Origin of the sequence: Rhizobium sp. AN6A (assembly GCF_900215635.1) — a bacterium.
Taxonomy (GTDB): domain Bacteria; phylum Pseudomonadota; class Alphaproteobacteria; order Rhizobiales; family Rhizobiaceae; genus Agrobacterium; species Agrobacterium tumefaciens.
Map to the genome: position 1 here is coordinate 1053015 of NZ_OCNC01000003.1, position 55810 is coordinate 1108824.

Genomic DNA, 55810 nt, shown 5'->3' on the forward strand with positions numbered 1-55810 from the left:
TTTGAAGGATGAATCGATCAGGATCGGATCGCCCTTGCTTTCCTTGACCACGCCGCTGTCATCGAAGACGACGCGCAGGTCGCCCAGATATTTGCTGTATTGCCCTGCCTGAACGACCGGAACCTTGTAGCCGCCGGGATTGTCGACGAGTGTCGGATAAGGCCCTTCGGCCTTCTGGTCGGTGTTGGAGAGCAACGTATGCGAGTGGCCGCCGACAACGACGTCCACATCCGGGATTTTCGCGATGAATTCGAGGTCGCGCGGATATCCGACATGGGTCAGCGCAATGATCTTGTTGACACCCTCGCCTTTCAGCTTCTGTACCTGTTCGCTGATTTTCGCGACATCTTCGGCAATGGTGATGTTGGGGCCGGGGGTCGCAAGTTCCGCCGTGTCGTTGGCGACAGCGCCGACAATGCCGATTTTCTGGCCGCCGACTTCAAGGACGATGGACGGCTTGACGCGATCGCCGATTTTCGAGGCGGCGCTGGCAACCACATTGGCGGTCACGACCGGAAACTGAACCTTGTCGAGGAAGCCCGCAAGCCCGTCTTCGCTATCGTCGAATTCATGGTTGCCGACGGTCATGGCGTCGAACTTCATGGCGTTCAGCACTTCGGCTTCAACAGTACCTTTGTAGGTGGTGTAAAACAGCGAGCCCTGAAAATTGTCGCCGGCATTGAGCAGGAGAACGTTCTTGCCTTGAGCCTTGAGCGCGTCCCTTGTCTGGTTGATTGCGGTCAAGAGGCGCGCGGCGCCGCCAAAGCATTCGTTTTTGCCTTCCTCTTCCGCCGAGCAGGTCGAGTCGAATTTATTGATCGATTCGATACGGGAGTGAAAATCGTTAATGTGAAGAATGTTGAGCTCGTAATCGGCCAGAGCCGCTCCGGCTGAAAGCGTTATCGCTGAAACGCTCAGCATACTCAGTCTCAAAATTTTCTTCATGGTCCCTCTCTCCTGTTCAAAGCGGAAGCCTTGGCCGGTCGATCATCATCAGGCCGTGCTCATTCTCTAGTCTGAAAGTATGTCAGTCTTTCAAAGCGCGATGTTTCCATTTAGCGGCAGCTGCCGCAAGCGGAAATTGTGACAGTGGCGCAATAAAGCAAAACGCACGCTTGAGGCGTGCGTTTTAAAAGATCATGCCATTGAAAAGACTGTGTTATCAGCCCTGACGCGTCAGCGAGAACTGGCTGTTGCTGTCTGTCGTGCAATTCAGTTGTGACGGGGAGACGAGCGCGCAGTTGACGCGCGATTGCGTGTTGCGCACCAAGGACGTCATGTTGATTTCATAGAGCGTCGGCGAAATCGTGACATAGGTGCCTGATGCTAGAAGCGTGTTGGTATCGGTCGAACGGGTGGAGAAAGCACCGTTCTGGAATGTCGATACGATGCCGTTGCGGTCGATCCAGCGGCCATCCACGGCCGGGCCGCGGGCAAGCGAGGGTGCCATCGACGTCTGCTGGGAGGGACCCGGCGCAACGCATGAAGACACCGCGATTGCGGCACAAAGCAAAGCAGCGCTTGTCTTGAAGTTCATGAGCCTGTTCTCCTGCGATTCGATGAAACCCTGATGCTTCGACCATGCCGTGAAGCGTTATTTATTTCAAGGCAACGTTGTTTGCTCTCCCGGGTTCCTGACATCCGTCATGAAAACACCTGCGTGACAAATATGAGACGCCACGCCCTCAGCGCACGAGGATGTTGCGGAACTGCCAGGGATCCGAGGTATCGATATTGTCTGGAAACAGTCCTGGGCGACCGTCGAGCGGCGTCCAGTCCGTGTAATGTCCTTCGACCGGTCCGAGATAGGGACGCTGCACCTCAAGGCAACGGCGATAGTCCATTTCATCCGCCTCGACGATGCCGGCTTGCGGATTTTCAAGCGCCCAGACCATTCCGGCCAGTACCGCGGAGCTGACCTGCAATCCGGTCGCGTTCTGGCTGGGGGCGAGCGCCCGTGCCTCCTGCAACGTTAGCCGCGAGCCATACCAATAGGCATTTTTGTCATGGCCGTAGAGAAGAACACCCAGCTCGTCGGCACCATCGACAAGCTCGTCTTCGCCAAGCACATGCTGGATCGGCTGCGGTGTGCCGCCATTGCCGAAAAGTTCGTGCAGGGAAAGGACGGCGTCGTTGCAGGGGTGGTAGGCATAGTGACAGGTGGGCCGGTAGATCAGATCGCCATCGTCATTGCGGACGGTGAAATAGTCGGAAATCGAGATCGCCTCGTTGTGGGTGACCAGAAATCCATATTGCGGCCCTTGTCCGGGACACCATGTCCGTACCCGCGTATTGGCGCCGGGCTGATCGAGATAGATCGCTGCCTTGCTGCCCTTTTTTTGTTTTTTCGCGTTTTTCGGCATCCAGTTTTCATGCGTTCCCCAGCCGAGTTCGGCGGGCTGAAAACCTTCGGCGATAAAACCCTCGACGGACCAGGTGTTCCAGAATGCGCCGAAGGGCTTGGGATCTTTTGCCCGCTGCGTATCGCGCTCTGCCACATGCACGCCCTTGACGCCGAGCTGCTGCATGAGCTTTGCCCATGCCTGCTGGTCATGCGGTTGCGGCTCTTCGATGTCGAGACCGCTATCCTTGGCGAGATTGACCAGCGCCTGTTTTACGAACCAGGACACCATGCCGGGATTTGCGCCGCAGGTGGAAACGGCCGTTGCGCCGCCCGGTTTCCGAGCCTTTTCTTTCAGCATGGTCTCGCGCAGCGAATAATTGGTACGGGAGGCATTGTCGGCGTCGGCATCGAAGTAAAAGCCGGGCCACGGCTCCACTACGGTGTCGATGTAGAGCATGCCATGTTTGCGGCAGAGCCTCATCAGATCGACGGATGCGGCATCGACCGAAAGATTGACGCAGAAGCCCTGACCCTGAACCCCTTTAAGGAGTGGCTTGAGCACCTCCTTGTAGTTTTCTTTGGTCAGATGCGTGCGGATATGGCGAATGTTTCTCTCGGCCAGATACGCTGCGATATCCTCGCGCGGGTCGATGACGACGAGCCTGGTCTTGTCGAAGTTGAAATGACGTTCGATCAACGGAAGAGTGCCGCGCCCGATGGAGCCGAAGCCGATCATGATGATGGGGCCGTCAATATCGCCGTAAATCGGATGGTTTGCGTCCGTCATTCGTCATTTTTCCTTTTTAAGCCAATAAGTAAGCTAGATCATAAAAGCGTGCCACAATAAAGGGCAGGTGCATGACGGACATATGACGATGGCGCAAGCCCGGGATGCGAAAGTTGTAACTGGTTGGTGTATGGTGATCCCGTTCTGCGCGGTTGCGATCCGGCGAGATTGAAGTCGAGACCTTCCGACCGCATTCTTCCCCTTCGCATTTTAGAGACTACGTTTATAATAAAGTTCTTCTTTTCGTGTATATGTCCTAAGGCTTGGGGGACTTTTGCAAGATGACGAAAAGGGGGCTTTTCGTCATCACAGGAGTGTTGCCTGTTGAATAGTCTTATTGAGCGTGTCGCAGCGCTTCAGAGCGCCACCCCCGTTCTTATTGCACTTTACGATTCCGAGGACCGGTTGCGGCATGCCAACCCGTCGTTTCGGGAAAGCTTTCAGCTTGCCGACGATGATTTTTCGACCTGGGCGGAAATCATGCGCTTGAACCACCGTCTGCGAACCGGCGTGGTCGTCAGAAACAGCGATTTCGAGGGCTGGCTTTTGTCGGCGCAGTCCCGGCGCGGCAAGCTGCCGTATCGTGCCTTCGAGATGGACATGTATGACGGCCGCTGGTTCTGGATGACGGAGACGGTGCAGCAGGATGGCTGGATGCTGTGTGTCGCAAGCGATGTCACCGAATTGCGCCAGGGCTACAGAACCCTGCGGCAGGACCGGGATCTGGCGGTGCGCGCCTCGCAGACCGACGAATTGACGGGAACGGCGAACCGGCGTTTTGTTTTCGCCAAACTCGCGCTGCAGGTGGAGCGGGTCGGCAAGGGGCTCGAAGCGCCCTTTTGCCTTTGCACGCTCGACATCGACTTTTTCAAGCACATCAACGATCGTTTCGGCCACAAATGCGGCGATGCGGTGCTGCGCGATTTTGTCGGGATTGCCCATTCCGTCGTCCGGCGGGTGGATTGTTTTGGCAGGATCGGCGGTGAGGAATTCATGATCATCCTGCCGCGCAGTTCGGTCGTTGAGAGCCGGGAGATCGTCGAGCGGCTACTGCAAAAGGTGCGGCTTTCCAGACCGCTGGCCGAGTTTCCGGATTTTTCCTATAGCTGTTCCGCTGGAATGACGACCTATCGGATGGCAGAAAGTGCCGACGATGTTTTCATGCGCGCCGATCAGGCGCTTTACGCTGCCAAGGAAAAGGGCCGCGACCGGCTTTTGTCGGTGACGGTTTAAACCAGCTCCGCCGCAATCAGCCCATGCAGCGAATTTCCCACGAACAGCCGTCGACCGGCAATATCCTCCGGCTTCAATGCCTGCCCGCGTGCCTTGCGCTGGCGGATGAGATCTGCACGCAGGACGCCCGGCAGAATGCCGCTGTCGAGCGGCGGCGTCAGCAATTGCCCGTCCGGCATTTCGACGAAGATGCTGGTCGATGATCCCTCGCACAACTCGCCGCGCTCGTTGAGCAGCAGAACCTCGTCCGCATCCCCGGCTGAAAATTCGGCGCGGGCGGCATCATAGGGTTCCCGGCGTGATGACTTGTGGCGATAGAAGGTGTCGGCGGAATCAAGCCTGGTTTGCGTCGCGATGCGGATCCGCCAGACGGTTCCCTCCTGCAACGGCCGAAAGTCGGCCGTTTCGATATCGAGCTCACCCTTGTAGTTCATGACCAGCTTCACGCAGAGCGGACTTTCGCCGCCCACCTTCTTCTCCAGTACCTGAACCGCGTTGGCCGGTGCTCGGAAACCGAGCGCATCGGCTGAGCGCAATAGCCGGCGCATATGCTGGTCAATGCGCTGAAAGCCTGATTGCGGCTCCCAGCGCAGCGTTTCTCTCAAGGTCAGATCGGCGGGTTTGCGTTTCATTGCCTTTGCTCGTCGCCTGTCATCGGTATTTTTCGGAGGCGATCAGGCCTGTTTGCTATCAAGCGCTTCCAGTTCGTCGATCAGCCCTTCGATCATGGCAAGACCCTTGTCCCAGAAGGAAGGGTCTGTCGCATCGAGGCCGAATGGTTTCAGAAGTTCCGAATGGTGCTTGGTGCCGCCTGCTTTCAAAAGCTCGAAATATTTCTCCTGAAAGCCGGTCTCAGCCTTCTGGTAAACGGCATAGAGCGAGTTCACCAGGCAATCACCGAAGGCATAGGCATAAACATAGAAGGGAGAGTGGATGAAATGGGGGATGTAGGTCCACCAGGTCTCATACCCTTCGGAAATCTTGATCGCCGGGCCGAGGCTCTCGGCCTGAATGGAAAGCCACAATTCACCGATCTGTTCGGAGGTCAACTCGCCCTGCTTGCGGGCGGTGTGCAGCTTGCGTTCGAATTCATAAAACGCGATCTGTCGCACGACCGTGTTGATCATGTCCTCGACCTTGCGGGCGAGCATGGCCTTGCGTTCCCTGACGTTCTTCGTGTCGTCAAGCAATTTGCGGAAGGTCAGCATTTCTCCGAAAACGGAGGCAGTTTCGGCAAGTGTCAGCGGCGTCGCGCACATCAGCGCGCCTTGGTCGCCGGCCAGCACCTGGTGCACGCCGTGGCCAAGCTCATGGGCAAGCGTCATCACGTCGCGCGGTTTGCCGAGGTAGTTGACGAGGACATAGGGATGTGCCGAAGGCACGGTCGGATGCGCGAAGGCTCCCGGCGCCTTGCCGGGCCGGGCGGGGGCGTCGATCCATTGTTCATCGAAGAAACGGCGGGCGATATCGGCCATCTCCGGCGCAAAATCGCCATAGGCGGACAGCACGGTGTCCTTCGCCTCATCCCATGGAATGATCGTGTTCGATGTATCGGGAAGCGGCGCGTTGCGGTCCCAGTAGTTCATCTGTTCCATGCCGAGCCATTTCGCCTTCATGGCGTAATAACGATGCGAAAGGCGCGGATAGGCGTTTTTCACGGCGGCAGCCAGAGCGTCTACGACCTCGCGCTCGACACGGTTTGCCAGATGGCGGCTGTCGGCGATGTCTTCGAACTTGCGCCAGCGGTCGGAAATATCCTTGTCCTTGGCCAGTGTGTTGGTGATGAGGGTGAAGACCCGCAGATTATTGGTGAAGGTGGTGCTGAGCGCCTGTGCTGCCTTCTTGCGGGTTTCCGGCTCCGGCTCCTGAAGCATATTGAGCGTTACTTCCAGCGAAAGGCTTGCGCCGTCTATATCGAAGCGCAGGTCGGCCATCGTCTCATCGAACAGGCGGTTGAAGGCGCTGGCACTCGTCATCGATTTTTCGAGGAATAGCTGTTCGAGCTGGTCATCGAGCTGGTGCGGCTTGTCCTTGCGCAAATCCACCAGCCACGGCCTGTAGTGCCCAGCTAAGGCATCGTTTGCCATGCAGGCATCCATCACGGCGTCGTCGATGCGGTTCAGTTCAAGCGTGAAGAACAGCAGATGCGCGGAGATATCAGTCAGTTTCGCCTGGGCGTCGCCGTAAAGCTTGCCGTTTGCCGGGTTGGACGTATCTGAAAAATACGTCAGCCCCGCAAAGGAGCCGATGCGGCCGATAAGATCGTCCAGCGCTTCATATTCCTTTAGAGCGGCGCCGATGCCGTTGGCGCCCGTCGCCTTTGCGGCGGTCTCAAGCTTGCCCTTCCATTTGTCCTCGAAAGCCGCCGCCAGCGCCGCCGCCTTCTCAATGTCGCCCTTGTATTCCGGCGAATCGCCCGAGGGATAGAGATCCGAGAGTTTCCAGCCGGGCAGGTCGCCTAGGACAGGGCCGGAGGTTTCGGCAAGCGAAAATACGGGGTGCGGTGTTGGGCGATTGAGGGTCATCGAACGCGTCCTTGTCGTTATGCCTGCGCAGCATATGGGGCCTTTGTTTCCCGCAGCAATGGATAAAATGCAAGCAAATCTCAAAACTGGATGTTCAAATCTCCCGTGCCAGAGTGCGCCACAAGGGACCGCATGACGCAGGTCCATAAACCGGAAACCGGAGCCAAAAATGACCGCGCATGTTCTCGTGATAGACGATGATCCCGTCCAGCGCCGCCTGCTCAAAAATGCGGTGGAACGTTATGGGCATCTGGCCTTGCTTGCAGAAAACGGCAGGGCGGGGCTGGAGCTGCTCAAGCAATATAGCGGCGAGATTAATGTTGTCGTCCTCGACCTGATGATGCCGGAAATGGATGGCCTCGCCTTCCTGAAAGCCGTTGGCGAACTCGGCACCGACGTTCCGGTCATCGTCCAGACGGGGCAGGGCGGCATTGATACGGTCGTGCAGGCCATGCGCGCCGGCGCCTTCGATTTCGTCGTCAAGCCGGTCTCGCCGGAACGGATCGGCGCTGCCATCTCCAATGCCCTCAAGCTCGACAGGAGAGAGGCAAAGGCCCGCACGGGCAGGCGCGGACGGAGCAATGCCGTGAATTTTACTGATATCGTTTCCGCAAGCCCGGCCATGCTGAGGGTGATAGAACTGGCGCAGCGCGCCGCCCAGTCCAGCATTCCCGTGGTGCTGGAAGGCGAATCGGGCGTCGGTAAGGAAATGGTCGCCCGTGCAATCCAGTCGGCTGGCGACAGGGCGAACAAACCGTTCATCACCGTCAATTGCGGCGCTATCCCGCACAATCTGGTGGAGAGTATTCTCTTCGGCCACGAGAAAGGCGCTTTTACCGGTGCGACGGAAAAACACGTTGGCAAGTTCATGGAAGCGGATGGCGGAACGCTGTTCCTCGATGAAATCGGTGATCTGCCGCTCGACGTGCAGGTAAAGCTGCTGCGGGCAGTTCAGCAGGGCGAAATCGAAACCGTCGGTTCCGCGCGTGTGCAGAAGGTGAATGTCCGCCTGATTTCCGCCACCAACAAGAATCTCATCGAAGAGGTGAAGGAAGGCCGCTTCCGCGAGGACCTTTATTATCGCCTCAACGTCTTTCCGATAACCATTCCGGCGTTGCGCCGGCGCAAGGAGGATATTCCCCATCTGGCACGGGTGTTCGCGGAGCGTTTTTCGGTGGAACAGAAATTGCCAAATCCCGTCGGCCTCGATGCCAGCGCGCTGGCACTGCTAACGGCCTATGACTGGCCGGGCAATATCCGCCAGCTTGAAAATGCGGTCTTCCGCGCCGTCGTGCTGTCGCAGGGCGAGGAACTGGCGGATTCCGATTTTCCGCAAATCGCGCTGCAATTGCCGGAATTCGCAGGCGGGGACGATGCAGGTGAGTCGATCCGGTCAGCGTCTGGATCGTCGCTGAAACTCGCCGCCTATTCTCCGCCGCCTCCGGCCGCCGAAAGTCACGCCATTCTGGATGAGGCGTCAGATATTTCCACCACGATATACCGGGGAGGAAACCTGATCTCCAGCATGGACGACTCAGGAAATATCAGGAAGCTAGCCGAGATCGAAGAGGAGCTTATCCGTTTTGCCCTTCGTTTTTATCGCGGGCAGATGAGTCAGGTCGCAAGGAAACTTGGTATCGGCCGCTCGACGCTTTATCGCAAGCTGAAGGATTATGGCATTGATCCGGACGATCCGTTGCGGGATGCGGCCTGATTGCACAAACCGCCTATTCGACGGCAGATAGCAAGATTCGTTAACTTCTGAGCAAGGATATCCGCTTACCGTCTATAAACCTCTTGTTAGTGGCTGATTCACTATATAGAGGAAGGTTGCATCTGTGTGGCAATTTTGCCATCGTGTCACCGTATTTGACGTTCATTTGAGGCAATGTGACATAAATTGTCTTCCAGGCGGGGATCGAATTGCCATATCTGCATCGAAATATCGCGCTGTCGACCAAGATCGCGCGCGGCTTGATCAAGGATATATGCACGAAGCTGTCGGCACGCGCTGTCACCTTTGCCTGCTTGATGCTCGCCGCAATGCCTTTCGCAGGCGTCTCGGCGACGGAAGCTTTCGCCGAAACGCGCAGTCTCAAACTGTATTATATCCATACACGCGAGAAGGCGGTCATAACCTTCAAGCGCAATGGAAAATACGACCAGAAGGGTCTGCAGGAGCTGAACCGCTTTTTGCGTGACTGGCGTCGCAACCAGCCGACGCGGATGGACCCGCGTCTTTTCGATCTTGTCTGGGAAGTCTATCGCCGCAGTGGCGCGACCGATTACATCAACGTCGTTTCGGCCTTCCGTTCGCCTGAGACTAACGGCCTCCTGCGCACGCGCACCAAGGGCGTGGCGGAAAAAAGCCAGCATATGCTCGGCAAGGCCATGGATTTTTACATTCCGGGCGTGAAGCTTGCCACACTGCGCGAAATCGGCATGCAGATGCAGATTGGCGGCGTCGGCTTTTACCCGACCTCGGGCTCTCCCTTCGTGCACATGGATGTCGGTGGCGTTCGTGCCTGGCCGCGCATGAGCCGTCAGGAACTCGTGCGTATCTTCCCTAAGGGCAATACGCTGCACGTTCCTTCCGATGGCAATCCGCTTCCGGGTTATGAACAGGCGCTGGCTGACTACAAGAAGCGCGTCAATTCCTCTTCCATTCAGGTTGCTTCCAGCGCCGGTGCCGGCCCTGCTTCCTCCGGTGGTGGCGGCAAGCGCAAGACACTGTTGCAGGCGCTCTTTGGCGGAGGCGACGAGGATGAAGATCCCGATAGCATCGCAACGCCGCAGCCCGCAGAACGTCCGGCTGTCGCTCGCCCTGCAACGCCACCGCCTGCAGCACCTGAGCCAGAACCGACGATCGCCGTTGCTTCCGCCCAACCGCTTCCCGGTGTGAGCACTGCGCCGCTGCCCATTGCACGTCCAGCTTTCGGCAACCAGCCTCCGGCCAACACCGGCCTTGCCACCGCGCTTTATTCTCCGGCCCGCAACGCTGCGCAGGATGCCCTCCAGGCTGCGACAACACCGACGCCGACCTCTGCTCCGGCCGAGCGTCAGCAGTTTGCCGATCTGGCTGAGGTATCCGTGCCTGTGCCGACGCTTCTTGGGCCGCGTGGCATGCGTGGCGACGCTGAAGGATCGATCCTGACCGCATCCGCAGATGGTTCGACACCCGCAGCGACGGGCGAACTTGCGTCTATTCCGGTGCCGGCCAATCGTCCGGCTGTGGCGGAAGCCCTGCTGGCACAGGCCAATGCCGATCCGGAAGGCGACGAGGATCTCGCCGAAGAGCGGAAAGATACGCTTTCGCCGACTGTGGTTGCGGCTCTGGAACAGAGCGGCCAGGCTGCCCGTTCGCAGATCAATTCCGCTACCGTGCCGACAGCCGCGCCGTTCCCGGCTGCCGTCAACCACAAGGTTACGGTCGCGCCCGCCGAAACGGCGAAGGCTGAGCCAGAGGCAGGTTTCGGTGACGCCTTCGATCTGAAACCCTCCATCAATGGTGGGCTGACGGCCGGCTTGCCGACCAAGGGCTCACGCCCGAGCAGGCAGGATGCCGCCGTTTCCCATCAGGCCATGGTCGGCGGTGGTCGTCTGACGCAGGATCTGATTTCTGACTGGGCGCTCAACCAGAACAAGGGTACGACCGGCCGTTCGGTGAAGGCACCGCGCGTCGTCGCCAACCGTATGCTTAGCCACGACATGTCGGCTTCCGCCACATCGGCAAGCTTCAAGCCCGGTGCAGCGGCGATCGAGTCCAGCCGTTTCAGCACGCCGGTGAAGATGCACTGAGCCCCGCTTTCTGCAATGCGGCCGAAAGGCCAATAAAAAACCCGCCGGTGACGGCGGGTTTTTTATTATGCTTGATATCGGGATATCAGACGCCGCTCTGGCCGTCCGAACCGATATAGGCGATGCGCACCATGTTGGTCGCGCCGGGGGTGCCGAGCGGCACGCCGGCGGAGATGATGATGCGGTCGCCCGGCTTGCCGAAACCTTCGGACACGACGATGCGACAAGCGCGGTTCACCATATCGTCCAGATCGCTGGCGTCACCGGTAACCACGCAATGCAGGCCCCAGACGACCGACAGGCGGCGTGCGGTCTGGATGATCGGCGAAAGCGCAATGATCGGAACCTGCGGCCGCTCGCGCGCGGCGCGCAGACCCGTAGTGCCGGACGAGGTGTAGGTGACGATCGCCGCAAGCTTCAGCGTTTCGGCAATCTGGCGGGCAGCAAGCGAAATGGCGTCTGCACCCGTCGCTTCCGGCTGTGGGCGCTGCGCGTAGATGATGTTGGAATAATAGGGGTCCTGTTCCACCGTGCTGGCGATGGATGCCATGGTCGATACGGCTTCGATCGGATAATCGCCGGACGCGGACTCGGCCGAGAGCATGATGGCGTCGGCGCCTTCGAATACAGCAGTCGCAACGTCCGAGACTTCCGCACGGGTCGGAACCGGAGCTGTGATCATCGATTCCAGCATCTGTGTGGCAACGACAACCGGCTTGCCGGCACGACGGCAGGCACGGGTCAGCTGTTTCTGGATGCCCGGAACTGCTTCCAGCGGCATTTCCACGCCGAGATCGCCGCGTGCGACCATCAATGCGTCGGAAAGCTCGATGATTTCTTCGATGCGCTCAATAGCCTGCGGCTTCTCGATCTTGGACATCAGGCCAACGCGACCGCGCGAAATCTTGCGCACTTCGGCCAGGTCTTCCGGGCGCTGAACGAAGGAAAGGGCAACCCAGTCCACTTCGTTGGTTGCGAGAACGGCGTCGAGGTCGACGCGGTCCTTGTCGGTCAGAACGCCGACGCCGAGCAGGGTGTCGGGCAGGCTGATACCCTTGCGGTCGGAAATCCGGGTGCCGGAAACAACAGTGGTGACGATGCTCTTGCCGTCGCTCTTCTCAGCGCGCAGATGCAGCTTGCCGTCGTCGATCAGCAGGCGGTGGCCAGGCTTGACCGCTTCGAGAATTTCAGGATGCGGCAGGAAAACGCGGGTGTTGTCGCCGGGCGTATCGTTGTTGTCCAGCGTGAAGGTCTGGCCGGGAACGAGATCAACCTTGGTTTCGGCAAATTTACCGACGCGCAGCTTGGGACCCTGCAGGTCGGCCAGAATGCCGATGGGACGACCGTTACGGCTTTCAACGGAGCGAATACGCTCAATCAGCGTCCGCATCACGTCGTGGCTCGCATGGCTCATGTTGATGCGGAAGAGATCGGCGCCGGCCAGATGCAGCTTTTCGATCATTGCCTCGTCGGAAGAGGCGGGGCCGAGAGTTGCAAGAATTTTGACTTTGCGGTTACGCTTCATCAGTTTTGATTTCCCTGTGTGCCTGGCGTATCGGAAAGCTGGACCATCCAGCTGCCCTGTCTGCCCGTGTCATATTCCTTGAAACCCATTCTCTGGAAGCTGCGGGCATAACAATCGTCTACGCCGGCGATTTTGAACTCGTTTTCCGCCACGCACATGTTGACGTCACCGGTCCAGCGGCCGCCATGAGCGGCGTCCTCGGCATAAAGATAATAATAACGCGACTGCAACTCACCCTCTATCAGCGTTGCGCAGGTTGAGGAGGGGACCTGCCACCAACCTTCACTGACCCAGCCGTCCTGCGCCCGGTAGCCGATTGCGACCCCCACGAGGTTTTGCGTGCTGTTGCAGACGCGGAAATCCGCATGCGCGGCCTCCACGAAGACAAACGGGGTCAGAAACAATGCCGCTGCGGAGAAAAGACGGGCAAGATGCCGAAAGTGGCGAGGAAGAGCGAGAGATGACTGAGTCACGGCTTCCATCCGGATTCCATGGTTATAATGAACACACTTCTTGGCGTGGCCGCCAAAGAAAGTCAACGCGAGTTTAATCGATTATATTGTTCGTGGGATCGTGAGTGCGATAAGGTAGATGGCTGTTCTGTCGCCGAAACTTGCGCCCGGCCTCAAGCCATGCCATCAAGCTTTTCTCCTCAATCCTGCCCCAGAAAATTATCGATGAACGACTTCATACCCTATGAAATCATAGAAGGCGATTATGACAAAGGCATGGTTCTTCTGGCGGACCATGCCATGAACCTCCTGCCGGCACACTACGGCAAACTTGGCCTTCCGCAAACCGCTTTTCATCGTCACATCGCATTTGATATTGGCATTGAAGGGCTGACGCGCTCTCTTGCGGCCCGCCTCGGCGTGCCGGCCGTGCTTGGGCGATTTTCGCGCCTCCTGATCGACCCCAATCGCGGCGAAGACGATCCGACCCTTATCATGAAGATTTCGGACGGGGCGATCATCCCCGGCAACCACCCGATTTCGGATGAGGAATGGCAAAGACGGATCGAGATTTTTCATCGTCCCTATCACAATGCCGTCGATCGCGTGCTTACCGGTGTAGCGCAGTCGTCGGGGGAAGCGCCGCTTGTTCTGTCGCTGCATTCGTACACGCCGTTCTGGAAAGAAACACCGCGGCCCTGGCATGCCGCGGTTCTCTGGGACACGGATAATCGTGCCGTCGATCCGCTTTTGGCGCATCTGCGCGCGACCGGCGACATTCTCGTTGGTGACAACGAACCCTATGACGGGGCGCTGAAGGGCGATACCATGTATCGCCATTGCATGATGAAGGGCATACCGCATGCGCTTCTCGAAGTTCGGCAGGATTTGATCGCGGATGAGGGAGGGATTGCCGAATGGTCGGACCGGCTCGCTCCCATTTTCGCCGCAATGAACGACGATCCCATTTTGCATGAATATGAGCTGTTCACCTCTCGCACCGGCCCCTACTGAGTCTGGAGCTGCCCCATGACGACACCGAATAACAAACAGCAGATTGAATTCGAGGCCGCCGCATTCCGCCGTCTCGTTGAGCATCTTCGCGAGCGTCACGATGTGCAGAACATCGACCTGATGAATCTCGCGGGCTTTTGCCGCAATTGCCTTTCCAACTGGTATGGGGAAGCGGCTAACGAGGCCGGCGTTGCCCTCACCAAGGAGCAATCCCGGGAAATCGTCTACGGAATGCCCTATGAGGAGTGGAAGGAAAAATATCAGGCGGAGGCGAGCGACGCCCAGAAAGCTGCCTTTGAGCAGAACAAGCCAACGGAATAACCCCCGATCGACGGAAACGACTTGACGTGAGGCCCGTCAGTGGGCAGGTCACAGGCCGGAATTTTTGCTGCCCGGCTGGCGGCGACCGGCGAAGGCTTCGCCTGGATTTAATGAACAAGGCTCACCCGAGCTGCTACCAATGAAGGATGATATGATGGACGAAACGAGCACCACCGAAACCGTCGCCGCCGCCGAACTGCGTCAGATTATTGAACGCATTGAGCGTCTGGAAGAAGAAAAGGCTGCCATTCAGGGCGATATTAAGGATGTAATCGGTGAAGCGAAGGGCCGCGGGTACGATACCAAGGCGATCCGCACCATCATCCGCCTGCGCAAGAAGGACGCCAACGAGCGTATTGAGGAAGAGACGATTCTTCAGACCTATATGGCCGCGCTTGGTATGGAGTAATTACCAGCTATCAATTTGCTGTGGGGCGATACTCTACCATGCGCCCTGCAGCTAAATTTTACCGTCCAACAGGTTTTTGTTGGCGATAAGTAGCTCGAGGATTTTTTCGCTCACAAAATTATATTCTTTTGATATTTCTGCGCTACGCTTCTCTCCTGCGCGATAAACCTCAGCAAACATAACTACCGTTATTAGGAATTCTTCAAAACCACCCGGTTGCGTGACGTCTGAAATAGGTCTTTCTGTCGTGAGTGTTCGAAACAAATCTCGTTTTTCTTGATCTGATACTATAAATACAAGTTTGTGCGCAAATTTATTGCGAGACTTGTTTATGGCTCTAAGCACATTTCCAAATTTGTCATCGAAATAACCGAATGCTTTGCATAGCGCTAATTTCTCAGAAAAGCCTTTACCTTCTAGATAATTTCCAGGATTCTCGAACTTATCTTTTAATATTTCGGTAACGATATGATCTAAATATATGTGAGCGACAACGATTTTTGCCCAGTCGTCACTTATCGAAATTCTGTCAATAAATTCGCTTATATCGAAGCTCGGATTGTCGCCTATAAATTTCAAAGCTTTCTCAGAAGCTTGAATTTTGCGATTGTTCGTCAACAATAAATCCAATTCAAATTAAAAAATTCGGAGTAGAAAAGATTAGCTGCGAGTGCCAGCCAGCTTCTCAGAAAGGTCAGCGGCCTCTTTGCGGGCGTCCTTGTCCGCGGGATAGAGCGCGAGATAGCGTTCCCAGGCTTTCAGCGCCAGATCGTCACGGCCTGAGGCTTCGAGGATGTTTGCAAGGCTTGCCAGTGCCGGAAAATAGCGCGGCTCCTTCTCCAGTGTCAGATTGATATCCGCCATCGCCTTTCGGGTGTCGCCATCGGCAAAATGCACCATGGCGCGGCGATAGGGCGCCTGCACGTAATCCGGATCGAGTAAAATAGCCTGGTCGAGAAAATCGTAAGCGGCGGCGTTGCGCTTCTCGTCTGCGGCTTCGCCTGCCCACTGCATCAGGAGATTGATTGTCGCGCTGCCGGAATCGTTCCATTCGGAAGCGATCTGGTTGGCAATGCTGCGCGCCTTGACCGCATTCCGCTCTTTTTTCAGCGATGCGAAAAGACTGTCGACAGTCTTGGCAGGTGAAGGCGCAGCCTCCAGGGCTGCGGGAGGCTGACCATCTGCCGCATGAGCAAGGGACGCCATTCCTGAAAGCAGGAGGCCCGAAAGCAGGAAACCCTGAGCGACGATGATAGCCGTGCATAAACGATTTGGGCGCATGGGTTAAAGCTTAACCCGACTGCGCCCAATATCAAATGCAAAGTTCTGCACTGTCAACAAAGTGATCCGCGATGTGATCGCGAACCGCAGTTGCACTCAATCAGCCCTGACGAGCCTTGAAGCGCGGGTTCTGCTTGTTGATGATGTAGACGCGGCCCTTGCGGCGAACCAGGCGGTTATCGCGATGACGGGCCTTAAGCGCTTTAAGCGAATTCTTGATTTTCATTTTACTGGTCCGCAGTTTTGCACGGCTTTTACCGTGCTTATTCAAACAATCAAAAGCGCGCAACGGGGCGCGCTCTTTTCGGTTGGCAGGCAAATACCCGTTTGACCCCTGCCTGTCAACACTTCCAGACGTCTTTGCCTTAAAAGACTGAGGCTTTTCCTGTGTGCAAAAGCTCGGTCACATGGCCCATCTTGCGGCCGGGCCGTGCTTGCGTCTTGCCGTAAAGATGCACGAGACAGTCTTTTTTCGAAAGCCATGCTGGCACATCGTTGATGTCATCGCCGATGAGATTGGTCATGACACAATCCGAATGGCGGGCCGTGCTGCCGGGGGCAAGACCGGAGACGGCTCGTATATGCTGTTCGAATTGCGAGACCACGCAGGCCGCTTCCGTCCAGTGGCCGGTATTGTGCACGCGCGGCGCCATTTCATTGGCAACGAGCGAACCATCGCGCAGCACGAAAAACTCGATGCCGATCACGCCGACATAGTCGAGCGCGGCCAAAAGCTTTTCCGCCGATTGCACGGCAACCGCCTTCGCCGCATCGGAGAGTGCTGCCGGCACGGTGGATGTGTGCAGAATGCCGTTCAGATGAATGTTTTCGGCCGGATCATAGCAGGTAACGGTGCCATCCCTGAAACGGGCGGCAATGATCGAGATTTCCCGCTCGAAAGCGACAAAGCTTTCGAGGATGAGCGGCACGCCACCGAGTGCTGCGAAGGCGCCTGCGATGTCCTCACCACCCTTGAAAAGCCTCTGGCCCTTGCCGTCATAGCCCATGCGGCGGGTTTTCAGCACACCCTTGCCACCAAAAGCGGCCAATGCCGCTTCCAGTTCTTCCTGATTATCCACGGCGCGGAAATCGGCGGTCGGAATGCCGCAACCGTTGAGGAAGCGTTTCTCCGTCAGCCTGTCCTGCGAGGCGCTGAGAGCCTGCGGTGGGGGATAGACGGGAACGGAAGCGCTCAGCGTCTCGGCTGCGGTGACGGGTACGTTCTCGAATTCGTAGGTCACGACATCACAAAGGCGAGCGAGTTCCGCAAGCGCCGTCTCGTCATCGTATTCCGCGACGATCTGGCTGTTGCAGACCTGCGCCGCCGGACAATCGGCTTGCGGTTCGAGAACGATGGTGCGGTGGTTGAGGCGTGCGGCGGCCATTGCCAGCATGCGGCCAAGCTGCCCGCCGCCGATGATGCCGATGGTGAGATTGTTCGTGTTCATCATCACGTCAGAGGCTGTCACTGGGCGCTGTCCATGGGATATTCGGCAACCGCCGCTGACTGGCGCGCGCGCCATGCATCGAGCCGGTCTGCTAGGTCCTCGTCACCCAGCGCCAGAACCGCAGCTGCCAGAAGTGCGGCATTGATAGCGCCGGCCTTGCCGATGGCAAGCGTTCCGACGGGAATGCCAGCGGGCATCTGGACGATGGAATAGAGGCTGTCCTGCCCGGACATCGTCTTGGACTGTACCGGGACGCCGAAAACCGGAAGCGGGGTCATGGCGGCTGTCATGCCCGGCAGATGGGCGGCGCCGCCGGCACCCGCGATGATGACCTTGAAGCCTTCGTCTTTCGCGCCATTGGCAAAATCATAAAGGCGATCAGGCGTGCGGTGGGCGGAAATGATGCGGGCTTCGTATTCCACGTCCAGCGCATCCAGCGTATCGGCGGCATTCTTCATGGTCTCCCAGTCGGACTGGCTGCCCATGATGATGGCGACGGGGGGTGTCTCTGCTGTCACTTCGCTTCTCCGGCTTACAGCATAGGCGCAAAAATCGATTTTGATTTCTGCAAGGCACGATGCGTAAATTCAATAGATTAGAGCGTCTCTCGTGCATCCGGCAGGAAGCACGAAAGCCACTCTAGGCAATGATATCGGGAATGACCTGATCTTCGATCTGGGTCATCTTGTCCTTGACGGCCAGCTTCTTCTTTTTCATGCGTTGTATTCTCAGCGCATCGCAGTTGGTCTGGATCATCGCGTTGATCGCAGCGTCATAATCCTCATGCTCCTGGCGCAGCCGCGCCAGCGTAAGCCTGATGTCCGCCTGGTCCTGATCGGGCATCTTGTCATCCCCATTTTATGCCAGCCGGAGAGCCTCCGGCGCGTATGTCATCGGTTCTCGAGCCTCTATCATCAAATCGCGGTAACGGGAAGTTATCCCTTGCGACCAAATTGCCCACTTATTGCCTTCATTTCGCCTTCGACAAGACCAACGATCCATGTCACATTGTCGTCGTAAACCTGAAACTCCAGCGATGGAGAGCTGGAGGTAGGCTTAAAAATGGAAGGACGTGCCGCATGACCATTCAGGCTCATATTGCATCGCTCGAAAAGAAACACGGTGCTCTGGAGGAGGAGCTCGAAAGTATTCTTGCTTCCCCGTCCTCTGACGATAGAGAGATCGCCGATCTCAAACGCCGTAAACTGCGCCTGAAGGATGAACTACAGAGGCTTCGCGCCTCCACAAGGCATTGATTGATGCCATTCCGCAGCCTTCGATGAAGGACTGACGGATTCTTTTTCGGCCCTGGCGGTACATGCGTGCTGCCAGGGCTTTTTAGTGACCGCCTGGGTCTAGAAAGGCAGCCCGTCCCACAGCAGTTTCAGCGCCGCGATCAGCGCCATGGTATACATCAGCGGGTAGAACACTGATGGTTTCAGATATTTCACCACCCTTGCGCCGGCAAGCGTCGCCAGCATTGCCACCGGCAACAGGCTCGCCGATGTCTTGAGGTTGGTTGCATCCAGCGCTCCCAGCGCGAAATAGGGAATGAGCTTGATTGCATTCATGATCGCGAAGAAGCGCACGCTCATGCCGGTATAGGTCTTGGGATCGAGCTTCAGCGGCAGAACATAGATCTGGAAGGGTGGGCCACCCGCATGGGCCACGAAACTCGCATAACCGGACAGGCTGGACCAGAGCGTTGCGGCCACCGGACGCTGCGGTCTGGCCGGAATCTCCTGCCCCTTGCGGCTTTTGAAGCTCTCCTGGAAATAACGCAGTACGAACAGGATCGTCACCGAGGCGACGACGAGGCGCATGGCGTCTGCCGAGATGAGGCTTGAGGTCGCCCAGCCGAGAGTAATGCCGGCGATCGCGCCCGGAAGCATGATGAGGAGCGTTTGCCGGTGGTTGTGGTGCCGCCAGGCCCATAGCGCCACAAGATCCATCACGATCAGGATCGGCAGGAAGATTGCCGCCGCCTGCACGGGCGGGATTGCAAGCGCCATCAGCGGCACGCCCATCAGTGCCAGCGCGCCGCCCAACCCGCCCTTGGAAAGGCCGACAAGCACGACTGCGGGGATGGCGACGAGGAAAAAATGAAAATCGGTCAGCATGGATGAAGGTTGATCCTTTCGCCGGTCCGGTCTATCGGATTTATCATATCAAAACGAGTGCAGATAACGCCGAAAGTGTCTTCTGCCTGAAATGGACGAACCGATGACCAAAGTTGATAACCGTTGCCGCCTTGTTCTGATCGTCCCGCAATTGGACGACGCGCAAAAGCAGGCGACAGAATTGCAAGAAGCACTGCGAGGCGGCGATGTGGCTTCGGTCATCATTCCGCAATATGATCTGGATGACGCCACTTTCCAGAAACGCGCCGAATTGATCGTGCCGATGGTGCAGGAGGCTGGTGCCGCTGCCCTTATCGCGGGCGACAGCCGCGTTGCGAGCCGGGTGAAGGCGGATGGCCTGCATGTGGCGGGCAATGCCGAGGCGCTTGCGGAGGCCGTGGAAAACTTCGCGCCGAAGCTGATCGTTGGCGGCGGCAATGCCGACGATCGGCATAAGGCTCTGGAGATGGGTGAGTCCAATCCGGACTACGTGTTTTTTGGAAAGCTCGAAGGCGACATCAAGCCGGAAGCGCATCCCAAAAATCTGGCACTCGGCGAATGGTGGGCATCGATGATCGAGATTCCGTCCATCGTCATGGGCGGCACCGATATCTCTTCGGTGGTTGCCGTGGCCGAAGCCGGCGTGGAATTCGTGGCGATGCGCAGCGGCGTTTTTGACAATGCCTCAGGTGCTGCTCAGGCCGTTTCTGAAATCAACGCGTTGCTTGACGAAAAAGCGCCACGGTTTGACGGTTGATACAGGCGATGTTGATGCGCTCGGTTCACGTCTGCCTTTCTATTTCGCTGCTGGCGCTGTCTTTCGGCGCGCCGGCGGGCGTCGCTTTTGCCCAATCCGGACCGCAAAGCGAAAGCAACGCGCTTTCCCGCCAGTTGGAGGATGAGGCGCAGCCTTCCCGTCAGGGCAGGGTGCAATCCGAAGAGCAGAAGGACTTGCAACCGTCGCAGGGCGTCAACGTCTATCAGCGCATGGGCGCGGACCTGCCGGCCTTGCCGCCTGAAAAGGAGTTTAAGGGCCGGGTGGATGAGGCCTATGGGCATTTCCAGCGCGGCGAATATGTCCAGGCGCTCGACAAGGCGCTCAGCCGTGCGCAGAACGGCGATGCGTCCGCCCAGACGCTGGTGGCGGAAATGATGTCGCGTGGTCTCGGCATCGCCCGCGACGAAAAGACCGCGGCCTTCTGGTACCAGCAGGCGGCACAGGGTGGCGATCCCGTCGCGATGTTCAAATTCGCCCTCATTTTGATGGAGGGCAAGTTCGTTACCCGCGACAAGGCGAAGGCCGACGATTACATGCACCGTGCGGCGGAGGCCGGCAATGCTTCGGCGCAGTTCAACTGGGGGCAGATACTGGTTTCGGAAAATCCCGGCGTAAAGGGATTACTGATGGCCATGCCGTATTATGAAAAGTCCGCGGAGCAGGGCATTGCCGACGCGCAATATGCGGTGTCGCAGATCTACCACTCGGTCAAGGATGTGCCGGCAGAAAAGAAGTCCAAGGCGCGCGACTGGCTGACGCGGGCCGCAAAGGCCGGCTACGATACCGCGCAGGTCGATCTCGGCATCTGGCTGGTCAACGGTTTTGGCGGCGAGCGAAATCTGGATGAAGGCTTCCGCTGGCTTTACGGTGCTGCGCAGCGCGGCAATGTCGTGGCACAGAACAAGGTGGCGCATCTTTACATTCAGGCGCTCGGCACACGGCCCGATCCGGTGGAGGCGGCCAAATGGTACGTGCTTTCCCGCCGCGCCGGGCTGAAGGATCCGTCTCTCGAGGATTTTTATCTCGGGATCACCGACGAGCAGCAGAAAAAGGCTATCGAGGCGGCAAATCGTTTCCGTCCGATGTGATGCACGGCCGGTTGTTCGGCGCCAGCGTGCATGTGCAGGCTTTTTGCCTTGAATTTCCGCGCGTTTTGTGGTCTTGAACCGCAAACTTTCAATTCAAGAAAATAATGACGTTCCTGCCCGGCTAGCTTGCGGGTGGTTCGCAAGCTTTCCAGGAAACAAATTCGATGGCACGTTCAGCCCTTCTCAATGTCATGGTTCAGGCCGCCCTCAAGGCGGGTAAGTCTTTGTCGCGTGACTTCGGTGAAGTGCAGAACCTTCAGGTTTCGGTCAAGGGACCGAGCGATTTCGTATCGCAGGCGGACCTCAAGGCTGAAAAGATTGTGCGCGATGAGCTGATGAAAGCCCGCCCCACCTACGATTTTCTGGGTGAGGAAGGCGGTGAGGAAAAGGGCAGTGATGGTGCGCATCGCTGGATCGTCGATCCGCTGGATGGCACGACCAACTTCCTGCACGGCATTCCGCATTTCGCCGTTTCCATCGCGCTCGAGCGGAACGGCGAAGTCGTAGCCGGCGTGATTTTCAATCCGGCGACCGACGAACTCTACACCGCCGAGCGTGGCGGCGGCGCGTTCCTTAACGATCGTCGTATCCGCGTTGCCGCGCGCAAGGCCTTGACGGATTGCGTCATCGGCTGCGGTGTGCCGCATCTCGGTCGCGGTAATCACGGCAAATTCCTCGTCGAACTTCGCCATGTCATGGGTGAAGCAGCCGGCATCCGCCGCATGGGTGCTGCAGCACTCGACCTTGCCTATGTTGCAGCAGGTCGCCTGGACGGTTTCTGGGAAGCAGAGCTTTCGCCGTGGGATATGGCGGCCGGTCTGGTGCTGATTCGCGAAGCTGGCGGGTTCACCTCCGACGCCAAGGGCGGCGCGGATATCTTCGGCAGCGGCAGTGTTGCTGCCGGAAACGAATATATCCACAAGGCACTTGTGGAAGTTGCCAACCGTCCGATTCCGGGTCGTTGATCGATTTCGGCAGAAAACCTGCCGTTTAATCCAGGTTTTAGGCGCCCGGCGAACTATCGCCGGGCGTTTTTGTTTTTTCGGTCTTCGGTCAAGCCGCATTTCGTGAAATGCCTGTGACGAAAGACAGGCTTTTCGCTTCAAATCGTCGCAATTTTCAAATAGCGTCCGGTTGATACGTGACCGAAGGGAATGCGAACGTTATGGCGGATTCGGAGTTGCTCGATCTCGGCGTGGAGAAGCCGGTGACCACACGGCAATACAGCCACAAGCTGCCCAGCCCCACACCGTTTCTGTGGACGATGGTTCTGTTTCTGATCCTCGTCGGCTTTCTGGCGGCCATTCTTTACCGGCAGGCGCACACGGCCTTCATGACGAATCCGGGCTTGAACGGCTTCATTCTCGGCGTTCTCGTCATCGGCATTATTCTGGTATTCACGCAGACCATGAGCCTGCGTTCGGAAGTCCGCTGGTTCAACGCATACCGGGCTGCCGGTAGCGCCGAGAAAGTCGGCCGCGCCCCAAAACTGCTGGCCCCCATGAGCACGTTGATCGGCAAGCGTGGCGAAGTCCGGCTTTCTGCAGTTACGCAGCGGACGATTCTCGATTCCATCGCGACACGCCTTGATGAATCGCGCGATACTTCACGTTATCTTGTCGGCCTTCTGGTGTTTCTCGGCCTGCTCGGCACCTTCTGGGGTCTGATCGGCACCATCGGCGCCATCAGCAATGTCATCCAGTCGCTCGATCCCAGCGCCGGCACCAGCAACGATATTCTAAGCTCGCTCAAGGCGGGTCTCACCGCGCCGCTTTCCGGCATGGGAACGGCGTTTTCCTCGTCGCTTCTCGGCCTTTCAGGCTCGCTGATCCTCGGTTTCCTCGATCTTCAGGCCGGCCGTGCCCAGAACCGTTTTTACACCCAGCTCGAAAACTGGCTGTCGTCGGTGACGGATACGACGGCGGATGGGCCAAGGGAATTCAACGCTGAACCCGGTGCAATGGTCAGCACTGAGCGCTCGCTTGCGGCCATGACGAGCCTTGCTGAAGGCATTCAAGGTCTGGTCAAGAACATGCGCAGCGAGCAGCAGATGTTGCGTGACTGGATCGAGGCGCAGCAGGAGGAATCGAAATCGCTTCGCCGCACGCTCGACCGGTTGTCGACACGTATCGACGGCGAGACAAAATCCTCCGGACGCACCCGGCACGATAACGGGAGCGAGTAGCCATGGCGCTTGCGCGCAACCGCCGCCGCGACAGGAGTGTGGATTATTGGCCGGGTTTCGTCGATGCGCTGTCGACGCTGCTCATGGCCATCATGTTCCTGCTGACGGTCTTCGTGCTGGCGCAATTTGTTCTGTCGCGGGAAATTAGTGGCAAAGACGAGGTGTTGACCCGCCTCAACAGCCAGATTGCCGAATTGACCGAACTTCTGGCCATGGAAAAGGGCAACAAGCAGGATATCGAGGACGCGCTGGCGAGCCTGCAATCAACGCTTGCCGCATCTGAAAGCGAGCGCTCGCGCCTGCAGTCGCTTCTCGATGCAGGATCGGGCAACAATGCAAGCGCCAATGCCCGGATTGGCAGCCTGACCGGCGAGTTGGATGACCAAAGACAGGCCAATTCCCGCGCCTCCGCACAGATCGAATTGCTCAACCAACAGATTGCGGCGCTCAGGGCGCAGATCGCATCGGTGGAAGCCGCCCTGCAGGCGTCGGAAGCCAAGGACACCTCATCCCAAGTCAAGATCGCCGATCTCGGCCGCCGTCTCAATGTCGCGCTGGCGCAGCGGGTTCAGGAACTCAACCGCTATCGTTCTGATTTTTTCGGGCGTCTGCGTGAAATCCTCTCGGATCGCGAAAACATTCGCATCGTCGGCGACCGGTTTGTCTTCCAGTCCGAAGTGCTCTTTCCCTCTGGTGGCAACGACCTCAATCCGCAAGGGCAGGCGGAGATGGAGAAGCTGGCGGCCGCGCTGATCGATCTTGCCAAGGAAATCCCCACCGAGATCAACTGGGTGCTGCGCGTGGATGGCCACACGGACAATGTCCAGCTTTCCGGGTCCGGCCGCTTCCGTGACAATTGGGAACTTTCCTCGGCACGCGCAACCTCCGTGGTGAAGTTCCTGATCTCCAAGGGTGTTCCGGCCAACCGGCTGGTTGCCGCCGGGTTTGGCGAATATCAGCCGATTGCCGAAGGCGACACGCCGGAAGCACGCCAGCAGAACCGCCGTATCGAACTGAAGCTCACCGAGCGGTAAGCAACTTCGGGTATTTTCGAATTTATCTCCATAGAATTTTCGAACTTATGCATATTGCATCGCTGGTTTATGCCGAGAATATTTTGCATCGGCTTAACCATTTCTATTACGATGAATTTTAATACGTTCGATATAGAAAATAATGTAATTTATATTTCTATCTTTTATGCCCTGTTTAATTTCTTTGTTGTCGTTATTTGAAGGCTGCATTAACGGGCGCTGTGGGATAGTCAACAGGAGATCGTGCCTTGGCGACTACTTCGGATCAACAAAATTTCCTTGAAGCAACTGACATTTTCGGACGCTTCGTTCGCGCCACTAACTTTATGCTCGACAATTGGTGGCTCTGGTTTGCTCTCGCGATTACAGCGTCACTTTTGCTCTGGCTGCGCAGTAACCACGCCGTGCTTGGTCGGCTGGATGAGCGTTGCAGCGCTTCAGCAGCAGACATCGATGCGCTATTGGCGGAACGTTACGCTTTGATTGGCAATCTGGTTGAAACGGTCAAGGGATTTGCTGTGCAGGAACACAGCACGATCAAAGCGATCGTTGATGCTCGCAGCCGTGCGATGGAAAGCATTGGGCAAACGCGACTGGCTGCAGAGACGCAGATCGGGCAATCCCTGACAGGTCTGTTTGCCGCGTCGGAAAGTTATCCTGATCTTCTGAGTTCGACCCATTTTCGCGATTTGCGAGATGAAATAACTCGAATTGAGGACCGAATTACGGCTGCGCGTCGTTTCTATAACATTTCGGTAGAAGAGCTAAACGCCAGTCGCAGGGTATTTCCGGGCAATATAATCGCGCTGATTGCGAAAATCAACGAGCACGACCAACTCGTTTTTGATGACGGAAAACGCGATTTCCTAAAGCCAGTTCAGATCAACTTCAACTAACCGGTGAAGATGTGTCCTCCAAAGGCTATATTGATCACGCGCGCCGCAGCCGACAGTTAACCTGGTGGCTGGTCGCGCTCTACATTGCGGCTATTGAGATGATCGCGGCCGTTGCACTGATCTTGCCACTTCTCGTATGGGATCCGCAAAGGATCGTTTTTATTGATCCGACGGGGTACCTACTTCGTTATTCGATACCGGTGGCGGCCTTCGCGGCCTTCCAGATTTGGTTCCTGTACCGGCGTCATATAAAGGTCGTCAGCCGTTTGCTGAACATACAATTGCCGACTCGGGCAGAAGAATCTCGCCTGTGGCGCATCGCCGAAGAACAGACGATCGCCCTTGGCATCCGACTTCCGAAATTCGGCGTCATCGAGGTAGACGCACTGAATGCGCTATCGGTGGGTGAGGGCCCTCAGTCAGGCCTGATCGCCGTGACAAGAGGAATGCTTAATCATCTCGATGACGAGGAACTTGCGGCAGTCGTGGCTCACGAGGCTGCTCATATTCGCAACGGCGACACGGGACTCCTTGCTATAAGTCATGCTTTGATGCGCACTGCCGCGATCCTTCAAGTTTCCAACCCGTTCAGCTTCCAAAACTGGCGACACGCCATCCTTATCATTGTCTTGCCGCTAGCGTTTTTCCTCGTGTTGATCGCCGGCGCGGTGGTTATGACGGCAATGCGGCTTGCGTGGCTTGCACGGCGCAATGTCAAGCTTAGCCGCGACCATATAGCGGACGGTGAAGCGATACGTATCACGCATTTTCCGGAAGCGTTGATCAGTGCCCTGCGTAAGGTCAGGGGCCGAGGAGCTTTTCAAAACAGCGACCTGCTCGACGCTCATCTGTTCGAGGGAAGAATGAGTGGTCATACCCTTATCGACGACCGCATAAGCGCAATATCCTCGCTGGGAAGCGATCTCATGCAGGCGGGCCGAGTTCGTCGCGATACCCGCGTTGTTATCCTGGAGACGACTAGAGCTGCGACTTTTGGTCGACGTCCCGAAGTGAAACAGTGGCGTGCCAGTTTATTGCAAAAGGAGAAAACCACTATCGAGGAGCCTTCCCTACGCATGTATTGTCTGTTTTTCACTGACAGGGAGCGCTTCTGGCAGTGGCAGGGCGCCAGGATCGATCTGTTTGAGTGGCGAGAAGGCAATGAAAGGAATGGCCTCGGGCTTACAGCCGCAGCAAGCCTCATGTTTGCTGCTGCTGTTGCCGCAAGCACTATTTTCCATCTTTACACATCGCGCGATTTGGATGATTTCGCCCGTCGTTTCGACCCCAATTTCGTGATCGAAGCGATGGACGTCCCAGATGGGTCGTATCGAATGGGCACCTCTCCTGGTCAGGGAGACGGGATTTACGGCTTGGGTTCTCCGTCGTCAAAATCGGTGGGTAACTTCCAGCTGAGAGGTGCGAGCGAAGCGGAAATTCCGGCTCTCTCTGAGAGTCAGCAAAGTGTACCGGGCTCAATCAATGTGTTGAGTTTTGGTGTCGTAATGATCTTCTTTATAGTTTTGAACCCGCGCTTGCGTCGCTTCCTTTTTGACGGTTGGCGACAGTAGCCGAATGTTGCCTTGCAAACCGGCAGTCCAAGTTTGCCGGTCCACATGCCCCTGTCACGCTTGAGCGCGCAGTTCGTCCGGCCCTGTCTGGAATTGCAGCCGGGCAAGTCTCGCATAAAGGCCGTTCTGGCGGATAAGGCTCTGGTGCGTGCCTTCCTCAATGATACGGCCCTCAGCCATCACGAGAATGCGGTCGGCCTTCAACACGGTGGCAAGGCGATGGGCAATGACAATGGTGGTGCGGGTGTTCATCAACTCATCGAGCGCCTTTTGCACCAGCGTTTCGCTTTCCGCATCGAGCGCCGAGGTTGCTTCGTCAAGAAGCAGGATAGGGGCGTTGCGCAGGATGGCGCGGGCAATGGCGATGCGCTGGCGTTGACCGCCAGAAAGCGTTACGCCGCGTTCTCCCACCTGCGTGTCATAACCATCGTTCAGCCGGGCGATGAAGCTGTCTGCCTGCGCGGCGATGGCGGCCGTGCGCACCTCTTCGCGTGTCGCAGCAGGCCGACCGAATGCGATGTTATCGTGGATGGAAGAGGCGAATATCGCCACATCCTGGGGAACAATGGACAGTCGCGCGCGCAGATCGGCAAGGCTGACATTGCGGATATCGACGCCATCGATGGTGATGCGGCCCTCTTGCGGATCGTAGAACCGCATCAGCAGCGAAAAGACCGTGCTTTTTCCCGCCCCGGAAGGGCCGACGATGGCGACGGTTTCGCCGGCATTGACCTTGAAGGAGAGGCCGGAGATGATCGGGCCACCGGTTGCGAGCGGATAAATGAAACCGACATTCTCGAATTCCGCTTCGCCGTGCGGCGGTTGAACCATCGAAACGGGTGCTGACGGCTCGGCAACGGGCGAGCGCTCGTTCAGCAGTTCGGAAAGCCGTTCAGCCGCGCCGCCCGCCTGCGCCAGTTCACCCCAGACTTCGGAGAGCTGGCCTAGGCCGCTTGCCGCGATGACCGAATAAAGCACGAACTGGCCAAGCGTACCCGCCGTCATGCCGCCGGACAAAACGCTTTGCGCGCCATACCAGAGAATGCCGACGACGCTGCCGAAAACGAGCGCGATGGCAACGGCGGTGAGTATGGAGCGGGCGCCTATCGCCGCGCGCGCGCCCTGATAGGCTGCTTCTACGGAGGCGCCGTAGCGGGCATTCGCAAGCGCCTCGGCGTTAAAGGACTGCACGGTGCGGCTCGCCCCGATCGTTTCCGAGGCATAGGCGGCGGAATTGGCCAATGTGTCCTGCGTATTGCGGGAGCGGGCACGAACCGAGCGCCCGAAAGCAATCAAGGGAAAAACGATGAACGGGATGGCCAGGAGCGCAAGGCCGGAAAGGCCGGGGCTGGTATAGATCATCATCGCCACCGCGCCGCAGCACATGATGATGTTACGCAGCGCAACGGAAGCTGAGGAACCGAAGGCCGAGCGAATCTGTACGGTATCGGCGGTCAACCGCGAGGTCAGCTCGCCCGAGCGGTTGGCATCGAAAAACTGCTGCGACAGCGTGGTGAGATGAGCAAAGACATCCCGGCGCAGATCCGCAACGACCCTTTCGCCGATGGTCATGACATAATAATAGCGCATGGCGCTGGCGAGAGCGAGAAGGACGGCAATGACAAGAAGCACCGCAAAATAGCTGTTGATCATGCCACCGTCCGGCGTCTGGAAACCGTGATCGATGATACGGCGAACGGCAAGCGGCAAGGCAAGTGTTGTGGCGGAAGAAAGCACAAGCGCAAACAGGGCCGCCGCCATCAGGCCGCGATATCGCCTGAGATACGGAAACAGGCCAAGCAGCGGCTTCAGGTTTCTCTGTTTAGCCGCTTTCTGCTCTTCAATGTCTGCCACGTCCGCTATACTCCTCGTTCCGTGCCGTTTTTCGGCCTTTTGCGGGTGAATTTCCGGCGCGCGGTAAAATTCTGGTCCCTGCGGCCATCTCCTTTCACAAGGGGATAGCAGGCTCTTGTTATCTGGGCGACCTTCATGTATAGGCTCCGCATCGAATTGGGAAGCCATAGCCCATCAGGACTATGGCTTCATTTATTGAAATGGCTCAGTTGACGCAATTGCGGCAAATGGACCGCACGTCACTTAACCAGGAAGATTGTCATGAAGGCTGATATCCATCCCGCTTATCACACGATCAAGGTCGTCATGACCGATGGCACCGAATACGAAACCCGCTCGACCTGGGGTTCGGAAGGCGCAGTCATGAACCTTGAAATCGACCCTAAGTCCCATCCGGCATGGACGGGCGGCAACCAGCAGCTTATGGACCGCGGTGGTCGCGTTTCCAAGTTCAACAAGCGTTTCGGCGGCCTCGGCCTCTAATCCACTTGTGGACGGATCATTTAAAAAAGCCCGGTTTTACCGGGCTTTTTTGTTGCCCTGTTTCGACTGGATTTGCCTTAGGGGGATTGCGACAGTTTTGTTGATAGCGGCCAGAGACCTTAAATTTTACGGGTTCCTGGTTTGGTCAATCACAGGCAGCGGCTCTCGCGGCGTCATCATGGATGTATGCCGGAGAGTAGTCATCAAAGCACCGGTCAATCTTTTCGTTTATATCCCAAAATTCTTTGCCAAAAATAAAAGCGACAATTAGTAGAGCGCAACCGGACATAGCCATGATATACTTAAGGATGCGCATTTTGTTCATATTGTTGTGCTGTATATGTGTATTAAAATATGAATTGTGACAATGAAATTCATTATTTCATGCCTAGATATTTCTGTTCCCTTCCAAAAACAAAAAAGCAGGCCTATGAGCCTGCTTTTCAAATTGTCCGGATAAGGTCGTCTTTTCTCAGTTGATCGAGAAAGCCGTGCGCAGAAGGTTAAGCTGCGCCTGCACGCTATTTTCGTTGTCCGGTACCTTGGTGGCTTCAGACGGGCGGTAGATTTCGCGGTCGAGAAGGGCAACCCGGTTCTGGAGGCGGAGCGACCGCTCGATGAGGTCACGGAAGGACTCAGGCAGGTCGTTCCAGCCTGGAGCGTTGCGATCGACGTTGAAGCTGTCGAGCCGCACCTTGCTTTTTTCGCTGAGAACCTGATCGCGTGTCATCTCGCCATTGTTGACGGCGCGCTGCAGAAGCAGCCAGGACGCCATCTGCATCAGGCGGGTGGTGAGGCGCATCGATTCTGCCGCGTAAAGGACAGACGCCATGCGCGGCAGAACCTTTGAAGCCGTACGACCGGCTCCATCAAGATAGCTCGCCGTTTCCTCAACCAAGGTCATGCCTTCGGTATAGAGGGTCTTGAACTGGTTGGAAGCAGCCGCGCGACCCGCAAAGCTAATGGTATTTAAAACCTGTTCCGACATTTTCTTTAAATCCCTGCTCACGCACCACACTGTCAGGCAACGACGACCGGTAATATTTTGTTCCGGCCTTTAGTGTTTTCAGGATGGTATCTTTACCTGAAATGCGCAAGGCAATTATTAAAGAAGGGTTAATACCCACAGTTTTACGAAATCCGGTGATCGGCAAAAAAAGAGCCGCGAAAGCGGCTCTCAAGGTAAAACAGGGAGAAAAATCAGACCAATTCGCCGTATGGAGAAGATGCCTGAGGCCCAGAAGAACTGGACATGTATAGTAATCTCTCAGAAAGCTTAATTTTTGGTTAATGGTAAACGAAAGACTGCATCAGAATCGTTAATCTCGTTTGCCTTTGCGGCAGCAGCTTATCGAGTTAAGACTTGGCCGGAGGTTTTGCTGAAGGCCGCCGGTCAGGACCGGAAGAGGTTCTCTGCCGCGAGCCGGCCGGCAGACTTCCTTTTCCTCTCCTCTTCAAGCCGGGTGATTTCGGTTTGAAGAATGTCGATGCGGTTGCTCAGCTCGTCCACCGAAAGAAGGCTGAGATCGCTGCCGATCTCATGCGCTACCGGTTTTTGCGGACGGTCATCGTCCAAGAGGCTCATATGCCTGCTCCTTTTTCAACATGGTCGCCATCGTCCTCGGGATATTGCGGCGCGCGCGGGTCAAGCGCAATGCTTTCCGGTGTCACGAGCGGTGAGGGCGTTGTCGGCATCATCGTCGAAAAATTGTCCTTTTCGGCGTTCGAAAGGGTGGCGCGCTGACGGCTTCTGATGATGGCATAGGCCGTTATCAGCACATGGGCGACGGCCGTCACCAGGAACAGTGCATAGGGGCCGGAATAGGTCATGATCGCACCGCCGAGCGTCGGGCCGATGATGGTGCCGATGCCATAAAGCAGTAGCAGTCCACCGGAAACCTTGACGAAGTCTTCCGATGCCGCAAAGTCGTTGGCATGCGCCACGGCGATGGGATAAAGCGCGTTCGCGGCGGCGCCGTAAATGGCGATCATCGGAATGAGTACATAGACGTCATGCGGCTGCACGGCCGCCACGGCCAGGCCCGCAACCGCGCCAAGCCCCGCCAGTCCGGCAAGCACATAACGGCGGTCAATCCGGTCCGAAAGGCGGCCTGCAGGAAACTGGGCGAGTGCGCCGACGAAAATCGTGACGGAAACCATGATGGCGATCATGGTCGGATCAAGGCCCGCCCGCGCGCCGAAAACGGCGCCAAGCGTACCGTAAGCACCATTGGCGATGCCGATCATCAGGATACCGACGAAGGAGACCGGCGAATTCCGATAGAGGGCGGGTAAGTCCAGCTTCACCTTTTGCAAGGGCTGGGGACTGGCAGCCTTAGAAAGCGTGGCCGGCAGAATGGCGATGCAATAGATGATGCCGCAGATCATGAACAGCGAGCTATTGCTGATATCGCCCATCGGCACGATCATCTGCCCTGCCACGACGCCAAGCAGCGTTATGGCGATATAGAGCGAAAAGATCATGCCGCGGCTCTCATTGGTTGCGCGCTCGTTCAGCCAGCTCTCGATGATCATGGACGTGCCGGCGGTGCAGAAGCCTGTAAGCGCGCGGAGCGTAATCCACCAGACATCATCGATAACGAGGCCGGTCATCAGCACGGTCAGGCAGACAAGCGCCACGAAGGAGGCAAATGCCCGCACATGCCCCGCACGGCGCACGATGGCGGGCGCCACAAAACAGCCAATGACGAAGCCTGCCGCCCAGGAGGTGCCGAGAAAGCCCAGAATTTCATTAGAATAGCCTTCCGCCGAGCCGCGCATGGGTAGCACGAGACCCTGAAGGCCGTTACCGAGAAAAAGAAACAGAGTGCTGGATAAAAGAGCGAATACGGGTAGAAGATTTCTGCTCATGAAGACACTCTCATGCGTTCGAACGTATGGTCGGCAGGCCATAAGACGGGGGTTACCCGAATGAGTTGCACTCTTCTGGTGAACGGTAAAAATGTCCAGCCTGTGACGATGCAGAAATAAAGAAAAGGCTCAATAAATGACAAAGGCGATCGGCCTTTTTTTACTGCTGGCGATGATTGTGCAGATCATCCGCCCCTTGGGCCTGCCCGGCCTCAAGAAAAGAGGCGATTGCTGGAAGATAGCGGTTGCCGCCTTCGTCATCTGGTCGGCGACGCTGCTTTTGCGCCCTTAAAGAAAAAGCCGCCCAAAGGGGCGGCTTCAATTTTTCTGAATGCCTGGGGGCTATGCCTCAGGCAGCCTTTTCGAGTTCCTGCTTCCAGTTGCCCTTGGCAGCCAGGGTGTTCATCATGGCGCGGTGTGTGAAAGCACGCTGGCCGGCGGCGACATTTTCCTGCTTGCCGCCCCAAGCCTTGAGTGCGGTGTCCTGAAGGGCGCGGCCGTATGAATAGGTCAGCGACCAGGGCAGGTCGTAACCGGCATTCATGGCGGACAAATGCGCCGTTGCCTCTTCGGAGGACTGGCCGCCGGAAAGGAAAGCGATGCCGGGAACGGCAGAAGGCACGGTCGCCTTCAGAACCTTCACGGTCTTTTCTGCCACTTCATCAACGGAAGCCTTGCGGGCATTCTTGCCGTCGATGATCATGTTCGGCTTGAGGATCATGCCTTCAAGGTTGACGCGGGCGTCGAACAGATCCGCGAACACCGTCTGGAGAACCCATTGCGTGACTTCCGCACAGCGATCGATATCGTGCGTACCGGGTTCGCCGTCCATCAGCACTTCTGGTTCCACGATCGGCACGATGTCTGCCTGCTGGCAGAGGGCAGCGTAACGGGCGAGCGACTGGGAGTTTGCCTTGATCGAACCCCAGCTCGGACGCTGATCACCGATGGTGATGACGCCGCGCCACTTGGCGAAACGCGCGCCGGCTTCATGGTATTTGCGCAGGCGCTCATACAGGCCGTCAAGGCCTTCGGTAATGAATTCACCCGGGTGGAAAGCCATCGGCTTGGCGCCGATATCCACCTTGATGCCCGGCAGGCTGCCGGCGGCCTTGATGATGTCCACGAACGGCGTACCGTCGGCAGCCTTCTGGAACAAGGTTTCTTCGTAAAGGATGACGCCGGAGATGCACTTTTTCATGGCGTCGTCGGAGCGGAACAGCATTTCGCGATAATCGCGGCGGGCGGTCTCGGTTGATTCCAGGTTGATGCTGTCGAAACGCTTCTTGATCGTTCCTGTGGATTCGTCGGCGGCGAGCAGGCCCTTGCCGTCTGCAACCATTTTGATTGCGATGTCTTCGAGACGTTCGGTCATTTGCTATTCTCCCAAGGCACAATAAATTCCCGATAACAGAAGTTCCAGGGCAGGGAAATGGCATGCTAACTCATTGAAACGATTGAAATGATTTCAATCGTTTGAAACTTTCCTCCCATGCGCACTTACCAAAAAACAAGGCCGGCCAAGCATCGCTTGTCCGGCCTCGTGTCAGGCAAGTGTGGGAAGTCTACTTGGCGGCGGTCAGGATGGCAACGCCCGGCAATTCCTTGCCTTCCATCCATTCGAGGAAGGCGCCGCCTGCCGTCGAGATATAGGTGAAATCGTCCGAGACTCCGGCATGGTTGAGTGCCGCGACCGTATCGCCGCCACCGGCGACGGAGACGAGCTTGCCGGCCTTCGTGCATTCGGCGGCATGTTTTGCGGCAGCAACGGTTGCCGCATCGAAGGGCTCGATTTCGAAGGCGCCGAGCGGGCCGTTCCAGACCAGCGTTTCCGCGCGCGAAATCCAGGCTTTGATGCTTTCGACCGATTTTGGGCCGACATCGAGAACCATGGCGTCAGAGGGAATGGCGTTGATATCGACGATTTCATTTGCCGCACCGGCCTTGAATTCGCGGGCAACCACGCCGTCTTCCGGCAGTACGATCGCACAGCCGGATGTCGCCGCCTCGATCATGATCTGTTTTGCGGTTTCGGCAAGGTCGTGCTCGCAGAGGGACTTACCAACTTGTGCGCCACGCGCGGCAAGGAAGGTGTTGGCCATGCCACCGCCGATGACGAGGGCATCGACCTTCTTGACGAGGTTCATCAGGAGATCGATCTTGCTGGAAACCTTGGCGCCGCCGACGATGGCGACGACCGGGCGAACAGGCTGGCCAAGGCCTTTTTCCAGCGCCTCAAGCTCGGCCTGCATGGTGCGACCGGCATAGGCGGGCAGATGACGCGCCAAGCCCTCCGTGGAGGCGTGCGCACGGTGCGCGGCAGAGAAGGCGTCGTTCACATAGATATCGCCATTGGCTGCCAGAGCCTCGACGAAGGCGGTGTCATTCTTCTCTTCGCCCTTGTGAAAGCGGGTGTTTTCCAGAAGCAGGATATCGCCATCATTCATTTTCGCGACTGCGTCGGCTGCCGGTGCACCGATGCAATTGGATGCGAAGAAAACGGCGTGATCCAGCACTTCCTCGACCGCAGGCACGATCTGGGATAGCGACATGTCGACGACCGGTTCACCCTTGGGGCGACCGAAATGGGCGAGCAGAATGACTTTTGCGCCTTTTTCGGAAAGCTCCAGAATGGTCGGTGCTACCCGCTCGATACGGGTCCTGTCCGTCACTTTGCCATCCGCAACCGGCACGTTGAGATCAACACGGACAAGGACGCGCTTTCCGGCAATATCGTTAAGGTCATCGATGGTCTTGAAGGCGGGCATAGGTCGATCCTGATTTCGTTGCGAGTTCGGGACGGACCATACTATGCCTGATTGCCGACGCAAGCCGGTCAGGCCTCATTTTCTCTTGCCCCGTCTGAAGGCGCGGAAATGCCCTTGCCGGCATCGGTGGAACCCGACTGGCGCCGCTGCGCCAGATACGCGCGCACGCGGCGGAGAATTTCCGAAAAGCTGATAAAGATCGGCAGGCCGATAGCCGGTTCGACCGGCTCAAGCGAAATTCCGATCCCGGTAATCGCCTCATGTTCGTCCAGCGCCCGAACGATGAGAACGATGGAACCGAGGCGCACCCGGTCGGCATAATCTGCCTTGCCAGAAAGGCGGGCCTCGATCAGTTCCGCGATGCTCATGGCATGCTCGTTTGCCGAAATAAGACCGGGGCCGTAGGCGGCGTCAAGCTCCGTGGCCGGACGCGCGGGAGAGATTGCAAAGATTCCGAAGAAATCGGCGTCGTCATCCGCAACCGGCAGGGCGCTTGCAAACAGCCGGTCGATCAGCCGCGTATAACCGGGCGCGATAAAAAGATAGACGAGATCATTTTCGCGCAGGCGCCCGGCATATTGGTAGCGGATAGATTTGCCGTCGCGCACTACGAGCGAGGGCATCGCCCAGCGGGGAATACGCTCGCCCTGCATGATGGCGCTGCCTTTGGCCACGCGGTAGGAAATCAGTTCGTGATTGGCAGTGCCGGGAAGGTCCACTTCCAGCTTGTCGACATCACCCATGCGCGGCGGCACGATCAGCCCGAGCCGTGTTGCCACCGGCTTGATGGTCCAGCCTTGCAGCAGGAGCGACACGAGCACTATGATGAAGGCGGCATTGAAATAGATTTGCGCATCGTCCAGCCCGCCAAGAATGGGCATGATGGCGAGCAAGATGGAAACCGCTCCACGAAGGCCCACCCATGCCACGAAGGAGGTTTCCTGCTGGGTATAGTTGAAGGGCATGAGGCTGAGCCACACCGCAAGCGGGCGGGCGACGAAGATCAGGAAAAGTGCAAGCAGCCCGGCCGGAATGGCAATCGCTGGAAATTGCGATGGCGTTGCCAGAAGGCCGAGCATCAGGAACATGATGATCTGGGCAAGCCAGGTCAGCCCCTCATGGAAACGGCGGATGGTCTCCTTGGCGAAAATCCGGCGGTTGCCGGAAACGATGCCCGCCACATAGACCGCAAGAAATCCGCTGCCGCCAATGGCGCCGGTGAAGGAGAAGACCAGCAGGGCAAGAGCCAGCACGAAGATCGGCGCCAGCCCGCGGTCCGCAGCGAAACGGTTGACGACTGTGGCGATCATGACGCCGCCGAGCAGGCCGAAAATAACACCGAGACCCATTTCCTCGACGAACAGCAGCAGGAAGCCGGTGTCGATGCCGGCCAGTCCCTGTCCCTTGGCGATGATCTCGACCAGCGCGACGGTGAGGAAAATCGCCATGGGATCATTGGTGCCGGATTCGACCTCAAGTGTTGAGCGCACCTGATCGCGGATATGAATGCCACCGATGCGCAAGAGGAAGAATACGGCTGCCGCATCCGTAGAGGCGACGATGGCGCCGAGCAGCAGGCCTTCCAGCCACGACAGTCCGAGCAGCAGAGCGGCAGCGCCTGCGAAAAACACGGATGTGAGGATGACGCCGACGGTGGCGAGGGCGACGGCGGGCGCTGCCGAAAGCCGGAAGGATTGTATCGACGTACCGAAACCGGAATCGAAAAGGATGACGGCGAGAACGAGCGAGCCAAGCATATAGGCGAGCGGATTGTTGGTGAACTGGATACCGAGGCCATCCACGCCTGCCGCAAGGCCAATCATCAGGAAGAGCAGCAGGAGAGGTGCGCCGAACCGGAAGGCGATGAGGCTTGAGAACGCTGCGACGAGAACCAGAACAGTTGCCACCAGCAACAGAAGATAAAATGATTCCACGTCCACCGCCTCTTTCAAACCGCGCTGGCCGTCGCAATCAATGCCCTGCACGTTTGCAGTCAATGCGCCACGGGTTGCGGTCTGTCAGCGCTGTTGTGGGTGGCGATGAAAGGCGACGCAAGGCGGGGTGTATCGAATGATACGGCAGGGCCGAAGTGCATTGCGCACGACCGTTGTCCCTGTTCTTCTTGTCCGTTTCAAAGTGGACCAGACGAAGGCAGGAAATGGGATTTTTTTCGGCGCGCGGACGAAACGTTCATGACGGGCAGCGCTGTGGATGTTCCGTGCAAACAATTCGCATGCCGGCGTTTCGACGTAACATAGAGACAATGCAGCTACGTTAGTTGTCGCGTCCGAGTTGCTTTCACCATGACCGGAGCGATCGGATGAAACGGAAATCCATTACTATATTTATTGCCTTGCTGGCGGTCGGCCCAATTGTTTCGGGCTGTTCGAGCACGGAACAGACGGCTGAAAACATGGCCGCGCAACGCGAGCGTTGCCGGGTGTTTGGTTATCCTGAAGGTTCGCGTGATTTCGCTGACTGCATGATGAAGCTTTCCATGCAGCAAAGCGATTTGAGGCAACAGACTTTCGATACGATCTGGAGCGGTAGCAGTTCGGATCAAATTATCATCAACAACAAGAAATAACGGGTTGTGCAGCTCATCAGCCTTGGTCTCATGCGCCTCTTGCCGGGCGATGGTTTTCGATCCGAAGCGCCCCGCCTTGCTTCAGGATCGATGCCGGCGGGTCCCTCGCCCCGCCGGCAATTTTTTGGCAAAGAAAAACCGGCAGGATTGCGCCTGCCGGTTTTTCTAATCGCGAACCGTAATTCCTGTTCAGATGGTCTTCGCAAATGCGACGGCCGTATCCGACATGCGGTTGGAGAAGCCCCACTCGTTGTCGTACCAGGAAAGAACGCGCACGAACTTGCCTTCCATGACCTTGGTCTGGTCGATCGCGAAGATCGAGGAGTGGCTGTCGTGGTTGAAGTCGCGGGAGACCAAAGGCTCTTCGGTGTAGCCGAGAATGCCCTTCAGCTTGCCGTTGGAAGCGGACTTGATCGCTTCGTTGACTTCCTCAACCGTCGTGTCGCGCTTGGCGATGAACTTGAAGTCGACGACCGAAACGTTCGGGGTCGGAACGCGGATCGACGTGCCGTCCAGCTTGCCCTTTAGGTGCGGCAGAACGAGGCCAACGGCCTTGGCTGCACCCGTCGAGGTCGGGATCATGGAAAGGGCTGCGGCGCGGGCGCGGTACAGATCCTTGTGCATGGTGTCCAGCGTCGGCTGGTCGCCCGTGTAGGAGTGGATCGTCGTCATGAAGCCATGATCGATGCCAACGACGTCATCGAGAACCTTCACAACAGGCACGAGGCAGTTGGTGGTGCAGGAAGCGTTGGAAATGACCAGATGGTCCTTCGTCAGCTGATCGTCGTTGACGCCGAAGACGACCGTGAGGTCAGCGCCGTCAGCAGGAGCGGAAACGATGACGCGCTTGGCGCCTGCCGTCAGGTGAGCAGCGGCCTTGTCGCGTGCGGTGAAGATGCCGGTGCACTCGAGCGCGATGTCGACACCCAGTTCCTTGTGCGGCAGCGTTGCCGGATCGCGAACGGCCGTAACCTTGATCGGCTTGCCGCCGCCAACGATGATCGTGTCGCCCTCGACCTTCACATCTGCCGGGAACTTGCCGTGGATCGAATCGTAGCGTAGCAGGTGGGCGTTGGTTTCAACCGGGCCGAGGTCGTTGATGGCAACGACTTCGATATCGGTGCGGCCGGATTCGACGATGGCACGCAGAACATTGCGGCCGATGCGGCCAAAGCCGTTAATGGCAACTTTTACAGTCATTTATAGTCTCCCGAACAAGATATGTGCTTGGTCTTTGCGGAATGTGAGGGCTTGGGAAGCCCTCATGCAAGTTTTGCCTCGACTGCGGCGACGACAGCTTCCGCCGTGATGCCGAAGTGCTTGAAGAGATCCTTCGCCGGCGCGGACGCACCAAAGGAATGCATGCCGACGAAAGCGCCGTCGGAGCCGATGAAGTAATCCCAGCCCTGGCGGATGGCGGCTTCCACCGCAATTTTGACCGGAGCCTTGCCGATGATGGCGTTGCGGTAGGTTTCCGGCTGTTCCTTGAAGAGCTCGAAGCAGGGAACGGAAACGACGCGGGCGGAAACGCCCTTGTCCTTCAGCGTCGCTGCGGCCTTGAGCGCTACTTCCACTTCCGAGCCGGATGCAAAGATCGAAACCTTGGCATCGCTTGCGGATACGAGTTCGTAGGCGCCGTAAGCGGAAAGGTTCTTTTCTTCGTATTCCTTGCGCGAAGGCGCAAGGTTCTGGCGGGTGAGCGCCAGCGCCGAAGGACGATGCTTCTGCTCAAGCGCCAGCTGCCAGCATTCCGCCGTCTCGGTTTCATCCGCCGGGCGGAAGACGAGCAGGTTCGGGATGGCGCGCAGCGCGGCGATCTGCTCCACCGGCTGGTGGGTCGGGCCGTCTTCGCCGACGCCGATGGAATCATGCGTCAGAACGTGGACGACGCGGATGCCCATCAGGGCAGCCAGACGGATCGACGGACGGCAATAGTCCGAGAAGATCAGGAAGCCGCCGGCGTAAGGGATCAGGCCGCCATGGAGCGTGATGCCGTTCATCGCTGCCGCCATGCCGTGCTCGCGGATGCCGTAATGCAGGTACCGGCCGGAGAAGTCCGTCGGCGTGATGGATTTCATCTGGCTGGTCTTGGTGTTGTTGGACGGCGTCAGGTCGGCCGAGCCGCCGATCATTTCCGGCAGGATGCCGTTGATGACTTCGAGCGCATCTTCGGAAGCCTTGCGGGTGGCGACGGTCGGGTTGTTCTCGATGATCTTCTTCTTGAAGGCATCGATCGCGCTGTCGAAGTTGCCGGGCAGATCGCCGGCGAAGCGGCGCTTGAATTCGGCCTTCTTGCCGGCTTCAGTGGCTTCGAGACGGGCTTCCCAGTCCTGACGGGTCTTGGTGGAGCGCAGGCCGGCGAGACGCCATGCATCCAGAACGTCTTCCGGAATGACGAAAGCTTCGGCTTCCCAGTTGAGGCTCTTGCGGGCGGCGGCGATTTCTTCGGCGCCCAGCGGGTTGCCGTGAACCTTGTGGGTGCCCTGCTTGTTGGGTGCGCCGAAACCGATCACGGTCTTGCAGGCGATGAAGGTCGGGCGGTCGGATTTATGTGCAGCTTCGATCGCGGCGGCAATCGCATCCGGATCATGGCCGTCGACGCGGATGGTGTTCCAGTGAACAGCCTGGAAGCGGGCGATCTGGTCTGTGCTGTCGGAAAGGCCAACTTCACCGTCGATGGTGATGTTGTTGTCATCCCAGAACAGAACGAGCTTGTTGAGCTTCAGGTGGCCGGCAAGCGCGATGGCTTCATGGCTGATGCCTTCCATGAGGCAGCCGTCGCCACACAGCACATAGGTGAAGTGGTTCTGCAGGTCGGAGCCGAATTCTTCTTCCAGCTTGCGTTCGGCGATTGCCATGCCAACGGCGTTGGCGATGCCCTGGCCGAGCGGGCCGGTCGTCGTTTCGATGCCGGTCGCGTGGCCATATTCGGGATGGCCGGCGGTCTTGGAGCCGAACTGACGGAAACGCTTGATCTCGTCGATCGTCATGTCCTCGTAGCCCGTCAAATAGAGCAGCGAGTAAAGCAACATCGAACCATGGCCCGCAGACAGCACGAAGCGGTCACGATCCGGCCACAGCGAGCTCTTGGGATCGAATTTCAAAAAGCGGGTGAAAAGAACAGTGGCGACATCAGCTGCGCCCATCGGCAGGCCGGGATGGCCGGAGTTGGCCTTCTCTACTGCATCCATGGCAAGAAAGCGGATTGCATTGGCCATCCGGTCGTGTTTGTCGCGAGAAATCATGGCTTTTCCGTCTGTTTCCGGGTGAAGGGAGATAGTTTTACGCAACTATCCAAAAAGCGGGTTGATCCATAGCAGGTGAGGCAGGCAAGTCAATAAATCCACGGGCAATTGCGGTTCTCTCAAGGATAAAAATCGTTTAGCAAAACGGGTGTCTCGAGAAAAATCGTGCGATATGTGTCGCCGTTTCCTCGTTCATCCACAGAGCAAAATGCCTCAATGCACTGGTTTGATTGACGGGATGATAAATCGGGTAATAACCTCTTGGATGTTGAAAAGGCCTGAAACCGGACGATTCGGCCGGTTACTTGCGAGTTGGAAAAAACGATGTCGGCTGAGAAGACCGTACAATCTGCGGTGACGGAGCTGAGCGCTGCCATCACAAATCTCGAAAATGCCATCGATATACGTATCGAACGGCAAAGGGAGACGGGCGAAATCGATAACGAGGTCAAGCGGGTCCATGTCGATCGCGCAAGGCTTGCGCACGAGCTGGACCAGGCCGAGTTTCGCGCCAACCGTCTCGAAGAAGTCAACCGCGAGGTTTCCCGCCGTCTGGTGACGGCGATGGAGACGATTCGCGCGGTGCTGGATCGATAGGGAGCGGTTTCATGGCGCAAGTTACTGTTATGATCGACGGCAAGGCCTACCGCATGGCTTGCGAGGCAGGGCAGGAAGAGCACCTGACCGATCTCGCTACCCGTTTTGACCGTTATGTCGGGCATCTAAAGAGCCAGTTCGGCGAAATCGGCGATCTGCGCCTCACCGTCATGTCGGGCATCATGGTGATGGACGAACTTTCCGAGCTCAACCGCAAGATCGAAAAGCTGGAGGGGGAAATAGCGTCCCTTTCTCGCAACCGCGACGGTATGGCCGAACACAAGGCAAGATCGGACGAGATGGTCGCCGTTGCCATCAGCGATCTGGCCGACCGTCTGAACGGTATTACCGAAAAACTCCTGGCGCGGCCAAAGCCTGCGGCGCATTGATCGCCGGCAAAGCTTTCCAGCAGCAAAATTCGTTCGTGGCCCTCTGGTGGTTTGGTTGGATACGTCCTATATCTAAGAAGCGTTCTGCGCTTCCCGACAGGAACCACAATCCCTGGGGCCATACTCGATCCAAAGGGAGCTGTCCCTGGCCAGTCCCGTGGGGCTGGACACATGGCGCCCACCTACATTTGTAGGCACCCAGGATCGTAAATCTCCATCGGTCGCCGTGGATCGCACTTGAAGTTTCGGGTCACTCCTCGATTCTTCTTCTGACTCATATAGTGTCGACAGTTATTTTTCATTGCTGCCGGAGACGGCTTTTTTATACTGCTGTCATTGCAATGGCGGAACAATTCCCTATTATCTCAATTGGTATGTCTGTCATGCCCTTTTTTTTGAAAGAGGGCGCTGCGGCCAAAACCGCGACGTGCCGTTCAACAGCCCAAAGAGCTAAACTTGTTTACTGAAATTATGATCGTGGTCCTGCTCACCGTATTGAACGGTGTGCTTGCCATGTCCGAGCTTGCCGTTGTCTCCTCCAGACCGGCGAGGCTCAAGGTGCTTGCCGCGCACGGCAGCAAGGGCGCCACGATGGCGCTCGGTCTTTCCGAAAATCCCGGACGCTTTCTTTCCACGGTGCAGATCGGCATCACGCTGGTCGGCGTTCTCTCCGGTGCGTTTTCCGGTGCCACCCTCGGCGCCCGGTTCACGGCGTGGCTGTTGGTGCAGGGCGTTCCCGATCGGGTTGCCGATGCGCTGGGCGTGGGCTCCGTGGTCGTCGCCATCACCTACCTGTCGCTTATCGTCGGCGAACTGGTGCCAAAGCAGATTGCGCTGCGCGATCCGGAAAAGATCGCTGCCCGTGTTGCACCCACCATGGTGATGCTCTCCAAGGTCGGCGCGCCGCTGGTCTGGTTTCTCGACAAATCCGGCAAGGCCATCCTTGCGCTTCTCGGCCATAGCGGCACGTCCAATGCATCGGTCACGGATGACGAAATCCGCACGGTTCTGGCGGAAGCTCATAGCGCCGGCGTGATCGAAACCGAGGAATCGGCGATGATCACCAGTGTCATGCGCCTTGCCGACCGTAATGCCCGTGGCCTGATGACGCCGCGCCGCGACGTGGAAGTCGTCGATATTGAAGACAGTGCGGAAGAAATCCGTGTTCAGCTTCGGGAAACGCAGCGTTCCCGCCTGCCCGTGCGCAACGGCGCTTCCGATGAAATTCTGGGCGTGCTTTTTGCCAAGGACGCTTTCGATGCGCTGGCATCCGGCAAGGAACTGAACGTGCGCGAGCTTCTGCGCGAAGTTCCCGTCGTCTCGGATCTGACGAGCGCTGTCGATGTTATCCAGTCATTGCGCCGCTCCACCGTGCATATGGTGCTGGTCTATGACGAATACGGCCATTTCGAAGGTATCGTCAGCTCTGGCGACGTTCTGGAGGCTATCACCGGTGCCTTCCAGGAAGACAATGACGAGGAGCCGGCGATCGTCGAGCGCGAGGACGGTTCGTTCCTCGTTGCCGGCTGGATGCCCGCCGATGAGTTCGCTTACCGCATGGGCTTCCAGATCGACGAAGACGCCGAGTTCGAGACCGTTGCCGGTCTGGTGCTTGACGAGTTCCGTCGCCTGCCGGAACTGGGCGAACACATCACCCGCAACGGCTGGCGTTTTGAGGTCATAGACCTCGATGGACACCGTATCGACAAGGTGCTCGTGAGCCGGGCTGCCTGATGTCCGGCGACATCGCCGAAAAAGCAAGGCTGCGCGGCGAACGGCTTGCCGCGCGTGATGCGTTGACACAAGCCGAGCGTCAGCAAAAAAGCGAGGCGATGACGGCATATGGAGCATCTGCCATTCCGTTCTCCCCAGGTGCCGTTATTTCCGGTTTCATGCCCATCCGCTCAGAGGCCGATATTCGGCCGTTGATGGAGGCACTGCGGACAAGAGGCGGGCGCCTCGCCCTTCCCGTTGTGCTGAACCGGGAGACCATCGTTTTCCGCGCCTTTGATGCGGATGCACCGCTGGTGAAGACGGGCTTCGGCACGACCGGTCCGGCAGAGGACGCGGAGGTTCTCGATCCAGATATTCTGCTCGTCCCGCTTTCCGTCTTTGACGGGCAGGGTCAGCGTATCGGTTACGGCGCGGGTCATTATGATCGCGCTATTGCGAGATTGCACGGCAAGGGCCGAGCGCCCGTTCTCATCGGCGTCGCATTTGATTGTCAGAAAGTGCCATCTGTGCCGGCGGAGCCGCATGACGTGCCGCTTCAGGCGGTTCTTACGGAGAGTGGCCTGCGCTGGTTTTCGGCGTAGCCGTTGATGACCGGTGGGAAAAAGGCGCTTTAGCACTTTTTAAAAGATGGATTACCCGTTAGAGGGGACGGAATTTAGGAACATGCGCAAGATCGGGGCGGGTGAATGAGGCTTCTTTTTCTCGGAGATATGGTTGGCAAGACCGGACGCACGGCTGTCTGGGACAGGTTGCCCGGGCTTGTTTCCGATCTGAAGCTCGATTTCGTCATCGTTAATGGCGAAAACGCCGCCGGTGGTTTCGGCATCACCGAGGATATCTATCTCGAAACCATCAATGCCGGTGCGGACGTGGTGACGACCGGCAACCATGTCTGGGACCAGAAGGAGGCCGTTTCCTTCTGCGAGCGCCATGACCAGTTCCTGCGGCCAGCCAATTATCCCGATGGTACGCCGGGCAAGGGCTCGGGCATTTTTTACGCCCGCAACGGCGCGCGTGTGCTTGTCGCCAACATCATGGGCCGGGTCTTCATGCATCCGGAACTGGACGATCCCTTCAAATCGGCGGAGAACATTCTCGCTGCCTGCCCGCTGAAGGAGCAGGCCCGACGCCATCATCTTCGATTTCCACGCGGAAGCGACGAGCGAAAAACAGTGTTTCGGTCATTTCGTTGATGGACGCGCAAGCTTCGTCGTCGGCACCCACACCCATGTTCCGACTGCTGACGCCCAGATCTTGAACGGTGGCACGGCCTATATGTCCGATGCCGGCATGTGCGGTGACTACGACAGCTCGCTTGGCATGGAAAAGGAAGAGCCGATCAACCGCTTCATTTCCAAAATGCCGAAGGGCCGTTTCGAAGCCGCCAGTGGACCTGCGACGATCTGCGGCGTCGGCGTCGAGATTTCCGACCGGACCGGCCTTGCGGAAAAGATCGCACCGCTGCGAATTGGCCCGAGGCTCTCCGAAACCCTCCCGTCCTTCTGGGCGTGAGCTTTCGGCTTCTCGCGCTCGTCACCCGTTCACAATGACGAGATCGTGAGTGTTCCGCCGCTGTTGGCGCTGGACGCCCTGCAAAACCTGCCTCATCCTCCTTTCTTCGCAAGTTCGAGGGAGTGGCATGATGCTGCGCGTGCTAATGCTTGCAATGGCCGGACTGGTTGCGTGTGCGGGAGCGGCCTTTTCCCAGGCTGGAAGCCGCCCTCCCGTCAGCCAGTGCCAGGCAATCGCCCGCAACATTCCCGGCGTCATGTTCGCCAGCTTCAAACCGGCAGGTGCCCAGCTGGCGCAGGCCACGGCTAAGGAAGAGGTGAAGATCAGCTTCATCGGCCATTCCACCTATCTCATCGAAAGTCCTGGCGGCGTGACCATCGCCACAGATTATAATGGCGTCTATCGCCCACCGGTCATGCCGACAGTGGTGACGATGAACCGGGCGCATATGACGCACTTCACTCTCAGTCCGGATCCGGCCATTCAACATGTGCTGCACGGTTGGAGCGATACGCCCGGGGAAAAGGCCGAGCACAAGCTTCTGGTTGGTGATGTCTATATCCGCAACGTCGCGACCGACATTCGCAACCGCTGGGGCGATTACGAATCCTTTCAGGAAAACGGCAATTCGATTTTCATCTTCGAGGTTGCGGGGCTGTGTATCGGCCATCTGGGCCATCTGCATCACGAACTGACGGACAAGCATTATGCCGAAATCGGCCGTCTGGATGTGCTGATGGTTCCAGTGGATGGCGGTTTGACGATGGGGGCCGACAGCATGAGCCGCGTGGTCAAGCGCCTGCGCTCCGCACTCATCTTGCCCATGCACCGGACCGGGCCGCCGTTGGAGCAGTTTCTGACGATGTTTGGGGAAAGCTTCCAGATTGCCTACGCAAAAGATGCGATCATCCGGGTCTCAATGAGAAACCTTCCCCGCCAGCCGCAGATACTGGTGCCAAAAGGCATGTAGTACAGCGACCGGCGAGGAAAGTCGGGGGAGTCAGTATCTCAGGCGAAGGCTAGGTGCTGGCGAACGCCGACATCAGGCATTTTATCGTCGGACATATTGGCCTTGGCGATTTCCCAGCCGAATTTCAACGTGCTGTCAGTTGAGGCCCAGATTTCCGCGTCGTCAACATGCAGCGCAAGCATCGTCAGTTGCGGATCGCTCTTACCGTGCTCGTACCAGGCTGCGGTGACGGAGTTCCAGTATTCTTCGATCTTTGTCCTGTCGTCGCGCGCCTCGAGCACACCCGAGAGGCAGGCGTGATAATCATGGTCCTTGCCGACGACACAAAAATGCGCCCGCGAACCCGGCTTCAGCGTTTTGACGAGATCGGTGTCTTTCTTGGAGAAAAACCAGATCGTGTTGGTCTTCGGGTCGGCGTGCGGTGCCATCGGCTGCATATGATTGTGCAGACCCTCGAGGCCAAGCATGCCGGCATGGACCGAATTGACCTCATCCCAGAGCTGGCGGGCAGGGTTTTCTCTTGCTTCAGTCAGGCTGACCATGTGTTTCCTCCGTTGGGTTTGCTGCGGCGACCGGGAGGGTGAAAAATGTCCCGCTCTTCCGCTTTCATTGTCAAAACGAAAAGCGGATAAATCAGTTCCTTATATTCTTGCGGCCAAGAGAAAGCGCTTGCGGGCTTGAACGGCGGGCATATCGCACTTATAAGGCCCGCAATCTCCAAATTAAGACAATCAGGTTTTCCATGGCTGGTCATTCACAGTTCAAGAACATCATGCACCGCAAGGGCAAGCAGGACTCCGTTCGGTCCAAAATGTTTTCCAAGCTTGCGCGTGAAATCACCGTTGCGGCAAAGGCGGGCATGCCCGACCCGAACATGAACGCGCGCCTGCGCCTGGCCATCCAGAACGCCAAGGCCCAGTCCATGCCGAAGGACAATATCGAGCGCGCGATCAAGAAAGCTTCCGGTGCAGACAGCGAAAACTACGATGAGGTCCGTTACGAGGGTTACGGCCCGGGTGGCGTCGCCGTCGTCGTCGAGGCCTTGACCGACAACCGCAACCGCACCGCCTCCAACGTCCGCTCCATCTTCACCAAGGCTGGTGGCGCACTCGGCGAAACCGGATCGGTTTCCTTCTCCTTCGACCGCGTCGGTGAGATCACTTACAAGGCCGAAGTCGGCGATGCCGACAAGGTCATGGAAGCGGCTATCGAAGCTGGTGCCGACGATGTCGAATCTTCTGAGGACGGTCACACCATCATCTGCGGTTTCGAGGCGATGAACGAGGTTTCCAAGGCGCTGGAAGGCGTGCTCGGCGAAGCTGAAAGCGTCAAGGCCATCTGGAAGCCGCAGAACACGGTGCCGGTGGATGAGGAAAAGGCCCAGTCGCTGATGAAGCTCATCGACAATCTCGAAGACGATGACGACGTGCAGAGCGTCTATTCCAACTTCGAAGTTTCCGAAGAAATTCTCGCCAAGCTTTCCGCCTGACGGTTCAGATTTAAAAAAAAGCCCCGACAGCGTCATCGCTCCGGGGCTTTTTGTTTAGGCGGCCTTTCTGATGGAGGTCCGCACATCGGCGAAGATCTCCACGGATCGCAGCCGTTTTTCGATATTGTGGATGGGCATCGAGACGATCAGTTCGTCGGCTTGAGTTTCAGCAAGAAAGCCGTCGAGATGGCGTCCGATCGTTTCTGGCGAACCGACGGCCGCGAAACGCAACGTATGTTCCACCGAGAAACGCTCCATTTCGTTCCAGTAGTCGTCCATGCTGTCGACCGGTTTGGGGAACGGGACGCGTACATTGCGACGCAGGTTGACGAATTGCTGCTGCGACGAGGTAAAGAGATATTGTGCCTCCTCGTCCGTTTCGGCACCCACACCCATCACCCCCACCATTACATAGGGTTTGTCCAGCGTCGCGGATGGCTGGAAGCGCTCGCGATAGATATGGATCGATTCCATCAGCATATCCGGCGCAAAATGCGATGCGAATGAATAGGGCAGGCCGAGTGCCGCCGCCAGATGCGCGCTATAGGTGCTTGAGCCAAGCAACCAGAGGAGCACGTTCGAATTCATGCCGGGCACGGCAAGGATCGCCTGATCCTGCTGGGGCTGGCCAAGGTATTGCTGGAGCTCGATTATGTCGTGCGGGAAGTTCTCTGCACCGGCATCAAGATTGCGGCGCAGCGCCCTTGCCGTCCGCATATCGGTTCCCGGCGCGCGGCCAAGCCCGAGATCGACCCGGCCAGGCAACAGCGCCGCCAGCGTGCCGAATTGTTCAGCGATGACGAGCGGGGAGTGGTTAGGCAGCATGATGCCGCCTGAGCCGACGCGAATATGTTTCGTGGCGGCACCAACATGGGCGATGACGAGCGATGTGGCTGCGCTCGCAATACCCGGCATGCCATGGTGTTCCGCAAGCCAGATGCGGTTGTAACCGTGGTCTTCAGCCTTGATCGCCATGCGGCGAGAATTTTCAAGCGCCTGGCTAACGCTCTCGCCTTCGCCGATTGGCGAAAGGTCAAGAATGGAAAAGGGGATCATCCAACGCTCCTACACAAATTCTGTCTTTGATGCGGATGTAAGGCGCGTGTCCCGATTTACCATAGAAGTCGCGCAGAATTGAAGGATGGTTCAAAAAAATTGGGGCCTCGAAAGAAGCCCCTTTTTCATTTTTTCAGCCCGCTCGACGAAATTGCCGGGTTTCGCGATATCCCGTTTGTTCCCGGTCGGGAGCGAGCACGAATTGTCCGAGCCTGCCGTCCATTTCTCCCGCCTCGGAAGCGAGATTGTGAATGGCTGCCGTCGTCTCTTCCACCATGGCGGCGTTCTGTTGGGTCATGGTGTCGAGACTGGTGACGGTGCTGTTGATTTCCGCAAGCGTATGCGCCTCCTCGCGGGTGGATTCCATGATCTCTTCGATGCGGGAACTGATGGTCTGCACGTGCTTGCCGATGCCGGTCAGCGAGGCGCCCGCCTTTTCGACCAGTGCCACGCCGGTGGAAACCTCGTCGGTGGAGCGCTTCAGCAGGCTGGTGATTTCTTTTGCGGCGGCGGCCGAGCGTTGTGCCAGCTCGCGCACCTCCTGCGCCACAACGGCAAAACCCTTGCCGGCCTCGCCCGCGCGCGCGGCTTCCACACCTGCGTTCAGGGCGAGAAGGTTGGTCTGGAAGGCGATTTCATCGATAACGCCGATGATCTGGTTGATCTGGCGCGACGAGGTCTGGATCGCTTCCATGGCGGCGATGGTCTGCTCCATGACGTGGCTGGACGCAGTGGCTTGCGTACTGGCGTCGCGGGCGATCCGTGTTGCCTGTTCGGCGCGTTCGATCTGGTCGCGGACGGCTTCGGTGATTGCCTTGATGGCGCTTGCCGTCTCGGTAATGGAGGCGGCCTGCCGTTCGGTGCGCTCAGCGAGCTGGTCTGCACCTACCCGCATTTCCTCCGAGCCGCCGCGAACGGCGGCGGAATTGCCGCCGATGGCCTGCATGGTCTCGCTGAGCCTTGCAAGCGCCGTATTGAAGTTGTGGCGCAGGCTTTCAAGATCGTCGGGGAAGACAGTCTCAATGCGATAGGCGAGATTGCCGTTTGCCAGTCGATCCAGCCCTTCGTCAAGAGAACGCACGACCATTTGCAGCGTGCCGGCCTCGGCCTCCCGTTCCGCAAGATGTGCGCGGCGTGCCGTTTCGGCTTCCTCGCGCGTGCGGGACGTGGTCGCTTCCATTTCCCGCTGCAAAATGAGTTTTTCGCGGAAACTGCCAAGCGCGCGCGCCATGCGGCCGATCTCGTCCTTGCGGTCCTGATTGCCGATCTCGGCATCGAGACGGCCTGCCGCCACTTCGCCGGTCAGACCAGCCAGCTTCTCCAGCGGTGCGAACAGGCGCCGTGCAAAAAAAGCGGTTGCCGCGCACATGGCTGCCAGAACACAAAGGCCGATGACGGCTAGCGTGCCGGCAATCGAAATGGAGCCAGCGTTCAACTCGCTGCGCAACATGCTTTCCACCGCGAGGTATTTTTCACCGGCAAACGAGAAGGCGCGGGCATAGGCATTGGCTTCGCCGTCCGGACGGTCGATCTTGGCAATCGTCATACCGGTCGAGTTCAGGGCTTGTGCATGGAAGCCATAGATTGCCGGATCAAGGCTGACGAGCCCGTTGCCGTTCACGCCCAGAACCTTGCCATCGGCGGAAACGATCGCGGATTGTTCGGAGCTGCCGGCGGAGATGCCTTTCGCGAGGATCTGGCTGAAGGCCTCTTGTTTGACGCGGAAGAGAACGATGCCCTTGAACGCACCGAATTTGACTACCGGAATGCCGAAATAGATGCCTGCCTCTTTGGTCGCGGCGTCGATACGCAGGCCGGAGAAACTCGTCTGCGCCACGTCGTTCACGGCTTTTCCTGCGTTGGTGGCTCCGCGCGCAAAGGCAGCCCCAAGGCCGCTATCCGCCCAGGCGCCACCCGTGACGGTCTCCCCGAAAGCCGGTCCTTTCAGATAGGAGTAATAAACCGTGCCGGCCGGATCGATGAAGAGAACATCGCTGAATGGGGTTCCCTTGAGGTAGCCGCCGATATCCGTCTGGGTTTTTTCATGGGTGGAATAATAAAAGCCGCTCGGATTTTCGGGCTTGATGAGCTTTTCTTTCTCTCCGTAGGGGTTTTCCTTGACGAAGACGCGTTGCAGTTCCGCCTTTGCGTCGCCGGAACTCTTCTGCACGGTGCCCCAGCCGCTGCGCATGGAAACTACCGCCATTTGCAGGGATTCGATCTTGGCGATGGAATCCGCCTGCGTTTCAAGCTGCTCAAGGCGTTCCTGCAGCATGTCGCCCCTGAAGACGAGAATGCTCTCCATGGATTTCGACGCCTGTTCCTCGAGAACGCCGCTGCTGCTTTGATAGCCGAGAAGCGTGAGAGCCCCGGTCGAGATCGTCATCAGCGCAAGGAAAATCACGAGCACTTTGGTGGATATGGAATGAAAACGGTTCAGCATGGCCGATGCAGCCCTCAATGCCGTATCGCTTCCCGCACCATGCATTGATGGCGCCACCGGATGGCTGATATGGCGAAAATATTGCGCTGCGGATCATCATGTCCGCAGCTCCCCTTTTTTGATTTTGTGCGGGAACAATGCGGTACGCGGTTTAAGCAGAGGTAAATGCTGCACTGCAAATTTGATCAATGTTGTCGTTTTGTTCACTTATCGCTGGCAGGGTCGCAGCCGAAAAGATAGGGTGGCTTATGCAAAAGACGATTCGAATCATCGGTATCGACCCCGGGTTGCGGCGCACCGGATGGGGGGTCATCGAAACCTTCGGCAACAGCCTTCGGTTTGTCGCGTCCGGCACGGTGACATCGGATGGTGATATGGATCTCGCCTCCCGCCTGTGCCAGCTGCATGACGGGCTGGCGGATACCGTTCACAGCTATCAGCCCGATGAGGCGGCGGTGGAGCAGACTTTCGTGAACAAGGACGCTGTCGCCACGCTGAAGCTCGGTCAGGCGCGGGGCATTGCCATGCTTGTCCCGGCGCGGGCAGGGTTGCCTGTTTTCGAATATGCGCCGAACGCGGTCAAAAAAGCCGTAATTGGTGTTGGGCACGGCGAAAAGCAGCAAATCCACATGATGCTGAAAATCCTGATGCCGAAAGCAGAATTCAAGGGTAACGATGCAGCGGACGCCTTGGCGATCGCAATCTGCCACGCCCATAATCGCGGCGGCGACAGGATGGCGCGGCTGCTGGCGGCCGGTTGAATATTGAAGTCTCATTGCAGCGGGCGGCATCATGATTGGAAAACTTAAAGGCACCATCGAGGAAATCGGCACGGATTACGTGCTGGTGGATGTGCACGGCGTTTGTTACGTCGCCTATTGCTCGGCGCGCACACTCTCGAAAATAGGTTCCGCTGGTGAAGCGGTCGTCCTCTTCATCGAAACCTATGTGCGCGAAGACCAGCTGAGGCTCTTCGGCTTTTTGTCGGCACTTGAGCGGGAATGGTTCAATCTGCTGCAGAGCGTGCAGGGGGTCGGTTCGAAAGTGGCGCTGGCCGTCTTGTCTACCCTGTCGCCTTCTGAACTCGCCAATGCGATAGCGCTGCAGGACAAGGTGATGATTTCGCGTGCGCCGGGCGTCGGGCCGAAGGTGGCGGTGCGCCTCGTTACCGAGCTTCGCAACAAGGCGCCTGCCTTTGCAGGAGAAGCTTCGGCTTCCATCGGGCTCAAGCAGGAACTTGGCGAGGGTGTCGCCTCCGCGCCGGTGGCGGATGCCGTGTCGGCGCTTACCAATCTCGGCTATTCACGCGATCAGGCCGCAAATGCCGTTGCGGCCGCGCTGAAGAACGGCGGGGAGGGCGGCGACAGTGCCAAACTCATCCGGCTCGGCCTGCGCGAACTTTCACGCTAAGCTGCGCGCAGCAAGCGAACGAAGCCGGGTGCGATGCTGAATTTCGTGAAGCGCCTTCGTGCGACAGTCGTGATATAGCGGCGAAGACCATCTCTTGAATTGGTTTAGAACAATGGAATGCCCTCTATGAGCGATGCGGACAGACTGATTTCGGCGGACAAGCGCGGTGAAGATATCGACACCACCATGCGCCCGCAGTCGCTGGACGATTTTACCGGCCAGGCCGAGGCTCGCGCCAATCTCAAGGTGTTTATCGAGGCCGCAAAGAACCGTGGCGAGGCGCTGGACCATGTGTTGTTCGTCGGGCCTCCCGGTCTCGGCAAAACCACGCTGGCGCAGATCATGGCCAAGGAGCTTGGCGTCAACTTCAAGTCCACCTCCGGACCGGTGATCGCCAAGGCTGGCGACCTCGCCGCACTTTTGACCAATCTCGAGGAGCGCGATGTGCTCTTCATCGATGAAATCCACCGTCTCAACCCGGCAGTCGAGGAAATCCTCTATCCGGCGATGGAGGATTTCCAGCTCGACCTCATCATCGGTGAGGGGCCGGCGGCCCGCTCGGTGAAGATCGATCTTTCCAAATTCACCCTCGTTGCCGCGACCACGCGTCTCGGTTTGCTGACAACGCCGCTGCGCGACCGCTTCGGCATTCCTGTCCGTCTGGCCTTCTACACTGTCGATGAGCTGGAACTGATCGTTCGGCGCGGCGCGCGGCTGATGGGTCTGAACATGACCGACGATGGCGCACGCGAGATAGCAAGGCGTGCACGCGGCACACCGCGCATTGCCGGACGGCTCTTGCGCCGGGTTCGCGATTTCGCTGAGGTGGCACGGGCGGAAGCCGTCACCCGTGAGATTGCCGACGAAGCGCTGACGCGGTTGCTTGTCGACAAAATGGGCCTCGATCAGCTGGACATGCGTTATCTGACCATGATCGCGGTCAATTTCGGCGGCGGCCCTGTTGGTATCGAGACCATCGCCGCTGGCTTGTCGGAGCCGCGTGATGCGATCGAAGACATCATAGAACCCTATATGATCCAGCAGGGTTTCATCCAGCGCACGCCGCGCGGCCGCGTTCTGACAGGCACTGCCTGGAAACATCTGGGCATGCAGCCGCCTAAAGATCTCGAGGCGGCGCAATTCCGGCTGACGCTGGAAGAGGATTGAGGGAACAAGCCCGGCGCTTTCGCATTTGATTTTCTTTGGTCAGGAAATGATGATGTCCGGATATCGCAAGGGTACGAAGGTTCGCTGGAAATGGGCAACGGAACCGGCGAAGGAAAAATCGTCGAGACGTTTACTGATGATGTCGAAAAAACGATTTCCGGTTCCACGATAAAGCGCAAGGCCAGCAAGGACGAACCCGCCTATCTTATCGAACAGGAAGATGGGGCGAAGGTTCTGAAGAGCAAGTCCGAGCTTGAACACGTCGATTGAAAAGCGCCGTTATCAGGCGCCATGAGAGGGGACGTCGATGGCCTACGATCCGATGCGGGTTTTCCGCAAACTCGCGCGCAACAACCGGCTGGCTAATTTAAGGTTGCATCAGGCTTGTCTTCAGCTGTTGCAGGAGGAATTTGTTGCCGCTCGCGTCAGCTTCTTTCCAACCCTTCGGGCGACCATGAACCACATCTACACCGTTGACCTGTTTTATATCGACGCTGTCAAAGGTGGGACGCTCGGCCTTGCCGCTTTTGACGAGGAAGAACCTTTCGACACCATGGCGGAGCTGCATGCTGCCCAAGCGAAACTGGACGAAGAACTGATCGATTTTGTCGATATGCGGGATGAAGACGGCCTCGCTGCCATCGTCAATATTCATCGTGGAACACGCATCCAGCGGGATCGATGCGACGATGTGTTGTCCCATCTCTTCCAGCACCAGACGCATCATCGCGGGCAGGTGCATGCCATGTTGTCCGGCACCATGATCAAGCCGCCACAACTGGATGAATTCATTGTGGGAGACGACGCAAAGGCAAGAAAAGCCGAGATTGATGCGTTAGGGTGGACGGAAACCGATTTGATGTTTCCAGCCGACAGGTTCAGTTAATGACAGAAGATACGAAAACGCAGGACACCCGCATTCGCATGAAATTCAAGCCAAAGCGCATTTTCCAGATGCGCGTTGCGGGGCTGGCGTTTCGTGATGGCCACGTGTTGGTGCACCGCGCGTCCCATGAGAAATTCTGGACCTTTCCGGGTGGCCGCGCCGAAATGGGCGAGCGCTCCCAAGAAACGCTGGCGCGCGAAATGGTCGAGGAACTTGGCGTCGAAGCGAAGGTCGGGCGGCTTTTATGGGCGGTCGAGAATTTTTTCCACTATGAGGGTAAGGACTGGCACGAACTCGGTTTCTATTACCTGATGGATTTGCCGGAGACCCTTGCCTTTCACCCGACGGATATCATTCATCGCGTTCAGGATGGCGATAACGAGCTCGAGTTTCGCTGGGTCGCCGCGACCCGTGAGGCATTGACCGAACTCGATATTCCGCCCTATTTCATCGCGGATGAAATAGAACGCCTGCCTGAGACCACAAGACACCTTGTCTGGTATGACGGCGACCTGGACGCCAAATGACTTCTGCCCCTGAGCGCCATATGATCCGGCTGGACCGCAAGCCGCAGCTGTTCAGCATGCGTGTGGCGGCGTTGATTTTCCACGACAACTATCTTCTCGTCCAGCGTGGCGCCAAGGATAGCTATTGGGCCCTGCCGGGCGGGCGGGCGGAAATCGGTGAAAGCTCCGAGCAGACCATCATCCGCGAGATCGGCGAGGAGCTTGACCGGGATTGCGCCGTCGAGCGTCTTCTCTGGTCGGCGGAGAATTTTTTCGCCTATGATGATTATGCCGCGCATGAACTGGCATTTTATTATCTGGTTTCGCTGCGCCAGCCTTTGCCGTTCCATGAAAGCGATATAGTGCATCGCGTGCTGGATGGCGTCGAGGTGGAGTTCCGCTGGCTGCCCGCGCAGCCTTCCGCGCTGCTGGAACACGATCTCAGACCCCGTTTCATTGCTGAGCGCATCGAGATGCTGCCTCAGCGCCACGAGCATCTTATCGTCCGCGAAGGTCGTTCAGGTGCGGCCGAACTTTCCAAGGAGATATCATGAGCGAGCTTGTGGTTTCGCTTTCCGGCGAACTCATCGAACATGGGCACCGCCTGACCCAGCGGGTCTATTATGAGGACACGGATTTTTCCGGCCTCGTTTATCACGCGCGCTATCTGCATTTTCTCGAGCGCGGTCGAACCGACTACCTGCGTTGCCTCGGCTGCGAGCAAAGCGCACTCCTGACCGCCGACGAGGAGGGTCTCGTTTTCGTCGTCCATCGTATGGAGATCGATTTCAAGAGCCCGGCCCGGATGGATGATGTGTTGACGATCACCACCCTTACCGAAAAGGCCGGGGGCGCAAAAATGGTGCTCAATCAGGAAATCCGGCGCGGCGAAACGCTGCTTGTTGCCGCCAAGGTCATCATCGCCGTCATCAATGCCAATGGCCGGCCAAGGCGCCTTCCGGAGACGGTGGCCGAAAAATTCCTGAAGTAAGTTCGGGGCTGGTCCAGTAAATCCATCAGACGTGGCGCGGTTG

General features: G+C 57.7%; 57 protein-coding genes, 1 other RNA gene and 1 pseudogene (1 of these 59 running past the window's edge). 33 read left to right on the forward strand and 26 right to left on the reverse strand.

Features of this window, described 5'->3' with window-relative positions; all coding sequences use genetic code 11:
• The 3 genes from CRO62_RS08735 to CRO62_RS08745 form a co-directional block, all read right to left on the reverse strand.
• On the reverse strand, positions 1 to 945 hold the beginning of the coding sequence (locus tag CRO62_RS08735; protein ID WP_097099898.1) for a 5'-nucleotidase C-terminal domain-containing protein. 987 nt of this gene lie to the left of the window's left edge; 945 of the gene's 1932 nt are visible here — the first part of the coding sequence; it begins with the start codon at positions 943 to 945; its stop codon lies off the left edge, out of view.
• Positions 946 to 1162: 217 nt separating this feature from the next.
• Entirely contained in the window at positions 1163 to 1537 is a 375-nt protein-coding gene (omp10, locus tag CRO62_RS08740) for an outer membrane lipoprotein Omp10 (RefSeq protein ID WP_003511448.1), read from the reverse strand.
• A 148-nt stretch (positions 1538 to 1685) separates the two neighbouring features.
• Positions 1686 to 3131, reverse strand: a complete 1446-nt coding sequence (locus CRO62_RS08745) for a homospermidine synthase (protein ID WP_097099899.1) — start codon at positions 3129 to 3131, stop codon at positions 1686 to 1688.
• A gap of 324 nt (positions 3132 to 3455) precedes the next feature.
• On the opposite strand from CRO62_RS08745, the gene CRO62_RS08750 reads away from it, so the two are divergent.
• Entirely contained in the window at positions 3456 to 4364 is a 909-nt protein-coding gene (locus tag CRO62_RS08750; RefSeq protein ID WP_097099900.1) for a GGDEF domain-containing protein, read from the forward strand.
• Here the strand turns inward: CRO62_RS08750 and CRO62_RS08755 are convergent.
• Together CRO62_RS08755 and CRO62_RS08760 are read right to left on the reverse strand one after the other, a co-directional pair.
• Positions 4361 to 4996 carry an aminotransferase class IV family protein gene (locus tag CRO62_RS08755; RefSeq protein ID WP_097099901.1) on the reverse strand — a complete coding sequence of 212 codons (636 nt, stop codon included), beginning with the start codon at positions 4994 to 4996 and terminating at the stop codon, positions 4361 to 4363. The two genes, CRO62_RS08750 and CRO62_RS08755, sit on opposite strands and share 4 nt — an antisense overlap.
• A gap of 42 nt (positions 4997 to 5038) precedes the next feature.
• Positions 5039 to 6889 (reverse strand): M3 family oligoendopeptidase, encoded by a 1851-nt coding sequence (locus CRO62_RS08760; RefSeq protein ID WP_097099902.1) that lies wholly within the window; start codon positions 6887 to 6889, stop codon positions 5039 to 5041.
• 169 nt (positions 6890 to 7058) lie between these two features.
• Here CRO62_RS08760 and CRO62_RS08765 point away from each other — a divergent pair, with 169 nt between their 5' ends.
• Positions 7059 to 8603 carry a sigma-54-dependent transcriptional regulator gene (locus CRO62_RS08765; protein WP_097099903.1) on the forward strand — a complete coding sequence of 515 codons (1545 nt, stop codon included), beginning with the start codon at positions 7059 to 7061 and terminating at the stop codon, positions 8601 to 8603.
• A 209-nt stretch (positions 8604 to 8812) separates the two neighbouring features.
• Entirely contained in the window at positions 8813 to 10687 is a 1875-nt protein-coding gene (locus tag CRO62_RS08770) for a DUF882 domain-containing protein (protein ID WP_174003543.1), read from the forward strand.
• A gap of 85 nt (positions 10688 to 10772) precedes the next feature.
• Here the strand turns inward: CRO62_RS08770 and pyk are convergent, their stop codons facing one another.
• Entirely contained in the window at positions 10773 to 12212 is a 1440-nt protein-coding gene (pyk, locus tag CRO62_RS08775; protein ID WP_003511440.1) for a pyruvate kinase, read from the reverse strand.
• Positions 12212 to 12616 carry a DUF1036 domain-containing protein gene (locus tag CRO62_RS08780; protein ID WP_370647635.1) on the reverse strand — a complete coding sequence of 135 codons (405 nt, stop codon included), beginning with the start codon at positions 12614 to 12616 and terminating at the stop codon, positions 12212 to 12214. Before CRO62_RS08780 ends, pyk begins: the two co-directional genes overlap by 1 nt.
• Positions 12617 to 12889: 273 nt before the next feature.
• On the opposite strand from CRO62_RS08780, the gene CRO62_RS08785 reads away from it, so the two are divergent.
• The 3 genes from CRO62_RS08785 (at position 12890) to CRO62_RS08795 (ending at position 14408) form a co-directional block, all read left to right on the forward strand.
• On the forward strand, positions 12890 to 13678 hold the full coding sequence (locus CRO62_RS08785; RefSeq protein ID WP_097099904.1) for an N-formylglutamate amidohydrolase: 789 nt from the start codon (positions 12890 to 12892) through the stop codon (positions 13676 to 13678).
• Between the two features lie 15 nt (positions 13679 to 13693).
• Positions 13694 to 13999, forward strand: coding sequence for a DUF1244 domain-containing protein (locus CRO62_RS08790; RefSeq protein WP_097099905.1), 306 nt, complete (start codon positions 13694 to 13696; stop codon positions 13997 to 13999).
• Between the two features lie 151 nt (positions 14000 to 14150).
• Positions 14151 to 14408, forward strand: a complete 258-nt coding sequence (locus CRO62_RS08795) for a DUF2312 domain-containing protein (protein WP_080723112.1) — start codon at positions 14151 to 14153, stop codon at positions 14406 to 14408.
• A 51-nt stretch (positions 14409 to 14459) separates the two neighbouring features.
• Here the strand turns inward: CRO62_RS08795 and CRO62_RS08800 are convergent, their stop codons facing one another.
• The 6 genes from CRO62_RS08800 to CRO62_RS08825 form a co-directional block, all read right to left on the reverse strand.
• Positions 14460 to 15026: a hypothetical protein gene (locus tag CRO62_RS08800; protein ID WP_097100437.1), complete on the reverse strand. Its 567-nt coding sequence runs from the start codon at positions 15024 to 15026 to the stop codon at positions 14460 to 14462.
• A 42-nt stretch (positions 15027 to 15068) separates the two neighbouring features.
• Positions 15069 to 15689: a tetratricopeptide repeat protein gene (locus tag CRO62_RS08805; protein WP_097099906.1), complete on the reverse strand. Its 621-nt coding sequence runs from the start codon at positions 15687 to 15689 to the stop codon at positions 15069 to 15071.
• A gap of 100 nt (positions 15690 to 15789) precedes the next feature.
• A complete protein-coding gene (gene ykgO / locus CRO62_RS08810) occupies positions 15790 to 15915 on the reverse strand; it encodes a type B 50S ribosomal protein L36 (protein WP_003497670.1) in 126 nt (41 codons plus the stop codon).
• Positions 15916 to 16054: 139 nt separating this feature from the next.
• Complete coding sequence (locus tag CRO62_RS08815) at positions 16055 to 17140, reverse strand: 5-(carboxyamino)imidazole ribonucleotide synthase (protein ID WP_097099907.1); 1086 nt, start codon at positions 17138 to 17140, stop codon at positions 16055 to 16057.
• 14 nt (positions 17141 to 17154) lie between these two features.
• On the reverse strand, positions 17155 to 17622 hold the full coding sequence (purE, locus tag CRO62_RS08820; protein ID WP_034501985.1) for a 5-(carboxyamino)imidazole ribonucleotide mutase: 468 nt from the start codon (positions 17620 to 17622) through the stop codon (positions 17155 to 17157).
• Between the two features lie 154 nt (positions 17623 to 17776).
• The gene (locus CRO62_RS08825) at positions 17777 to 17980 is read right to left on the reverse strand and encodes a YdcH family protein (RefSeq protein WP_003511431.1); all 204 of its coding nucleotides are present in this window, start codon (positions 17978 to 17980) and stop codon (positions 17777 to 17779) included.
• A gap of 236 nt (positions 17981 to 18216) precedes the next feature.
• Between CRO62_RS08825 and CRO62_RS08830 the strand changes: the two genes are divergently transcribed.
• The gene (locus tag CRO62_RS08830; protein ID WP_003511430.1) at positions 18217 to 18393 is read left to right on the forward strand and encodes a YdcH family protein; all 177 of its coding nucleotides are present in this window, start codon (positions 18217 to 18219) and stop codon (positions 18391 to 18393) included.
• 99 nt (positions 18394 to 18492) lie between these two features.
• Here the strand turns inward: CRO62_RS08830 and CRO62_RS08835 are convergent, their stop codons facing one another.
• Positions 18493 to 19257 carry a sulfite exporter TauE/SafE family protein gene (locus tag CRO62_RS08835; protein ID WP_003511429.1) on the reverse strand — a complete coding sequence of 255 codons (765 nt, stop codon included), beginning with the start codon at positions 19255 to 19257 and terminating at the stop codon, positions 18493 to 18495.
• 103 nt (positions 19258 to 19360) lie between these two features.
• Here CRO62_RS08835 and CRO62_RS08840 point away from each other — a divergent pair, with 103 nt between their 5' ends.
• The 7 genes from CRO62_RS08840 to CRO62_RS08870 all read left to right on the forward strand — a co-directional run bounded on the left by CRO62_RS08840 (position 19361) and on the right by CRO62_RS08870 (position 26809).
• Entirely contained in the window at positions 19361 to 20014 is a 654-nt protein-coding gene (locus tag CRO62_RS08840; RefSeq protein ID WP_003511427.1) for a thiamine phosphate synthase, read from the forward strand.
• 8 nt (positions 20015 to 20022) lie between these two features.
• Positions 20023 to 21123 carry a tetratricopeptide repeat protein gene (locus CRO62_RS08845; RefSeq protein ID WP_179784480.1) on the forward strand — a complete coding sequence of 367 codons (1101 nt, stop codon included), beginning with the start codon at positions 20023 to 20025 and terminating at the stop codon, positions 21121 to 21123.
• A gap of 164 nt (positions 21124 to 21287) precedes the next feature.
• Complete coding sequence (locus CRO62_RS08850; protein WP_003511424.1) at positions 21288 to 22088, forward strand: inositol monophosphatase family protein; 801 nt, start codon at positions 21288 to 21290, stop codon at positions 22086 to 22088.
• Positions 22089 to 22288: 200 nt separating this feature from the next.
• On the forward strand, positions 22289 to 23308 hold the full coding sequence (locus tag CRO62_RS08855) for a flagellar motor protein MotA (protein ID WP_097099909.1): 1020 nt from the start codon (positions 22289 to 22291) through the stop codon (positions 23306 to 23308).
• A gap of 2 nt (positions 23309 to 23310) precedes the next feature.
• On the forward strand, positions 23311 to 24342 hold the full coding sequence (locus CRO62_RS08860) for a peptidoglycan -binding protein (protein WP_097099910.1): 1032 nt from the start codon (positions 23311 to 23313) through the stop codon (positions 24340 to 24342).
• Positions 24343 to 24590: 248 nt separating this feature from the next.
• Positions 24591 to 25238, forward strand: coding sequence for a LemA family protein (locus tag CRO62_RS08865; protein ID WP_097099911.1), 648 nt, complete (start codon positions 24591 to 24593; stop codon positions 25236 to 25238).
• An 11-nt stretch (positions 25239 to 25249) separates the two neighbouring features.
• The gene (locus CRO62_RS08870; protein ID WP_097099912.1) at positions 25250 to 26809 is read left to right on the forward strand and encodes a M48 family metalloprotease; all 1560 of its coding nucleotides are present in this window, start codon (positions 25250 to 25252) and stop codon (positions 26807 to 26809) included.
• A gap of 54 nt (positions 26810 to 26863) precedes the next feature.
• Here the strand turns inward: CRO62_RS08870 and CRO62_RS08875 are convergent, their stop codons facing one another.
• A complete protein-coding gene (locus CRO62_RS08875) occupies positions 26864 to 28663 on the reverse strand; it encodes an ABC transporter transmembrane domain-containing protein (protein ID WP_097099913.1) in 1800 nt (599 codons plus the stop codon).
• Between the two features lie 261 nt (positions 28664 to 28924).
• Between CRO62_RS08875 and rpmE the strand changes: the two genes are divergently transcribed.
• The gene (rpmE, locus tag CRO62_RS08880) at positions 28925 to 29146 is read left to right on the forward strand and encodes a 50S ribosomal protein L31 (RefSeq protein WP_003506183.1); all 222 of its coding nucleotides are present in this window, start codon (positions 28925 to 28927) and stop codon (positions 29144 to 29146) included.
• A gap of 472 nt (positions 29147 to 29618) precedes the next feature.
• Here rpmE and CRO62_RS08885 read toward each other — a convergent pair whose 3' ends face one another.
• The 3 genes from CRO62_RS08885 to CRO62_RS08895 all read right to left on the reverse strand — a co-directional run bounded on the left by CRO62_RS08885 (position 29619) and on the right by CRO62_RS08895 (position 32017).
• Positions 29619 to 30134, reverse strand: coding sequence for a DUF1465 family protein (locus CRO62_RS08885; RefSeq protein ID WP_003511419.1), 516 nt, complete (start codon positions 30132 to 30134; stop codon positions 29619 to 29621).
• Between the two features lie 405 nt (positions 30135 to 30539).
• A complete protein-coding gene (locus CRO62_RS08890; RefSeq protein ID WP_003511418.1) occupies positions 30540 to 30731 on the reverse strand; it encodes a DUF1192 domain-containing protein in 192 nt (63 codons plus the stop codon).
• Positions 30728 to 32017: an MFS transporter gene (locus CRO62_RS08895; RefSeq protein WP_097099914.1), complete on the reverse strand. Its 1290-nt coding sequence runs from the start codon at positions 32015 to 32017 to the stop codon at positions 30728 to 30730. Before CRO62_RS08895 ends, CRO62_RS08890 begins: the two co-directional genes overlap by 4 nt.
• Positions 32018 to 32153: 136 nt before the next feature.
• Between CRO62_RS08895 and CRO62_RS27180 the strand changes: the two genes are divergently transcribed.
• Positions 32154 to 32309 (forward strand): hypothetical protein, encoded by a 156-nt coding sequence (locus CRO62_RS27180; protein ID WP_013761835.1) that lies wholly within the window; start codon positions 32154 to 32156, stop codon positions 32307 to 32309.
• Between the two features lie 57 nt (positions 32310 to 32366).
• Here the strand turns inward: CRO62_RS27180 and CRO62_RS08900 are convergent, their stop codons facing one another.
• The 3 genes from CRO62_RS08900 to CRO62_RS08910 all read right to left on the reverse strand — a co-directional run bounded on the left by CRO62_RS08900 (position 32367) and on the right by CRO62_RS08910 (position 36719).
• On the reverse strand, positions 32367 to 33392 hold the full coding sequence (locus tag CRO62_RS08900) for a class I fructose-bisphosphate aldolase (protein ID WP_003511414.1): 1026 nt from the start codon (positions 33390 to 33392) through the stop codon (positions 32367 to 32369).
• A 190-nt stretch (positions 33393 to 33582) separates the two neighbouring features.
• Positions 33583 to 34785, reverse strand: coding sequence for a phosphoglycerate kinase (locus tag CRO62_RS08905; RefSeq protein WP_097099915.1), 1203 nt, complete (start codon positions 34783 to 34785; stop codon positions 33583 to 33585).
• Between the two features lie 68 nt (positions 34786 to 34853).
• Positions 34854 to 36719, reverse strand: a complete 1866-nt coding sequence (locus tag CRO62_RS08910) for a potassium/proton antiporter (protein ID WP_097100438.1) — start codon at positions 36717 to 36719, stop codon at positions 34854 to 34856.
• Positions 36720 to 37105: 386 nt separating this feature from the next.
• On the opposite strand from CRO62_RS08910, the gene CRO62_RS08915 reads away from it, so the two are divergent.
• Positions 37106 to 37372 (forward strand): hypothetical protein, encoded by a 267-nt coding sequence (locus tag CRO62_RS08915; RefSeq protein WP_003511410.1) that lies wholly within the window; start codon positions 37106 to 37108, stop codon positions 37370 to 37372.
• 189 nt (positions 37373 to 37561) lie between these two features.
• Here CRO62_RS08915 and gap read toward each other — a convergent pair whose 3' ends face one another.
• Complete coding sequence (gap, locus tag CRO62_RS08920; protein ID WP_003511409.1) at positions 37562 to 38572, reverse strand: type I glyceraldehyde-3-phosphate dehydrogenase; 1011 nt, start codon at positions 38570 to 38572, stop codon at positions 37562 to 37564.
• Between the two features lie 62 nt (positions 38573 to 38634).
• Positions 38635 to 40617, reverse strand: a complete 1983-nt coding sequence (gene tkt / locus CRO62_RS08925) for a transketolase (RefSeq protein WP_097099916.1) — start codon at positions 40615 to 40617, stop codon at positions 38635 to 38637.
• A 324-nt stretch (positions 40618 to 40941) separates the two neighbouring features.
• Between tkt and CRO62_RS08930 the strand changes: the two genes are divergently transcribed.
• From CRO62_RS08930 to CRO62_RS08965, 7 genes and pseudogenes are all read left to right on the forward strand, one after another.
• Positions 40942 to 41214, forward strand: a complete 273-nt coding sequence (locus CRO62_RS08930) for a DUF4164 domain-containing protein (RefSeq protein WP_097099917.1) — start codon at positions 40942 to 40944, stop codon at positions 41212 to 41214.
• A gap of 11 nt (positions 41215 to 41225) precedes the next feature.
• Positions 41226 to 41603, forward strand: a complete 378-nt coding sequence (locus CRO62_RS08935) for a cell division protein ZapA (RefSeq protein WP_003511406.1) — start codon at positions 41226 to 41228, stop codon at positions 41601 to 41603.
• Between the two features lie 78 nt (positions 41604 to 41681).
• A non-coding RNA gene (gene ssrS / locus CRO62_RS08940) (6S RNA) lies at positions 41682 to 41840 on the forward strand.
• Between the two features lie 234 nt (positions 41841 to 42074).
• A complete protein-coding gene (locus CRO62_RS08950) occupies positions 42075 to 43337 on the forward strand; it encodes a hemolysin family protein (protein WP_013761828.1) in 1263 nt (420 codons plus the stop codon).
• Positions 43337 to 43918 (forward strand): 5-formyltetrahydrofolate cyclo-ligase, encoded by a 582-nt coding sequence (locus CRO62_RS08955; RefSeq protein ID WP_097099918.1) that lies wholly within the window; start codon positions 43337 to 43339, stop codon positions 43916 to 43918. Before CRO62_RS08950 ends, CRO62_RS08955 begins: the two co-directional genes overlap by 1 nt.
• Positions 43919 to 44023: 105 nt before the next feature.
• A pseudogene (locus tag CRO62_RS08960) lies at positions 44024 to 44849 on the forward strand (TIGR00282 family metallophosphoesterase).
• Positions 44850 to 44976: 127 nt separating this feature from the next.
• Positions 44977 to 45819 carry an MBL fold metallo-hydrolase gene (locus CRO62_RS08965; RefSeq protein ID WP_065660468.1) on the forward strand — a complete coding sequence of 281 codons (843 nt, stop codon included), beginning with the start codon at positions 44977 to 44979 and terminating at the stop codon, positions 45817 to 45819.
• Between the two features lie 38 nt (positions 45820 to 45857).
• Here the strand turns inward: CRO62_RS08965 and CRO62_RS08970 are convergent, their stop codons facing one another.
• Positions 45858 to 46361, reverse strand: a complete 504-nt coding sequence (locus tag CRO62_RS08970) for a pyridoxamine 5'-phosphate oxidase family protein (RefSeq protein WP_003511401.1) — start codon at positions 46359 to 46361, stop codon at positions 45858 to 45860.
• A gap of 200 nt (positions 46362 to 46561) precedes the next feature.
• Between CRO62_RS08970 and CRO62_RS08980 the strand changes: the two genes are divergently transcribed.
• On the forward strand, positions 46562 to 47308 hold the full coding sequence (locus CRO62_RS08980; protein WP_003497595.1) for a YebC/PmpR family DNA-binding transcriptional regulator: 747 nt from the start codon (positions 46562 to 46564) through the stop codon (positions 47306 to 47308).
• A gap of 54 nt (positions 47309 to 47362) precedes the next feature.
• Here the strand turns inward: CRO62_RS08980 and CRO62_RS08985 are convergent, their stop codons facing one another.
• Positions 47363 to 48364, reverse strand: a complete 1002-nt coding sequence (locus CRO62_RS08985; protein WP_097099920.1) for an LLM class flavin-dependent oxidoreductase — start codon at positions 48362 to 48364, stop codon at positions 47363 to 47365.
• Between the two features lie 133 nt (positions 48365 to 48497).
• Positions 48498 to 50807, reverse strand: coding sequence for a methyl-accepting chemotaxis protein (locus tag CRO62_RS08990; protein WP_097099921.1), 2310 nt, complete (start codon positions 50805 to 50807; stop codon positions 48498 to 48500).
• Between the two features lie 248 nt (positions 50808 to 51055).
• On the opposite strand from CRO62_RS08990, the gene ruvC reads away from it, so the two are divergent.
• The 8 genes from ruvC to ybgC all read left to right on the forward strand — a co-directional run bounded on the left by ruvC (position 51056) and on the right by ybgC (position 55767).
• Complete coding sequence (gene ruvC, locus CRO62_RS08995) at positions 51056 to 51568, forward strand: crossover junction endodeoxyribonuclease RuvC (protein WP_003511398.1); 513 nt, start codon at positions 51056 to 51058, stop codon at positions 51566 to 51568.
• Positions 51569 to 51599: 31 nt separating this feature from the next.
• Positions 51600 to 52217: a Holliday junction branch migration protein RuvA gene (ruvA, locus tag CRO62_RS09000; protein ID WP_003511397.1), complete on the forward strand. Its 618-nt coding sequence runs from the start codon at positions 51600 to 51602 to the stop codon at positions 52215 to 52217.
• A 126-nt stretch (positions 52218 to 52343) separates the two neighbouring features.
• Positions 52344 to 53384, forward strand: a complete 1041-nt coding sequence (ruvB, locus tag CRO62_RS09005) for a Holliday junction branch migration DNA helicase RuvB (protein WP_003511396.1) — start codon at positions 52344 to 52346, stop codon at positions 53382 to 53384.
• Positions 53385 to 53474: 90 nt separating this feature from the next.
• Positions 53475 to 53654 (forward strand): DUF2945 domain-containing protein, encoded by a 180-nt coding sequence (locus CRO62_RS09010; RefSeq protein ID WP_323455483.1) that lies wholly within the window; start codon positions 53475 to 53477, stop codon positions 53652 to 53654.
• Positions 53655 to 53691: 37 nt separating this feature from the next.
• Positions 53692 to 54270, forward strand: a complete 579-nt coding sequence (locus tag CRO62_RS09015) for a DinB family protein (protein ID WP_097099922.1) — start codon at positions 53692 to 53694, stop codon at positions 54268 to 54270.
• A complete protein-coding gene (locus tag CRO62_RS09020; protein ID WP_097099923.1) occupies positions 54270 to 54797 on the forward strand; it encodes an NUDIX hydrolase in 528 nt (175 codons plus the stop codon). Before CRO62_RS09015 ends, CRO62_RS09020 begins: the two co-directional genes overlap by 1 nt.
• Positions 54794 to 55330: an NUDIX hydrolase gene (locus CRO62_RS09025; protein WP_076845448.1), complete on the forward strand. Its 537-nt coding sequence runs from the start codon at positions 54794 to 54796 to the stop codon at positions 55328 to 55330. The genes CRO62_RS09020 and CRO62_RS09025 overlap by 4 nt, the downstream gene beginning before the upstream one ends.
• Positions 55327 to 55767: a tol-pal system-associated acyl-CoA thioesterase gene (gene ybgC, locus CRO62_RS09030; RefSeq protein WP_003511391.1), complete on the forward strand. Its 441-nt coding sequence runs from the start codon at positions 55327 to 55329 to the stop codon at positions 55765 to 55767. The genes CRO62_RS09025 and ybgC overlap by 4 nt, the downstream gene beginning before the upstream one ends.
• Positions 55768 to 55810: the final 43 nt, after the last annotated feature.

Coding starts and splice junctions, on each gene's coding strand:
- ykgO (WP_003497670.1), bottom strand. CDS start 15,915: ATGAAAATCAAGAATTCGCTTAAAGCGCTTAAGGCCCGTCATCGCGAT.
- CRO62_RS08955 (WP_097099918.1), top strand. CDS start 43,337: ATGTCCGGCGACATCGCCGAAAAAGCAAGGCTGCGCGGCGAACGGCTT.
- CRO62_RS08795 (WP_080723112.1), top strand. CDS start 14,151: ATGATGGACGAAACGAGCACCACCGAAACCGTCGCCGCCGCCGAACTG.
- pyk (WP_003511440.1), bottom strand. CDS start 12,212: ATGAAGCGTAACCGCAAAGTCAAAATTCTTGCAACTCTCGGCCCCGCC.
- ruvB (WP_003511396.1), top strand. CDS start 52,344: ATGAGCGATGCGGACAGACTGATTTCGGCGGACAAGCGCGGTGAAGAT.
- omp10 (WP_003511448.1), bottom strand. CDS start 1,537: ATGAACTTCAAGACAAGCGCTGCTTTGCTTTGTGCCGCAATCGCGGTG.
- CRO62_RS08765 (WP_097099903.1), top strand. CDS start 7,059: ATGACCGCGCATGTTCTCGTGATAGACGATGATCCCGTCCAGCGCCGC.
- CRO62_RS08790 (WP_097099905.1), top strand. CDS start 13,694: ATGACGACACCGAATAACAAACAGCAGATTGAATTCGAGGCCGCCGCA.
- gap (WP_003511409.1), bottom strand. CDS start 38,572: ATGACTGTAAAAGTTGCCATTAACGGCTTTGGCCGCATCGGCCGCAAT.
- CRO62_RS08785 (WP_097099904.1), top strand. CDS start 12,890: ATGAACGACTTCATACCCTATGAAATCATAGAAGGCGATTATGACAAA.
- CRO62_RS08970 (WP_003511401.1), bottom strand. CDS start 46,361: ATGGTCAGCCTGACTGAAGCAAGAGAAAACCCTGCCCGCCAGCTCTGG.
- CRO62_RS08760 (WP_097099902.1), bottom strand. CDS start 6,889: ATGACCCTCAATCGCCCAACACCGCACCCCGTATTTTCGCTTGCCGAA.
- CRO62_RS08825 (WP_003511431.1), bottom strand. CDS start 17,980: ATGCCCGATCAGGACCAGGCGGACATCAGGCTTACGCTGGCGCGGCTG.
- ybgC (WP_003511391.1), top strand. CDS start 55,327: ATGAGCGAGCTTGTGGTTTCGCTTTCCGGCGAACTCATCGAACATGGG.
- CRO62_RS08985 (WP_097099920.1), bottom strand. CDS start 48,364: ATGATCCCCTTTTCCATTCTTGACCTTTCGCCAATCGGCGAAGGCGAG.
- CRO62_RS08755 (WP_097099901.1), bottom strand. CDS start 4,996: ATGAAACGCAAACCCGCCGATCTGACCTTGAGAGAAACGCTGCGCTGG.
- rpmE (WP_003506183.1), top strand. CDS start 28,925: ATGAAGGCTGATATCCATCCCGCTTATCACACGATCAAGGTCGTCATG.
- CRO62_RS08805 (WP_097099906.1), bottom strand. CDS start 15,689: ATGCGCCCAAATCGTTTATGCACGGCTATCATCGTCGCTCAGGGTTTC.
- CRO62_RS09015 (WP_097099922.1), top strand. CDS start 53,692: ATGGCCTACGATCCGATGCGGGTTTTCCGCAAACTCGCGCGCAACAAC.
- CRO62_RS08900 (WP_003511414.1), bottom strand. CDS start 33,392: ATGACCGAACGTCTCGAAGACATCGCAATCAAAATGGTTGCAGACGGC.
- tkt (WP_097099916.1), bottom strand. CDS start 40,617: ATGATTTCTCGCGACAAACACGACCGGATGGCCAATGCAATCCGCTTT.
- CRO62_RS08915 (WP_003511410.1), top strand. CDS start 37,106: ATGAAACGGAAATCCATTACTATATTTATTGCCTTGCTGGCGGTCGGC.
- CRO62_RS08950 (WP_013761828.1), top strand. CDS start 42,075: ATGATCGTGGTCCTGCTCACCGTATTGAACGGTGTGCTTGCCATGTCC.
- CRO62_RS08745 (WP_097099899.1), bottom strand. CDS start 3,131: ATGACGGACGCAAACCATCCGATTTACGGCGATATTGACGGCCCCATC.
- CRO62_RS08965 (WP_065660468.1), top strand. CDS start 44,977: ATGATGCTGCGCGTGCTAATGCTTGCAATGGCCGGACTGGTTGCGTGT.
- CRO62_RS08835 (WP_003511429.1), bottom strand. CDS start 19,257: ATGCTGACCGATTTTCATTTTTTCCTCGTCGCCATCCCCGCAGTCGTG.
- CRO62_RS08885 (WP_003511419.1), bottom strand. CDS start 30,134: ATGTCGGAACAGGTTTTAAATACCATTAGCTTTGCGGGTCGCGCGGCT.
- CRO62_RS27180 (WP_013761835.1), top strand. CDS start 32,154: ATGACAAAGGCGATCGGCCTTTTTTTACTGCTGGCGATGATTGTGCAG.
- purE (WP_034501985.1), bottom strand. CDS start 17,622: ATGGGCAGCCAGTCCGACTGGGAGACCATGAAGAATGCCGCCGATACG.
- CRO62_RS09020 (WP_097099923.1), top strand. CDS start 54,270: ATGACAGAAGATACGAAAACGCAGGACACCCGCATTCGCATGAAATTC.
- CRO62_RS08930 (WP_097099917.1), top strand. CDS start 40,942: ATGTCGGCTGAGAAGACCGTACAATCTGCGGTGACGGAGCTGAGCGCT.
- CRO62_RS08905 (WP_097099915.1), bottom strand. CDS start 34,785: ATGCCCGCCTTCAAGACCATCGATGACCTTAACGATATTGCCGGAAAG.
- ruvC (WP_003511398.1), top strand. CDS start 51,056: ATGCAAAAGACGATTCGAATCATCGGTATCGACCCCGGGTTGCGGCGC.
- CRO62_RS08890 (WP_003511418.1), bottom strand. CDS start 30,731: ATGAGCCTCTTGGACGATGACCGTCCGCAAAAACCGGTAGCGCATGAG.
- CRO62_RS08980 (WP_003497595.1), top strand. CDS start 46,562: ATGGCTGGTCATTCACAGTTCAAGAACATCATGCACCGCAAGGGCAAG.
- CRO62_RS08840 (WP_003511427.1), top strand. CDS start 19,361: ATGACCAAAGTTGATAACCGTTGCCGCCTTGTTCTGATCGTCCCGCAA.
- CRO62_RS08830 (WP_003511430.1), top strand. CDS start 18,217: ATGACCATTCAGGCTCATATTGCATCGCTCGAAAAGAAACACGGTGCT.
- ruvA (WP_003511397.1), top strand. CDS start 51,600: ATGATTGGAAAACTTAAAGGCACCATCGAGGAAATCGGCACGGATTAC.
- CRO62_RS09025 (WP_076845448.1), top strand. CDS start 54,794: ATGACTTCTGCCCCTGAGCGCCATATGATCCGGCTGGACCGCAAGCCG.
- CRO62_RS08990 (WP_097099921.1), bottom strand. CDS start 50,807: ATGCTGAACCGTTTTCATTCCATATCCACCAAAGTGCTCGTGATTTTC.
- CRO62_RS08815 (WP_097099907.1), bottom strand. CDS start 17,140: ATGATGAACACGAACAATCTCACCATCGGCATCATCGGCGGCGGGCAG.
- CRO62_RS08895 (WP_097099914.1), bottom strand. CDS start 32,017: ATGAGCAGAAATCTTCTACCCGTATTCGCTCTTTTATCCAGCACTCTG.
- CRO62_RS08845 (WP_179784480.1), top strand. CDS start 20,023: ATGTTGATGCGCTCGGTTCACGTCTGCCTTTCTATTTCGCTGCTGGCG.
- CRO62_RS09010 (WP_323455483.1), top strand. CDS start 53,475: ATGGGCAACGGAACCGGCGAAGGAAAAATCGTCGAGACGTTTACTGAT.
- CRO62_RS08860 (WP_097099910.1), top strand. CDS start 23,311: ATGGCGCTTGCGCGCAACCGCCGCCGCGACAGGAGTGTGGATTATTGG.
- CRO62_RS08935 (WP_003511406.1), top strand. CDS start 41,226: ATGGCGCAAGTTACTGTTATGATCGACGGCAAGGCCTACCGCATGGCT.
- CRO62_RS08850 (WP_003511424.1), top strand. CDS start 21,288: ATGGCACGTTCAGCCCTTCTCAATGTCATGGTTCAGGCCGCCCTCAAG.
- CRO62_RS08855 (WP_097099909.1), top strand. CDS start 22,289: ATGGCGGATTCGGAGTTGCTCGATCTCGGCGTGGAGAAGCCGGTGACC.